Origin of the sequence: Streptomyces sp. JJ66, assembly GCF_019303495.1 — a bacterium.
Classification (GTDB): Bacteria; Actinomycetota; Actinomycetes; order Streptomycetales; family Streptomycetaceae; genus Streptomyces.
In genome coordinates this window covers 1-57,186 of the sequence record NZ_JAEVFI010000028.1, presented here as the reverse complement: position 1 = coordinate 57,186, position 57,186 = coordinate 1, and the positions used below count along the sequence as shown (strand labels likewise).

Annotated in this window: 52 protein-coding genes and 1 pseudogene; 14 read left to right on the top strand and 39 right to left on the bottom strand. The window is 73.0% G+C overall.

Annotated elements, in window-relative coordinates; genetic code table 11:
- Positions 1-22 precede the first annotated feature (22 nt).
- The 4 genes from JJV70_RS18460 to JJV70_RS18445 are packed head-to-tail and all read left to right on the top strand — an operon-like array spanning position 23 to position 3,709.
- Positions 23-1,111: a histidine kinase gene (locus tag JJV70_RS18460; protein WP_308294897.1), complete on the top strand. Its 1,089-nt coding sequence runs from the start codon at positions 23-25 to the stop codon at positions 1,109-1,111.
- The gene (locus tag JJV70_RS18455) at positions 1,108-1,863 is read left to right on the top strand and encodes a LytTR family DNA-binding domain-containing protein (RefSeq protein WP_308294896.1); all 756 of its coding nucleotides are present in this window, start codon (positions 1,108-1,110) and stop codon (positions 1,861-1,863) included. Before JJV70_RS18460 ends, JJV70_RS18455 begins: the two co-directional genes overlap by 4 nt.
- Positions 1,860-2,249, top strand: coding sequence for a hypothetical protein (locus JJV70_RS18450; protein WP_219049119.1), 390 nt, complete (start codon positions 1,860-1,862; stop codon positions 2,247-2,249). The genes JJV70_RS18455 and JJV70_RS18450 overlap by 4 nt, the downstream gene beginning before the upstream one ends.
- Entirely contained in the window at positions 2,246-3,709 is a 1,464-nt protein-coding gene (locus JJV70_RS18445) for a cation acetate symporter (RefSeq protein WP_219049118.1), read from the top strand. The genes JJV70_RS18450 and JJV70_RS18445 overlap by 4 nt, the downstream gene beginning before the upstream one ends.
- Before the next feature lie 69 nt (positions 3,710-3,778).
- Here JJV70_RS18445 and trpA read toward each other — a convergent pair whose 3' ends face one another.
- From trpA to hisI, 8 genes are all read right to left on the bottom strand, one after another.
- Complete coding sequence (gene trpA / locus JJV70_RS18440; protein WP_219049117.1) at positions 3,779-4,675, bottom strand: tryptophan synthase subunit alpha; 897 nt, start codon at positions 4,673-4,675, stop codon at positions 3,779-3,781.
- Positions 4,675-5,973 (bottom strand): tryptophan synthase subunit beta, encoded by a 1,299-nt coding sequence (trpB, locus tag JJV70_RS18435; RefSeq protein ID WP_219049116.1) that lies wholly within the window; start codon positions 5,971-5,973, stop codon positions 4,675-4,677. Before trpB ends, trpA begins: the two co-directional genes overlap by 1 nt.
- Positions 5,974-6,103: 130 nt before the next feature.
- Complete coding sequence (trpM, locus tag JJV70_RS23570; protein ID WP_374227314.1) at positions 6,104-6,271, bottom strand: tryptophan biosynthesis modulator TrpM; 168 nt, start codon at positions 6,269-6,271, stop codon at positions 6,104-6,106.
- Between the two features lie 4 nt (positions 6,272-6,275).
- A complete protein-coding gene (gene trpC, locus JJV70_RS18430; protein WP_219049115.1) occupies positions 6,276-7,082 on the bottom strand; it encodes an indole-3-glycerol phosphate synthase TrpC in 807 nt (268 codons plus the stop codon).
- Between the two features lie 209 nt (positions 7,083-7,291).
- Complete coding sequence (locus tag JJV70_RS18425; RefSeq protein ID WP_219049114.1) at positions 7,292-7,537, bottom strand: HGxxPAAW family protein; 246 nt, start codon at positions 7,535-7,537, stop codon at positions 7,292-7,294.
- Positions 7,538-7,615: 78 nt separating this feature from the next.
- Positions 7,616-8,521: a TIGR02234 family membrane protein gene (locus JJV70_RS18420; protein ID WP_219049113.1), complete on the bottom strand. Its 906-nt coding sequence runs from the start codon at positions 8,519-8,521 to the stop codon at positions 7,616-7,618.
- Positions 8,518-10,068, bottom strand: coding sequence for an anthranilate synthase component I (locus tag JJV70_RS18415; protein WP_219049112.1), 1,551 nt, complete (start codon positions 10,066-10,068; stop codon positions 8,518-8,520). The genes JJV70_RS18420 and JJV70_RS18415 overlap by 4 nt, the downstream gene beginning before the upstream one ends.
- Before the next feature lie 2 nt (positions 10,069-10,070).
- Positions 10,071-10,460 (bottom strand): phosphoribosyl-AMP cyclohydrolase, encoded by a 390-nt coding sequence (hisI, locus tag JJV70_RS18410; RefSeq protein WP_219049111.1) that lies wholly within the window; start codon positions 10,458-10,460, stop codon positions 10,071-10,073.
- Between the two features lie 180 nt (positions 10,461-10,640).
- On the opposite strand from hisI, the gene JJV70_RS18405 reads away from it, so the two are divergent.
- The gene (locus tag JJV70_RS18405; RefSeq protein ID WP_219049110.1) at positions 10,641-11,525 is read left to right on the top strand and encodes a septum formation family protein; all 885 of its coding nucleotides are present in this window, start codon (positions 10,641-10,643) and stop codon (positions 11,523-11,525) included.
- Between the two features lie 59 nt (positions 11,526-11,584).
- Positions 11,585-12,217 carry a TIGR03085 family metal-binding protein gene (locus JJV70_RS18400; RefSeq protein ID WP_219049109.1) on the top strand — a complete coding sequence of 211 codons (633 nt, stop codon included), beginning with the start codon at positions 11,585-11,587 and terminating at the stop codon, positions 12,215-12,217.
- A gap of 53 nt (positions 12,218-12,270) precedes the next feature.
- Here JJV70_RS18400 and hisF read toward each other — a convergent pair whose 3' ends face one another.
- The 8 genes from hisF to hisD all read right to left on the bottom strand — a co-directional run bounded on the left by hisF (position 12,271) and on the right by hisD (position 18,304).
- Complete coding sequence (gene hisF / locus JJV70_RS18395; RefSeq protein ID WP_219049108.1) at positions 12,271-13,026, bottom strand: imidazole glycerol phosphate synthase subunit HisF; 756 nt, start codon at positions 13,024-13,026, stop codon at positions 12,271-12,273.
- Positions 13,023-13,484 carry a Rid family hydrolase gene (locus JJV70_RS18390; RefSeq protein WP_219049107.1) on the bottom strand — a complete coding sequence of 154 codons (462 nt, stop codon included), beginning with the start codon at positions 13,482-13,484 and terminating at the stop codon, positions 13,023-13,025. The genes hisF and JJV70_RS18390 overlap by 4 nt, the downstream gene beginning before the upstream one ends.
- Positions 13,481-14,245 (bottom strand): bifunctional 1-(5-phosphoribosyl)-5-((5-phosphoribosylamino)methylideneamino)imidazole-4-carboxamide isomerase/phosphoribosylanthranilate isomerase PriA, encoded by a 765-nt coding sequence (gene priA / locus JJV70_RS18385; protein ID WP_219049106.1) that lies wholly within the window; start codon positions 14,243-14,245, stop codon positions 13,481-13,483. Before priA ends, JJV70_RS18390 begins: the two co-directional genes overlap by 4 nt.
- Complete coding sequence (hisH, locus tag JJV70_RS18380; RefSeq protein ID WP_219049105.1) at positions 14,246-14,914, bottom strand: imidazole glycerol phosphate synthase subunit HisH; 669 nt, start codon at positions 14,912-14,914, stop codon at positions 14,246-14,248.
- Positions 14,905-15,069 carry a hypothetical protein gene (locus JJV70_RS18375; protein ID WP_219049104.1) on the bottom strand — a complete coding sequence of 55 codons (165 nt, stop codon included), beginning with the start codon at positions 15,067-15,069 and terminating at the stop codon, positions 14,905-14,907. Before JJV70_RS18375 ends, hisH begins: the two co-directional genes overlap by 10 nt.
- A 180-nt stretch (positions 15,070-15,249) precedes the next feature.
- On the bottom strand, positions 15,250-15,843 hold the full coding sequence (gene hisB, locus JJV70_RS18370; protein ID WP_219049103.1) for an imidazoleglycerol-phosphate dehydratase HisB: 594 nt from the start codon (positions 15,841-15,843) through the stop codon (positions 15,250-15,252).
- The gene (locus tag JJV70_RS18365) at positions 15,840-16,964 is read right to left on the bottom strand and encodes a histidinol-phosphate transaminase (RefSeq protein WP_219049102.1); all 1,125 of its coding nucleotides are present in this window, start codon (positions 16,962-16,964) and stop codon (positions 15,840-15,842) included. The genes hisB and JJV70_RS18365 overlap by 4 nt, the downstream gene beginning before the upstream one ends.
- On the bottom strand, positions 16,961-18,304 hold the full coding sequence (gene hisD, locus JJV70_RS18360; RefSeq protein ID WP_308294894.1) for a histidinol dehydrogenase: 1,344 nt from the start codon (positions 18,302-18,304) through the stop codon (positions 16,961-16,963). Before hisD ends, JJV70_RS18365 begins: the two co-directional genes overlap by 4 nt.
- 234 nt (positions 18,305-18,538) lie before the next feature.
- On the opposite strand from hisD, the gene JJV70_RS18355 reads away from it, so the two are divergent.
- The 3 genes from JJV70_RS18355 to ybaK all read left to right on the top strand — a co-directional run bounded on the left by JJV70_RS18355 (position 18,539) and on the right by ybaK (position 21,555).
- A complete protein-coding gene (locus JJV70_RS18355) occupies positions 18,539-20,176 on the top strand; it encodes an oxidoreductase (RefSeq protein WP_219049101.1) in 1,638 nt (545 codons plus the stop codon).
- A gap of 113 nt (positions 20,177-20,289) precedes the next feature.
- Positions 20,290-21,036 (top strand): LON peptidase substrate-binding domain-containing protein, encoded by a 747-nt coding sequence (locus tag JJV70_RS18350; protein ID WP_219049100.1) that lies wholly within the window; start codon positions 20,290-20,292, stop codon positions 21,034-21,036.
- Between the two features lie 18 nt (positions 21,037-21,054).
- The gene (gene ybaK, locus JJV70_RS18345) at positions 21,055-21,555 is read left to right on the top strand and encodes a Cys-tRNA(Pro) deacylase (protein WP_219049099.1); all 501 of its coding nucleotides are present in this window, start codon (positions 21,055-21,057) and stop codon (positions 21,553-21,555) included.
- Between the two features lie 67 nt (positions 21,556-21,622).
- On the opposite strand, the gene JJV70_RS18340 is transcribed toward ybaK, so the two are convergent.
- The 4 genes from JJV70_RS18340 to JJV70_RS18325 all read right to left on the bottom strand — a co-directional run bounded on the left by JJV70_RS18340 (position 21,623) and on the right by JJV70_RS18325 (position 25,689).
- Positions 21,623-22,393, bottom strand: coding sequence for a DUF2567 domain-containing protein (locus tag JJV70_RS18340; RefSeq protein WP_219049098.1), 771 nt, complete (start codon positions 22,391-22,393; stop codon positions 21,623-21,625).
- A gap of 66 nt (positions 22,394-22,459) precedes the next feature.
- A complete protein-coding gene (locus JJV70_RS18335; RefSeq protein WP_219049097.1) occupies positions 22,460-23,311 on the bottom strand; it encodes an ABC transporter permease in 852 nt (283 codons plus the stop codon).
- Complete coding sequence (locus JJV70_RS18330) at positions 23,308-24,321, bottom strand: ABC transporter ATP-binding protein (protein WP_219049096.1); 1,014 nt, start codon at positions 24,319-24,321, stop codon at positions 23,308-23,310. The genes JJV70_RS18335 and JJV70_RS18330 overlap by 4 nt, the downstream gene beginning before the upstream one ends.
- Before the next feature lie 126 nt (positions 24,322-24,447).
- Positions 24,448-25,689: an NYN domain-containing protein gene (locus JJV70_RS18325; protein ID WP_219049132.1), complete on the bottom strand. Its 1,242-nt coding sequence runs from the start codon at positions 25,687-25,689 to the stop codon at positions 24,448-24,450.
- 241 nt (positions 25,690-25,930) lie between these two features.
- On the opposite strand from JJV70_RS18325, the gene JJV70_RS18320 reads away from it, so the two are divergent.
- Positions 25,931-26,074 carry a hypothetical protein gene (locus tag JJV70_RS18320; RefSeq protein ID WP_219049095.1) on the top strand — a complete coding sequence of 48 codons (144 nt, stop codon included), beginning with the start codon at positions 25,931-25,933 and terminating at the stop codon, positions 26,072-26,074.
- A gap of 219 nt (positions 26,075-26,293) precedes the next feature.
- On the opposite strand, the gene dnaE is transcribed toward JJV70_RS18320, so the two are convergent.
- Positions 26,294-29,836, bottom strand: coding sequence for a DNA polymerase III subunit alpha (gene dnaE / locus JJV70_RS18315; RefSeq protein WP_219049094.1), 3,543 nt, complete (start codon positions 29,834-29,836; stop codon positions 26,294-26,296).
- A 167-nt stretch (positions 29,837-30,003) separates the two neighbouring features.
- Here dnaE and JJV70_RS18310 point away from each other — a divergent pair, with 167 nt between their 5' ends.
- Both JJV70_RS18310 and JJV70_RS18305 read left to right on the top strand, forming a co-directional pair.
- Positions 30,004-30,690 (top strand): hypothetical protein, encoded by a 687-nt coding sequence (locus tag JJV70_RS18310; protein WP_219049093.1) that lies wholly within the window; start codon positions 30,004-30,006, stop codon positions 30,688-30,690.
- 51 nt (positions 30,691-30,741) lie between these two features.
- Positions 30,742-31,548, top strand: a complete 807-nt coding sequence (locus tag JJV70_RS18305) for a thioredoxin domain-containing protein (RefSeq protein ID WP_219049092.1) — start codon at positions 30,742-30,744, stop codon at positions 31,546-31,548.
- A gap of 173 nt (positions 31,549-31,721) precedes the next feature.
- On the opposite strand, the gene JJV70_RS18300 is transcribed toward JJV70_RS18305, so the two are convergent.
- The gene (locus JJV70_RS18300; RefSeq protein WP_308294893.1) at positions 31,722-32,300 is read right to left on the bottom strand and encodes a dienelactone hydrolase family protein; all 579 of its coding nucleotides are present in this window, start codon (positions 32,298-32,300) and stop codon (positions 31,722-31,724) included.
- A 132-nt stretch (positions 32,301-32,432) separates the two neighbouring features.
- On the opposite strand from JJV70_RS18300, the gene JJV70_RS18295 reads away from it, so the two are divergent.
- A complete protein-coding gene (locus JJV70_RS18295; protein WP_219049130.1) occupies positions 32,433-33,476 on the top strand; it encodes a mechanosensitive ion channel family protein in 1,044 nt (347 codons plus the stop codon).
- 176 nt (positions 33,477-33,652) lie between these two features.
- Here the strand turns inward: JJV70_RS18295 and JJV70_RS18290 are convergent, their stop codons facing one another.
- From JJV70_RS18290 to JJV70_RS18280, 3 genes are all read right to left on the bottom strand, one after another.
- Positions 33,653-34,591 (bottom strand): RluA family pseudouridine synthase, encoded by a 939-nt coding sequence (locus JJV70_RS18290; RefSeq protein WP_308294892.1) that lies wholly within the window; start codon positions 34,589-34,591, stop codon positions 33,653-33,655.
- Positions 34,592-34,713: 122 nt separating this feature from the next.
- On the bottom strand, positions 34,714-35,256 hold the full coding sequence (gene lspA / locus JJV70_RS18285; RefSeq protein WP_308294898.1) for a signal peptidase II: 543 nt from the start codon (positions 35,254-35,256) through the stop codon (positions 34,714-34,716).
- 77 nt (positions 35,257-35,333) lie between these two features.
- Positions 35,334-36,257 carry a TraR/DksA family transcriptional regulator gene (locus tag JJV70_RS18280; protein WP_219049090.1) on the bottom strand — a complete coding sequence of 308 codons (924 nt, stop codon included), beginning with the start codon at positions 36,255-36,257 and terminating at the stop codon, positions 35,334-35,336.
- A gap of 549 nt (positions 36,258-36,806) precedes the next feature.
- Between JJV70_RS18280 and ileS the strand changes: the two genes are divergently transcribed.
- Positions 36,807-39,950: an isoleucine--tRNA ligase gene (gene ileS / locus JJV70_RS18275; protein WP_219049089.1), complete on the top strand. Its 3,144-nt coding sequence runs from the start codon at positions 36,807-36,809 to the stop codon at positions 39,948-39,950.
- A 294-nt stretch (positions 39,951-40,244) separates the two neighbouring features.
- On the opposite strand, the gene JJV70_RS18270 is transcribed toward ileS, so the two are convergent.
- The 14 genes and pseudogenes from JJV70_RS18270 to JJV70_RS18205 form a co-directional block, all read right to left on the bottom strand.
- Positions 40,245-41,423 (bottom strand): DivIVA domain-containing protein, encoded by a 1,179-nt coding sequence (locus JJV70_RS18270; RefSeq protein WP_219049088.1) that lies wholly within the window; start codon positions 41,421-41,423, stop codon positions 40,245-40,247.
- Positions 41,424-41,472: 49 nt separating this feature from the next.
- Positions 41,473-41,757: a YggT family protein gene (locus tag JJV70_RS18265; RefSeq protein ID WP_219049087.1), complete on the bottom strand. Its 285-nt coding sequence runs from the start codon at positions 41,755-41,757 to the stop codon at positions 41,473-41,475.
- A 69-nt stretch (positions 41,758-41,826) separates the two neighbouring features.
- A complete protein-coding gene (locus tag JJV70_RS18260) occupies positions 41,827-42,447 on the bottom strand; it encodes a cell division protein SepF (RefSeq protein WP_219049086.1) in 621 nt (206 codons plus the stop codon).
- Between the two features lie 123 nt (positions 42,448-42,570).
- Positions 42,571-43,392 (bottom strand): YggS family pyridoxal phosphate enzyme, encoded by an 822-nt coding sequence (locus JJV70_RS18255; protein ID WP_219049085.1) that lies wholly within the window; start codon positions 43,390-43,392, stop codon positions 42,571-42,573.
- 4 nt (positions 43,393-43,396) lie between these two features.
- Positions 43,397-44,107 (bottom strand): peptidoglycan editing factor PgeF, encoded by a 711-nt coding sequence (gene pgeF / locus JJV70_RS18250; RefSeq protein ID WP_308294891.1) that lies wholly within the window; start codon positions 44,105-44,107, stop codon positions 43,397-43,399.
- A gap of 54 nt (positions 44,108-44,161) precedes the next feature.
- Complete coding sequence (gene ftsZ / locus JJV70_RS18245; RefSeq protein WP_219049083.1) at positions 44,162-45,385, bottom strand: cell division protein FtsZ; 1,224 nt, start codon at positions 45,383-45,385, stop codon at positions 44,162-44,164.
- A 510-nt stretch (positions 45,386-45,895) separates the two neighbouring features.
- Positions 45,896-46,765: an FtsQ-type POTRA domain-containing protein gene (locus JJV70_RS18240; RefSeq protein WP_308294890.1), complete on the bottom strand. Its 870-nt coding sequence runs from the start codon at positions 46,763-46,765 to the stop codon at positions 45,896-45,898.
- A 31-nt stretch (positions 46,766-46,796) separates the two neighbouring features.
- Positions 46,797-47,891 carry an undecaprenyldiphospho-muramoylpentapeptide beta-N-acetylglucosaminyltransferase gene (gene murG, locus JJV70_RS18235; protein WP_219049082.1) on the bottom strand — a complete coding sequence of 365 codons (1,095 nt, stop codon included), beginning with the start codon at positions 47,889-47,891 and terminating at the stop codon, positions 46,797-46,799.
- Between the two features lie 6 nt (positions 47,892-47,897).
- Positions 47,898-49,358, bottom strand: a complete 1,461-nt coding sequence (gene ftsW, locus JJV70_RS18230) for a putative lipid II flippase FtsW (RefSeq protein ID WP_219049081.1) — start codon at positions 49,356-49,358, stop codon at positions 47,898-47,900.
- A 61-nt stretch (positions 49,359-49,419) separates the two neighbouring features.
- Entirely contained in the window at positions 49,420-50,910 is a 1,491-nt protein-coding gene (murD, locus tag JJV70_RS18225) for a UDP-N-acetylmuramoyl-L-alanine--D-glutamate ligase (RefSeq protein WP_219049080.1), read from the bottom strand.
- Positions 50,907-51,965, bottom strand: a complete 1,059-nt coding sequence (gene mraY / locus JJV70_RS18220; RefSeq protein ID WP_219049079.1) for a phospho-N-acetylmuramoyl-pentapeptide-transferase — start codon at positions 51,963-51,965, stop codon at positions 50,907-50,909. Before mraY ends, murD begins: the two co-directional genes overlap by 4 nt.
- Positions 51,962-53,392, bottom strand: a complete 1,431-nt coding sequence (gene murF / locus JJV70_RS18215) for a UDP-N-acetylmuramoyl-tripeptide--D-alanyl-D-alanine ligase (RefSeq protein ID WP_219049078.1) — start codon at positions 53,390-53,392, stop codon at positions 51,962-51,964. Before murF ends, mraY begins: the two co-directional genes overlap by 4 nt.
- Before the next feature lie 116 nt (positions 53,393-53,508).
- Positions 53,509-54,846: pseudogene (locus JJV70_RS18210) on the bottom strand (UDP-N-acetylmuramoyl-L-alanyl-D-glutamate--2,6-diaminopimelate ligase); the annotation flags it as partial.
- Between the two features lie 381 nt (positions 54,847-55,227).
- Positions 55,228-57,186: penicillin-binding protein 2 (locus tag JJV70_RS18205; protein WP_257574178.1), on the bottom strand; the 1,959-nt coding region annotated here is incomplete at its 5' end.

Here is a 57,186-nt window from a genome sequence, read left to right as displayed (position 1 = left end):
GCCACCGGGTTAACGTCGGCGGGTGAAAGGGACGTGGGGGCGGCGGTTGCGGGGTAAGTCGCCGGGGAAACTGCTGGGGAAAGGGGCGGAGCTGCCCGGCACCATCGCCGTGCTGCGCGAGGCGCGCCTGCTCGGCGGCGACCTGCGTGACGGCCTGCGCGGCGCGGGCCCGGTCGCGGCCAGGCGCGTCCGCCGGCTGCTGGGCGCGGACGCCGTACTGCTGGCCGGTTTGGACGGCCCCGTCGCACGGCACGGCACGCTGCCCGCGGGCAGTGACCCTCAGGCGTTGGTCGCCGAGGTCTTCGAGCACGGGGCCGCCCTGCGCCGTCCCCCGCTGTGCGCGGCGCCGCTCATCGTCGCCGACGACCTCGCTGGCTGCCTCGTCGCCGCCGGTGACCTCGGCGAGGAGGAGCTCAGCGAGGTCGCCCGGCTGGTCGCCGAGCGCCTGGACCACGCCGAGCTGCGCACCGCGCGCACCCGCATCGCGGCCGCTGACCTGCGCACCCTCCGCGCGCAGATCTCGCCGCACTTCCTGCACAACGCGCTCGCCGTGATCGCCGCGCACATCCGCACCGACCCGGGCCGGGCCCGGGGTCTGCTCACCGACTTCGCGGACTACCTGCGCTACAGCTTCTCCACCAAGGGCGACTACGCGACCGTCGCCGCCGAACTACAGGCGACGCAGACCTATCTGGAGCTCCAGCGGGCGCGGTTCGACGACCGGCTGGAGATCACGGTGCGGATGGCACCGGAGATCCTGCCCGTCGCCCTCCCCTTCCTGGTGGTGCAGCCCATCGTGGAGAATGCCGTGCGGCACGGTCTGGAACGCAAGGCGGGGCGCGGCCACATCAGCGTCTCCGGTTTCGGTGAGGGGCCGCTGTGCGTCATCGAGATCGAGGATGACGGCGTCGGCATGGAGCCGGACCTCGCCCGGGCCGTCCTCGCCGGGACCGGACCGCCCGCGAAGGGCGTCGGCCTGGCCAACGTGGACCAGCGGCTGCGCGCGGTGTACGGGCCCGAGCACGGTCTGCTGATCGAGACCGCGCCGGACAGCGGTACCAAGGTGATCATCCGGGTGCCGCGCTTCATGCGAGGAGTGGTGAGCCAGTGACGTTGCACGTCCTGGTCGTCGAGGACGAACCGTCCACCCGGGAGGAGCTGCACGGCTTCCTCGCCGACATGCCGGAGATCACCGAGGTGCTGGCGGCCGACAGCGGTGAGGCGGCGGTGCGGCTGCTGGGCAGCGTCCCGCTGGACGCGGTGTTCCTGGACATCTCGATGCCCGGCCTGGACGGTATGGAGGTCGCCCGCGTCATCAGCATGCTCTCGGCGCCACCGGCGATCGTGTTCGTGACGGCGTCGGAGTCGCACGCGATCGAGGCGTTCGGGATCGGCGCGGTGGACTACCTGCTCAAGCCGGTGCGCCCGGAGCGGCTGACCGACTCGGTCGCCCGCATCGCCCGGCTGCGGCACGCCCCGCCAGAGTCCGGGCCAGCCGACGAGCTGGCCGTGGTGCAGATCGAGCACAGCCGCCGCACGGTGTTCGTGCGGCGCGACGACATCCAGTTCGCCGAGGCGCACGGCGACTACGTCCGGCTGCACACCGCCGAGGGCACGCACCTGATCCGGCTGTCGCTGTCATACCTGGAGGATGTGTGGTCCCCCGCCGGGTTCGTGCGGGTGCACCGCGGCTACCTGGTGGCCGTCGGCTGGGTGCACGATCTGCGCGTCACCAGCTCCGCGGGGCTGGTCGCGTGCACCCCGGCCGGGGACGTGCCGGTCAGCCGGAGGCACGCGCGCGGGCTGAAGGACCAGCTGATGGACGCCGCGCGCAACGGCCAGCTGGGGCGGGCGGCGCGGTGAGCGGCGCCCGGGGGCGGGTGAAGGTCACCAGCCCGCAGACCCGGATCGCCCTGGCCCGCGGGCTGCGCGGCGACCGGCGTCCGCTGCCGTTGCCCGGCCCGGACGATCCTCAGGCCGCCCGCGCGGTGTTCGCCGCCCAGCGCCGCACCGCCGCGCGCACACTGGTCCTGCTGGCACTGGTGCTGTTCGGTACCAGCGGCGTCATCGCGGTCCTGCCCGCCCTGGACCGGCTGGCCCTGGCCGGGGTACCGGTGTCGTGGCTGGTGCTGGCCGCCGCCACCTATCCGCTGCTGCTGCTGATCGCCGTCGCGCACGTGCGGGCGGCCGAACGCGTCGAGGCCGTCGGTGCCGAGCCTCCCGACAGCTGCCCGGACGGACCGGGGTGACGGGTCTGCTGGCGATCGGCTGCCTGATCGCGGCGAGCCTGGCGATCGGGGTGTACGGGGTGCGGGCGGCGCGGACCACGCCCGACTTCCTGGTGGCCTCGCGCCGGGTGGGCAGCGGCTGGAACGCCATGGCCATCGCGGGCGAGTACGTCTCGGCCGCCTCCGTCCTGGGGCTCGCCGGGCTGCTGCTCAAGGACGGCATCGGCTCCCTGTGGTACGCCGTCGGGTTCACCGCCGGGTACGTGGCCGTGGTGGCGCTGGTGGCCGGGCCGATGCGGCGCTCGGGCGCCTACACCGTGCCCGACTTCGCCGAGTGCCGGCTCGGCTCACGGCGGGTGCGGCGGCTGTGCGGTCTGATCGTCCTGGTGATCATGTGGCTGTACCTGGTGCCGCAGTTCAAGGGCGCGGGCGTGGTGCTGCACCTGGTGAGCGGCACGCCGTACTGGGTGGGGGTGGTGCTGGCCGGGCTCGTCGTCAGCGGTTCGATCGCGGTCGGCGGCATGCGGTCGGCGACGTATGTGCAGGCGTTCCACTATCTGGTGAAGCTGCTGTTCATCGCGGTTCCCGCCGTGTTCCTCAGCATGCGGGTGGGTCCGGAGGTGCGGACGGCGGCGCTGACGCCGGTCACCGTGCCCCAGGGGTGGAGCCGTCCGCTGCTGGATGTCGGCGGCTCCGGCTATCCGCTGCTGTCCACCTGGTCGGTGCTGCTGGCGACGACGCTCGGCGCGGTGGGGCTGCCGCACGTCATCATGCGGTTCCACACCAGTTCCAGTGCGCGCTCGGCCCGGCGGGTCGCGGTGCTGGTGATCGCGCTGCTCGGCGTGTTCTACCTCTTTCCGGTGGTCTACGGGCTGCTGGGCCGGGTAGTGACGCCGCACCTGGTGCACTCGGGCGCTACCGACACCGTGGCCGTGGTGCTGCCGGGCGAGGTGGCGCCGGGCACGCTGGGCACCGTGCTGACGGCGCTGGTGGCGGCCGGGGCGTTCGCGGCGTTCCTGTCCACGTCCTCCGGGCTGCTGCTCGCGCTGGCGGGCGGGCTGTCGCACGACCTGTTCGGCAGCGGGCTGTCCCGGCTGCGCCTCGCGGTCGCAGCGGGCGCGGGCGTCGCCGTGCTGCTGGCGCTGCCCGCCGCGCACGTGGACATCAACGTCATGGTGGGCTGGGCGTTCGCGGTCGCCGCCTCCACGTTCTGCCCACTGCTGGTGCTGGGCATCTGGTGGCCCCGGCTGACCCGGCCAGGCGCCGTCGCGGGGCTGGTGGTGGGCGCCGTCTGCGCGACGGGGGCCGCGCTGGCGTCCGCGCTCAGCGAGCTGTCCCCCGGCCTGCTGACGGTGCTGCTGGCGCAGCCCGCGTCCTGGACGGTGCCGCTCGCGTTCGCCACGATGGTGGGCGTCTCCCGGCGCTACGGCTCGCCCCCGCAGGGCGCTGACCTGGCGGTTCTGCGCCTGCACGCACCGTGAGGGCGCCCCTGGCCCTCCCCTCCCCTTCCCGAGGCAGGCTGGCTTGTTTCGGGAAGGGGAGGGCTGGGTCTAGCTCCCCCGGACGCCCTCGGCCAGGTCGGTGGCCAGCGCGCGCACGGCGGCGAGGCCCGCGTCCGCGTCGTCCGGATGGGCCAGCAGCGCCTTCACGAACGCGGAGCCGACGATGACGCCGTCGGCGAAGTCCGCGACCTGCGCGGCCTGCGCCCGGGTGGAGACGCCGAGCCCCACGCACACCGGCAGGTCGGTGACCGCGCGCGTCCGTGCGACGAGGTCGGCGGCCTCGCGGCCCACGGACTCGCGCGTGCCCGTGACGCCCATCAGCGACGCCGCGTACACGAACCCGGAACCCGCCGCCGTGATCTTCGCGAGCCGCGCGTCGCGGCTGCTGGGTGCGACGACGAACACCGTGGCCAGCCCGTGGTGCTCGGCGGACTTGCGCCAGGCGTCGGACTCCTCCACCGGCAGGTCCGGCAGGATGCAGCCCGCGCCGCCCGCCGCCGCCAGTTCGGCGGCGAACCGCTCCGGGCCGTAGCGGTCCACCGGGTTCCAGTAGGTCATGACGAGGACCGGCGCGCCCGTGGCCGCGTGCGCCTCGCGCACGGTGCGCAGGACGTCGGCGATGCGGACGCCCCCGCGCAGCGCGATGTCGTCTGCGGTCTGGATGACCGGGCCGTCCAGCACCGGGTCACTGTGCGGCAGCCCGACCTCGACGACGTCGCAGCCGCTCTCCAGCAGCGCCGTGCAGGCGGCGATGCCGCCCTCGACGGTCGGGAAGCCCGCGGGCAGGTAGCCGACGAGCGCGGCGCGGCCCTCGGACCTGGCCTGTGCCAGCACCGACGTCAGCAGGTGGGCGCGTCCGGTGGCGTCGGCCGGGACGGCCGGGTTCGCGGGCACGTCGTGGTGAGCCGGGGCCTGGGAACCGTGGAGGTGTGCCGTGCCTGCCATCACTTGGCCTCCTCGGTCCCGGAGCCGTCTGCGGCGTCCGTATCGTCCATGGCTTCCATGGCATCCATGGCGTCGGAATCGTAGTACCCGAAGTAGCGGGCGGCGGTGTCCATGTCCTTGTCACCGCGCCCGGAGAGGTTGACCAGGACGAGGCCGTCCGGGCCCAGCTCGCGGCCCAGGTCCAGCGCACCGGCCAGCGCGTGCGCGGACTCGATGGCCGGGATGATGCCCTCGGTCTGGGAGAGCAGGCGCAGCGCCCGCATGGCCTGGTCGTCGGTGACCGGGCGGTACTCGGCGCGCCCGGTGTCCTTGAGGTAGGAGTGCTCGGGGCCGATGCCCGGGTAGTCCAGGCCCGCGGAGATGGAGTACGGCTCGGTGATCTGGCCCTCGTCGTCCTGGAGCACGTAGGAGCGGGAGCCGTGCAGGATGCCGGGATCGCCGGCGGTGAGGGTGGCGGCGTGCTCGCCGGAGTCCACCCCGTGTCCGGCCGCTTCCATCCCGACCAGGCGCACCGTCTCGTCGCCCAGAAAGACGTGGAACAGGCCGATCGCGTTGGAGCCGCCGCCCACGCAGGCGGCGACGGCGTCCGGCAGGCGGCCGGTGCGCTCCAGCAGCTGGCGCCGCGCCTCGACGCCGATGACGCGGTGGAAGTCGCGCACGAGCTGCGGGAACGGGTGCGGTCCGGCGACGGTGCCGAAGAGGTAGTGGGTGCGGTCCACGTTGGCGACCCAGTCGCGGAACGCCTCGTTGATGGCGTCCTTCAGCGTGCGGCTGCCGGAGGTCACCGGGATCACCTCGGCGCCCAGCATGCGCATGCGGGCGACGTTGAGTGCCTGGCGCCGGGTGTCCACCTCGCCCATGTAGATGGTGCACTCCAGGCCGAACAGGGCGCAGGCGGTGGCGGTGGCGACGCCGTGCTGGCCCGCGCCGGTCTCGGCGATGACACGGGTCTTGCCCATGCGCCGGGTCAGCAGGGCCTGGCCCAGCACGTTGTTGATCTTGTGGGAGCCGGTGTGGTTCAGGTCCTCGCGCTTGAGGAAGATCCGGGCGCCGCCGGCGTGTTCGGCGAACCGCGGCACCTCGGTCAGCGCGCTGGGGCGGCCGGTGTAGTTGACGAGCAGGTCGTTCAGTTCGGCGGTGAAGGCGGGGTCGGCCTTGGCCTTGGCGTACTCGACGGCCACCTCGTCCACGGCGGCGACGAGCGCCTCCGGGATGAACTTGCCGCCGAACGCGCCGAAGTAGCCCTCGGCGCTGGGCACCCGGCCTTCGGGGTCGGGGAGGAAGAAGTCAACGGACATCAGGAACGATCTCCAGGAGCAGGAAACAGGCGTACCCGCGTGTACGGCACCTGTCACGGGTGAGGGGCGGGGTCATCCCGCCCAGCGGCTGGCAGCACAGACGCCCGTACCGTACGCGGAGAGCGAGACCCTACGTACGGCCGGAGACGCGCCTGCGGGGACGCCATCGCCGCCCGTTGACCTGCCCTGGCTCGGCTCCGATGTGGTACCGCACCCGCCGCCCGTGGACGCGCCGCGCGGGCGCGCGGCAGCCCCGCGGCCGGCAGCCACGGGCGAGTCGGGCGTGGGCGCGGGTCATGGCGTCAGCGTCCGTGCCGCAGGGCCGGGTGGGCGCCGGCGGCCACGAGGTCGGCCACCGCCGATCTCGGGTCCTTGCCGGTGACCAGCGACTCGCCGACCAGAACGGCGTCCGCGCCGTCGTTGGCGTAGGCGATGAGATCGTGCGGGCCGCGCACGCCGGACTCGGCGATCTTGACGACGTGGTCGGGGATCTCCGGGGCGATGCGGGCGAAATTACCCCGGTCCACCTCCAGCGTCTTGAGGTTGCGCGCGTTGACGCCGATGACGCGGGCACCCGCGTCCACCGCGCGCTCGGCCTCCTCCTCGTCGTGCACCTCGACCAGGGGGGTGAGCCCCAGGGACTCGGCGCGCTCGATCAGCGACACGAGCGCGTCCTGTTCCAGGGCCGCGACGATGAGCAGCGCGAGGTCGGCGCCGTGTGCGCGGGCCTCCCACAGCTGGTAGGCGGTGACGATGAAGTCCTTGCGCAGTACCGGGATGTCCACCCGGCCGCGCACGGCTTCCAGGTCGGCCAGCGAGCCGCCGAAGCGGCGCTGTTCGGTGAGCACGGAGATGACCGCGGCGCCGCCCGCCTCGTAGTCCGTGGCGAGCCCGGCCGGATCGGCGATGGCGGCCAGCGCGCCCTTGGAGGGGCTGGAGCGCTTGACCTCACAGATGACCTTGACGTCCGCGCCCTTCAGCGCAGCCGCCCCATCCTTGGCCGGCGCGGCCTTGGCGACGCGCTCCTTGAGCTCATCGAGGCTGACGCGCTGCTGACGCTCGGCGAGGTCGGCGCGGACTCCGTCGATGATCTCGGCGAGCACACTCACGCGAGCGGCCCCTTTCTGCTGAGTTACGGAACGTCGCGGTCAATCCCTGCGATGGTATCCGGCCATCGGGTCAGGCCCCGCATCGACTTGACCCGAGTCTCACATACCGGACGGACCGGCCCGCCGTCGCGCCGGTAAGCGAACACCCTGCTCGCTCACCCGGACGAGTGAGGGAGCAGGGTGCGCGGGGCCGGACCGGAGCGGCCGGATCAGTGCTGGGCCACGCCCGCTTCCTGACGGCGGGCGGCCAGCTCAGCGGGCTCCTCCGGCATCCCGAGGCCCATGGAGCGCATGATCAGACCGACGACGCCGCCGAGCGCGGCGATGACCAGCCCGGCGATGACCAGGAGCGGCTGGGCCAGCACCAGGAACACGCTGCTGACACAGAAGCCGATGAACGCGATGGTGACGCCGGTCCAGGCGGCGGGGGTGTGTCCGTGGCTGCTGTCCGCCATGAATGCTCCTCGGTCGGTCGTGCTCGGTGGATCGAAAGCGGGTGGAGGGGGCCGGTGGCCGCACCCCGGGTCATTGTGTCAGGACCGTTCCGGCGGCTCGTCCCCGGCCGCCTCCCCGCCGGGCGGACGCCCGCCCGGCGGCTCCCCGGCCCTCCCCCGGCCTCCGGACGCCGAACCGCCGGTGGCCGGGCCGTCGGTGGCCGGGCCGTCGGTGGCCGGGCCGTCACCCACCCGGTCCGGGTCCGGCCGTGCCGGGTCCGGCCGTGCCGCGTCCGCACGCTCCGCGTCCACCCGGTCCGGAGTGGTCGGGTCCTCGCCCCGGTCCAGGGCCTTCCACACGTCCTCGGGCCGCTCCGGCGCGACGCGGGCGGCCCGGGGGGCGGCGGGACGGGGGCCGGTGCGCTCGTAGCGGCTGCCCATGGCGGGCCAGTACCGGGCGTACCGCAGGGCCAGCAGCCCGGCGAGCAGCAGGAGCAGACCACCAGCCGCGGCCACGTAGGGCCAGGCGCTGTGGCTGACACCCTCCAGCGTGCTGCGGGTCAGACCGGTGGCCTCGGTACCGGCGGTGCTGAGCGCGCCGGTGTCGGCGGCCCCGGCCAGCGCGGCGGCCAGCGTGCCCGCGCCGCAGGCGGCCAGCAGCGCGGCCACCAGCAGCCGGGTCCGGCCGCGCACGGCGAAGACGGCGACGAGGGCGGCCAGTCCGACCAGGGCCAGCGCGCTGGGCAGGGCGGTGACGGTGCCGCCGGTGACGGTCACCGGGAAGCGGGCACCGCCGCCGACGGCCGTGGCCTCGGCCCACGTCTGCCCGGCGGCGACGAGCACCGCTGCCGCGCCCAGCGCCCCGGCGAACAGCACCACGCCCAGCGCGCGGCGGGCCGCGCCCTCCCGGGCGGACGGCGCGGCGTCACGGGCCGCCGGTCCCGGCCCGGCGGAACCGGCGCGGCCCGGGGGGCCGGAGGGCTCGGAAGAGGGCGAAGGCGTCACGTTGTCACGCTACCGCCGAGCCGTCCCGCCGCGTGCACCGCCCTGAGCACGGCGGCCGCCTTGTTGCGGCACTCGGTGTCCTCGGCCGCCGGGTCGGAGTCCGCCACGACGCCCGCGCCCGCCTGGACGTAGGCGGTGCCGTCGCGCAGCAGCGCGGTACGGATGGCGATGGCGGTGTCCAGGTCCCCGGCGAAGTCGAGGTAGCCGACGCAGCCGCCGTACAGGCCACGGCGTACCGGCTCCAGCTCCTCGATGATCTGCAGCGCCCGGGGCTTGGGCGCGCCGGAGAGGGTCCCGGCGGGGAAGCAGGCCAGCAGGGCGTCGAACGCGGTGCGGCCGCCGCCCAGCCGCCCGGTCACCGTGGAGACGATGTGCATGACGTGGCTGTAGCGCTCGATGGTCATGAAGTCCACGACCTCCACGCTGCCCGGCTCACACACCCGGCCCAGGTCGTTGCGCCCGAGATCGACGAGCATCAGGTGCTCGGCGCGCTCCTTGGCGTCGGCGAGCAGTTCCCCGGCGAGGTCGTGGTCCTGCTGCGGGGTCTGGCCGCGCGGCCGGGTCCCGGCGATGGGGTGCAGCATGGCCCGCCCGTCCTCGACCTTGACCAGCGCCTCCGGGCTGGAGCCGACGACGTCGAACCCGGGCCCGTCGCCATCCGGCCCGGCGAAGCGGAACAGGTACATGTACGGGCTGGGGTTGGTGGTGCGCAGCACCCGGTAGACATCCAGCGCACTGGCGGCGCACGGCGTCTGGAACCGCTGGGAGGGCACGACCTGGAAGGCTTCACCGGCCCGGATGCGTTCTTTGATGTCCGCCACGGCCGCCTGGTAGTGCTCGCCGCCCCACCGTTCGGCGTACTGCGGCACCTGCGGCTCGGGCAGCGGCGCGGCGCCCGCCGACACCGGGCGGTCGAGGTCGGCGGTCATGGCGTCGAGCCGGGCGACGGCGTCGGCGTACGCCTCGTCCACGCCGGTGTCCAGGTCGTTGTGGTTGATGGCGTTGGCGATGAGCAGCACGGTGCCGTCGCGGTGGTCGAGCACCGCGAGGTCGGAGGCGAGCAGCATCGTCAGCTCGGGCAGCCCCAGGTCGTCACGCGCGCTGTCGCCGACGCGCTCCAGGCGGCGGACGACGTCGTAGCCGAGGTAGCCGACCATGCCGCCGGTGAAGGGCGGCAGCTGTGGGTCGCGCGGGGTGTGCAGCGCCTCGACGGTGGCGCGCAGGACGGCCAGCGGGTCGCCGCCGGTGGGCACGCCGACGGGCGGAGCGCCGATCCAGTGCGCCTGGCCGTCCCGCACGGTGAGGGTGGCGGCGCTGCGCACGCCGATGAAGGAGTAGCGCGACCAGGTGCGGCCGTTCTCGGCGGACTCCAGCAGGAACGTGCCGGGGCGCTCACCGGCCAGCTTGCGGTAGAGCGCGATGGGGGTGTCACCGTCGGCGAGCAGGCGGCGGGTGACGGGAATGACGCGGCGGTCTTTGGCCAGGGTGCGGAAGCCCTCGGCGTCGGGGCTGGTACGGGCGGTACCGCCGGTGGTGGGCGTGGTCATCGTCAGCTCTCCTTCCCCGCGCTCTGTTCGCCCGTCGCGGGCCGCGTCACGGGGAGCCGGTCGGCGTCGAAGCAGGTGCGCTCGCCGGTGTGGCAGGCGGCGCCGACCTGGTCCACCTGGACGAGCACGGTGTCCCCGTCGCAGTCCAGGGCCACGGACTTCACCCACTGGACGTGCCCGGAGGTGTCGCCCTTGACCCAGTACGCGCGGCGACTGCGGCTCCAGTAGGTGCAGCGTCCGGTGGTGAGGGTGCGGTGCAGGGCCTCGTCGTCCATCCAGCCGAGCATGAGCACTTCGCCGGTGTCGTACTGCTGGGCGATGGCGGGCAGCAGGCCGTCGGCGTTGCGCTTGAGGCGGGCGGCGATGGCGGGGTCGAGTGCGGTAGCTGGCATGGGATCATTCTGCCGTCCGCGCGGCGCGGCCCGCACACCGCGCACGGAGCCCGCCCGCCGCCGCACCGAAGCCGACATAACACCCGTACCACTACGAGGTGTTCGCGGCGCGCCGCTGTGCCAGACCTGTGACCAAGCCCGGAGCGTCGAATGTCTGTGGCATGGGGCATCCTTTTCGCCATGAGTTATCCACCGCCGCCGAACAACCAGTCCGGGTCCGGCGCCGGCGGCGGTTTCGGTCCGCCGCAGGGCTTCGGTCCGCCCGGGCAGCCCGGTCCGCCCGCGGGCGGTTACGGCTACCCCGGCCAGCAGGGCGGCTATCCGGGCCAGCCCGGCGGCTACCCCGGCCCGCCCGGTCAGCCGGGTTACCCCGGTCAGCAGCCGCCCTACGGCATACCCGGCGGTCCGCCGCCCGGTCCTCCGGGCGGCCCTGGCGGCTTCCCGCCCCCGCCTCCGCCGGGAGGGAGCGGCGGCAACGGGGCCAAGGTCGCGGCCATCGTCGTCGGCCTGGTGCTGGTCGCCGCGCTCGCGGTGGGTGGCCTGCTGTTCCTGGGCGCCGGAGATGACGAGGCCACGGAGGCCAAGGAGAGCCCGAGCCCCACGGCGAGCGCGTCGCAGGAGCCCACCGAGGAGCCGACGCCGGAGCCCACGCCGGAGCCGTCGGACGAGCCCACCGAAGAACCGGCCCCGACCGAGGAGCCCGCGCAGAAACCCGACGACGAGAAGGGCACCTACGTGGTGCTGAAACCGGGCACCTGCTTCAACGACCCGTCGATGACGGACGGGATCAGCAGGATCGAAGAGGTGTCCTGCACCAAGCCGCACGACGCCGAAGTGGTCTCCAACTTCACCCTCACCGGGGACTACGCCGACGACGAGGAGATCGGCAAGGACGCGGGGGCGCAATGCGAGAAGGACGCCAGGAAGCACCTCCCGGCCGATGGCCGCTCGTACTACTCGTTCGTGCTCTATCCGACGCAGATCACCTACGAGTTCTCCGGCAAGGATCAGGGGACCTGCTCGCTCGCGCTGAAGGACAAGAAGCTCACCGGCCCCCTGGGCTGACGCTGGCCGGTCCGCGCGGCTCCTCGCCCGGCGCGGGCGCCGCGCCGTAGGCTGGTGGCATGTCAACTCATGCCAAGCGTGAACGTCTCCTGATGGCCGACCTGTTGGAGAGCGTCGGCCCCGACGCCCCGACCCTGTGCGAGGGCTGGACGGCGCGGGACCTGGCCGCGCACGTCGTGCTCCGGGAGCGGCGTCCCGACGCGGCGGCGGGCCTCCTCCTCAAGCAGCTGGCCGCGCGGCGCGACCGGGTCCAGGCCGAGTTCGCCGCCAAGCCGTACGCGGAGCTGGTCCAGCTCATCCGCAGTGGCCCGCCGGGCCGCTCGCCGTTCGCGATCAAGCAGGTGGACGAGGCCGCGAACACCGTGGAGTTCTACGTCCACACCGAGGACGTGCGCCGGGCCCAGTCCGACTGGACACCGCGCGAGCTGGACCCGGTCTTCGCCGACGTGCTGTGGTCACGGCTGGAGAAGTCCGCGCGCATGCTCGGGCGCGGGTGCCCGGTGGGGCTGGTGCTGCGGCGCCCGAACGGGCAGACGGCGGTCGCCCACCGGGGCACGCCGGTGGTGACGGTCACCGGGGAGCCCGGTGAGCTGCTGCTGTTCGCCTACGGGCGGCAGGACGCGGCGCGCGTAGAGCTGGACGGCGACAAGGACGCCGTCGCCCGGGCGCAGGAGGCGTCGCTGGGGCTTTGACCGGCCCGCCCCGGCGCGCGTCCGGCCTCCGGCGGGGCCGCCCCGCCGGATGGTCAGCGCACCGGGTGGCCCGCCTCGGACAGGGCCGCCTTGACCTCGGTGATGCGCAGGTCGCCGAAGTGGAAGACGGAGGCGGCCAGGACGGCGTCGGCCCCGGCGGTGATCGCGGCGGGGAAGTCCGCGGGCTTGCCCGCCCCGCCGGAGGCGATGACCGGGACGGAGACGTGCCGCCGCACCTCGGAGATCATCTCCACGTCGTAGCCGTCCTTGGTGCCGTCGGCGTCCATGGAGTTGAGCAGGATCTCGCCCGCGCCCAGGTCGGCGGCGCGGTGAGCCCACTCCACGGCGTCGATGCCGGTGCCCCGGCGGCCTCCGTGCGTGGTCACCTCGAAGGAGCCGGACTCCGTGCGGCGCGCGTCCACCGACAGCACCAGCACCTGACGCCCGAAGCGTTCGGCGATCTCGCGGATCAGCTCGGGCCGGGCGATGGCGGCGGTGTTGACGCCCACCTTGTCGGCGCCCGCGCGCAGCAGGCGGTTGACGTCCTCGGCCGTGCGCACGCCGCCGCCGACGGTGAGCGGGATGAACACCTGCTCGGCGGTGCGGCGCACCACGTCGTAGGTGGTCTCGCGGTTGCCGGAGGACGCGGTGATGTCCAGGAAGGTCAGCTCGTCGGCGCCCTCGGCGTCGTAGACCTTCGCCATCTCCACCGGGTCACCGGCGTCGCGCAGGTTCTGGAAGTTGACACCCTTGACGACCCGGCCGCCGTCCACGTCCAGGCAGGGAATGACTCGTACGGCCAGGGTCACTGACGTTCTCCAGGAACTCGGGTTTCGCGGGCTTCTCGGGTGTGCTGGGTGGCCTGGGGCCGCCGGTTCTCGTGGGCTTCCCGGAAGGCTTCGACCTCGACCTCCACCAGCACGCGGCTGTCGGCGAAGCCCGAGACCACCACGAGCGTGGCGGCCGGCCGGACGGCGCCGAACAGCTCGGCGTGCGCGCGGCCCACGGCTTCCACGTCGCGGGCGTGGGCCAGGTACATGCGGGTGCGGACGACGGACTCGGCGCCGAGCCCGAACCGGGCCAGCTCCGCCAGGGCGTGGCCGAAGGCGGCCCGGGCCTGTGTGTACGGGTCGCCCTCCCCTTCCACCGCGCCCTCGGCGAAGGGCATGGTGCCCGCGACGAAGACCCGGTCTCCGGCGGCGACCGCGCGTGCCGAGCCGATGGTCTCCTCCCAGGAGCCCTCGCCGCGCACGCGCTCGATCGTCATCCCGCCACCGCCTCCAGCGCCTCTCGCAGCGTGAACGCCTTCGCGTACAGAGCCTTGCCCACGATGGCGCCCTCCACACCGTGCGGGACGAGTGCGGCGATGGCGCGCAGGTCCGCCAGCGAGGAGACGCCGCCGGAGGCGACGACCGGGCGGTCGGTGGCGGCGCACACGTTCCGCAGCAGCTCCAGGTTCGGGCCCTTGAGGGTGCCGTCCTTGTTGATGTCGGTGACGACGTAGCGGGCGCAGCCTTCGGCGTTGAGCCGTTCCAGCGTCTCGTACAGGTCGCCGCCGTCGCGGGTCCAGCCGCGGCCGCGCAGGGTGGTGCCGCGCACGTCGAGCCCGACGGCGATCTTGTCGCCGTGCTCGGCGATGACCCCCGCGACCCACTCCGGGGACTCCAGCGCGGCCGTGCCCAGGTTGACCCGGGTGCAGCCGGTGGCGAGCGCGGCGGCCAGCGAGGCGTCGTCCCGGATGCCGCCGGACAGCTCCACCTTCAGGTCCATGCGCCGGGTGACCTCCGCGATCCGCTCGCGGTTGTCGCCGGTGCCGAAGGCGGCGTCCAGGTCCACCAGGTGCAGCCACTCGGCTCCGGCCGACTGCCAGGCGAGGGCGGCCTGAAGCGGGTCGCCGTAGCCGGTCTCGGTGCCGGACTCGCCGTGCACCAGGCGCACGGCCTGCCCGTCGCGCACGTCCACGGCGGGGAGCAGTTCGAGCTTGCTGGTCTGGGGCGTCACGTCGGTCACGCCGGTCACATCGGTCATCTAGAGCGTCTCGATCCAGTTCGTGAGGAGCTGCGCACCGGCGTCGCCGGACTTCTCGGGGTGGAACTGCGTGGCCCACAGCGGACCGTTCTCCACGGCGGCGACGAACCGCTCACCGTGCGTGGACCAGGTGACCTTCGGCGGCTTCAGCGCCGGGTTGTGGGCCTGGAGCTCCCAGCCGTGGGCGGCGTAGGAGTGCACGAAGTAGAAGCGGGCACCGGGGTCCACCCCGGCGAACAGCCGCGAGTCCTGCGGGGGCTCAACCGTGTTCCACCCCATGTGCGGGACGACGTCGGCCTTCAGCGGGCCGACGGTGCCGGGCCACTCGTCCAGTCCCTCGGCCTCCACCCCGTGCTCGATGCCACGCGAGAACAGGATCTGCATGCCGACGCAGATGCCCAGCACCGGGCGGCCCCCGGCCAGACGGCGGCCGACGATCCAGTCGCCACGGGCCTCCTTCAGCCCGGCCATGCAGGCGGCGAACGCGCCGACACCGGGGACGAGCAGGCCGTCGGCGTTCATCGCGCGGTCGTAGTCGCGGGTGATCTCGACGTGCGCGCCGGCGCGGGCCAGGGCCCGCTCGGCGGAGCGGACGTTGCCGAAGCCGTAGTCGAAGACCACGACGTCTTTCGCGGACTTCGGACGCTGCGGACGCTGGGTCACTGCCACACCTCCAGGCGCAGGATTCCGGCGGCCAGGGCCAGGACCGCGCCGATACCGGCGAGCACGATGACGGCCTTGGGCAGCCCTTGCCGCCAGAACGAGATGACCCCGCCGAGCAGGAACAGCCCGACGAAGATCAGCAGCGCGGCCAGCCCCGTCACCGTGCGTTTCCGTTCGCTTCTCCGCCCGCACGGCCCACAGGTGCGGGCATCGTCGTACGGTGCGGCCCGGCGGCCGTGCGTGCGTCGCTCACAGTGCTCATGTGTTCGCTTCTCCGCCCGCGCGGCGCAGAGGTGCGGGCATCGTCGTACGGTGCGGCCCGGCGGCCGTGCGTGCGTCGCTCACAGGGCGCCCTTCGTGGACGGAATCCCCGGCTGCCGGGGGTCGATCTCGCTGGCGTAGCGCAGGGCGCGGGCCAGAGCCTTGAACTGGCATTCCACGATGTGGTGGGCGTTGCGGCCGTAGGGGACGTGGACGTGCAGCGCGATCTGGGCCTGCGCGACGAAGGACTCCAGGATGTGCCGCGTCATCGTCGTGTCGTAGTCCGGGCCGATCATCGGCGCCATGGCCTGCGGCTCGGAGTGCACCAGGTAGGGGCGGCCGGACAGATCGACGGTCACCTGGGCGAGGGACTCGTCCAGCGGGACGGAGGCGTCCGCGAACCGCACGATGCCGCGCTTGTCGCCAAGTGCCTGCCGGAACGCGGCGCCCAGCGCGAGCGAGGTGTCCTCGATGGTGTGGTGGCTGTCGATGTGCAGGTCGCCCTCGGTCTTGACGCTGAGGTCGAACAGGCCGTGCCGTCCGAGCTGGTCCAGCATGTGGTCGAAGAAGCCGACGCCGGTGGCGACATCGACCGTGCCCGTCCCGTCGAGGTTGATCTCGACGACGACCGAGGTCTCCTTGGTGGTGCGCTCCTCGCGGCCAACGCGGCTCATCGCTCGTTCTCCTTCATCACTGCACGTACCGCGTTCAAGAACGCGTCGTTCTCCTCCGGGGTGCCCACGGTCACCCGCAGCCAGCCGGGCACGCCGTTGTCCCGGACCAGCACCCCGTGCTCCAGCAGTGCCTGCCAGGCGGCGTGCGCGCCGCCCGCGCCGTCGAAGCGGCCGAACTGCACGAAGTTGGCGTCGGAGGCCACGACCTCGCAGCCCGCCGCCCGCAGCTCGGTGACCAGCCGGTCCCGCTCGCCCTTGAGCTGCTCGACGTAACCGAGCAGCGTGTCGGTGTGCTCCAGCGCGGCGAGCGCGGTGGCCTGGGTGACGGCCGACAGGTGGTACGGCAGCCGCACCAGCATGACGGCGTCCACCACGGCCGGATCGGCGGCCAGGTAGCCCAGCCGCAGTCCCGCGGCGCCGAACGCCTTCGACATCGTACGGGAGAGCACCAGGTTGGGGCGGCCCGCGATCAGCGGCAGCAGGGACGGGCGGTGGCTGAACTCGCCGTAAGCCTCGTCCACGACGACGAGCGCGCCGTGACCGCCAGCGGCCTCCTGCGCGGCGTCGTACAGCGCGAGCACGGCGTGGGGTTCGACGGCGGTGCCGGTGGGGTTGTTGGGCGAGCAGACGAACACCACGTGCGGGCGGTGTTCGGCGATGGCGCGGCGGGCGGCGTCGAGCTCGATGGTGAAGTCCGCCGCGCGCGGCCCGGAGATCCAGCCGGTGCCGGTGCCCCGGGCGAGCAGGGCGTGCATCGAGTACGAGGGGTCGAAGCCGAGCGCGGTGCGCCCGGGCCCGCCGAACGCCTGGAGCAGCTGCTGAAGCACCTCGTTGGAGCCGTTGGCCGCCCACACGCCGTCGGCGTTGACGGGGTGATTGCCGGTGCGGGTGAGGTAGGCGGCGAGCCGGGTGCGCAGCTCGACGGCGTCGCGGTCCGGGTAGCGGTTCAGGCCGCGCGCGGCCTCGGCGACCCGCTCCGCGATCCGCTCGACCAGCGCCTCGGGCAGCGGGTAGGGGTTCTCGTTGGTGTTCAGCCGCACCGGGACATCGAGCTGCGGCGCCCCGTAGGGGGACTTGCCGCGCAGCTCGTCCCGGATCGGCAGGTCGTCCAGGACGGTCATGCGCCGGGCACCTTCCCGTCGAAGCGGGCCGTCAGGGCCGCACCGTGGGCGGGCAGGTCCTCGGCTTCGGCGAGCGCCACGACGTGGTGGGTGACCTCGGCGAGGGCGTCGCGGCTGTAGTCCACGACGTGGATGCCGCGCAGGAAGGACTGCACGGACAGGCCCGAGGAGTGGCAGGCGCAGCCGCCGGTGGGCAGCACGTGGTTGGAGCCCGCGCAGTAGTCGCCCAGGGAGACGGGCGCGTACGGGCCGACGAACACGGCGCCCGCGTTGCGCACCCGGGCGGCGACGGCGGCGGCGTCGGCGGTGTGGATCTCCAGGTGCTCGGCGGCGTAGGCGTCCACCACGCGCAAGCCGTGCTCGATGTCGTCCACGAGGACCACACCGGACTGGCGGCCGGACAGCGCCTCGGTGATCCGCTCGGTGTGCTTGGTCGCGGCGACCTGGGTGACCAGCTCGGCGTCCACCGCCTGGGCCAGCTCCTCGGAGTCGGTGACCAGGACGGCGGCGGCCAGCGTGTCGTGCTCGGCCTGGCTGATCAGGTCGGCGGCGACGTGCGCGGGGTCGGCGGTGGCGTCGGCGAGGATGGCGATCTCGGTGGGACCGGCCTCGGCGTCGATGCCGATGCGGCCCTTGAGCAGGCGCTTGGCGGCGGCCACCCAGATGTTGCCGGGGCCGGTGACCAGCTGGACCGGGGCGCACTCCTCGGTGCCGTAGGCGAACATGGCGACCGCCTGCGCGCCGCCGGCGGCGTACACCTCGTCCACGCCGAGCAGGGCGCAGGCGGCGAGGATCGTCGGGTGCGGCAGGCCGCCGAACTCGGCCTGCGGCGGAGAGGACACCGCCAGCGAGGCGACCTCGGCCTCCTGCGCGGGGACGACGTTCATCACCACGGAGGACGGGTAGACCGCCTGGCCGCCCGGCACGTACAGGCCGACACGCTCGACGGGCACCCAGCGCTCGGTGACGGTGCCGCCGGGCACGACCCGCACGGTGTGGTCGGTGCGGCGCTGGGCCCGGTGCACGGTGCGGGCGCGGCGGACCGACTCCTCCAGTGCGGCGCGCACGGCCGGGTCCAGCTCGTCCAGAGCCTTCACCAGCGCCTCGGCCGGGACCCCGACCCGGTCCAGGGTGACGCCGTCGAACCGCTGGGCGTAGTCGAGCAGCGCCGCCGTCCCGCGATGCTGGACGTCGTGGCAGATGGGCCGCACCTTCTCCAGGGCGGCTTCGACGTCGAGCTCAGCGCGGGGCAGTAGATCGCGGTCGATGCCGCCGGTCACGCCGCCGTCGGCGGAGGAACCACGCAGATCGATCCGGGCCAGGGAAATCGTTCGCAGCACCCCTCCAGTCTCGCAGACCCCGGGCGGTGTCCCGGTTCGCGTATCGAAGCGTGATACGCGGGTCGCGCCACGGGGTAGGCCGTACGTGCCGGTCACGGTGACGACGGGGGCGGCCGAAAGGCCAGAGCCGGGATGGGCGACGCGAGCGCGGACGAGACCGGCGGTGTGCCCGTCACCGGACACCGTGCCCGTGCGGCCGCCGGGCCGACGGGGCTGACCAGGAGGGGGACGGGTGTGAGCGAGCCGCTGACCGACGGCGAACCACCGGCCGAGCTGCGGCTGTCCACGGCCGAGTGGGGCCTGTGGCAGGCGTTCCGCAACGGGACCCCGCACGATCTGCGCACCGGCGACCCGGTCCGCGACGATCCGGGCGGCGACGACGCGTGGGGGCCGCAGCGCACGGTGCGGGCCCGCGTCATCGCCCTGCTGTTGCTGCACGGCCCGCCGCCACTGCTGGGCCGGGTGACGTCGCTGCAACTGCGCGGGGCGCTGATCACCGGGCGGCTTGACCTGTCCGGCGGGCAAGTGCGGCCCTACGTCGAACTGAAGCAGTGCCGGTTCGAGGACGAGCTGTTGCTGACCGAAGGCCAGGTGAGCACGTTCCGCCTGGTGGACTGCCAGGTGCCCCGGGTGGAGGCCGCCCGCGCCGGGACCGACGGTGATTTGCACCTGGCCCGCTGCACCGTGCCCGAGGGCATCCGGCTCACCGATGCCTCGATCGGCTCCGACCTGCTGCTGAACGAGACCACCTTCGGCAGCGGGCACCGGCTGCGGGCCATCGCGGCCGACGGGCTGAACGTCGGCCAGGACCTCCAGGCCGGGCTGATGCGCTGTGACGGTGAGGTGAGCCTGCGCGGTGCCCAGATCGGCGGGTCCCTCTACCTCTACGGCAGCGTGCTGCGCAACCGCGGCCGGTACGCGCTGCACGCCCCGGAGATGCACGTCGCCCGCTTCGCCCACTGTGCGACGGCGGGCCCCGGCACCCTCTACCTGATGCAGAGCATGACGCCGCCGCTGGGCACGGTGCACCGGGGCGACCAGGCCCAGGCGCAGGACCCGGCCGGGGGCTGGTTACCGCCCCGGCAGCATCAGCGGTTCGAGTGCACCGGGGGTGTGAAGCTTGACGACTGCCGGTTCGGGGACTCCCTGGTGATCGACCAGGCCGTCTTCACCCTGCGCCGGGACCAGGAGGTCTCCCTGCGCCGGGTGCAGACTCCCGAGCTGCGCTTCACCCCCGAGCGCCCCGAGCACGGGCGTGTCGTCCTCTCCGGGGCCACCGTGGGCAACCTCGTGGACCGCCAGCAGAGCTGGCCGGTGCGGGCCGGGCTGTGGATGGCCGGGTTCACCTACGAGCAGCTGATCCCCGTCGGCCCGTTCCCGCTGGCCGACCGCCTGCGGTGGGTGGCCGCCGCGACCCCCGAGTACTCCCCCGGCCCCTACGAACAGCTGGCCACCGTGCTGCGCAACAGCGGTGAGGACGCCGACGCGCGCCTGGTGCTCCTGGCCAAGCAGCGCCGCCGCCGCGAGACGCTGTCGCTGGCCGGAAAGGTGTGGGGCTACCTCCAGGACTGGACCGTCGCCTACGGCTACCGGCCGGGGCTGGCCGCGCTGTGGATGGGCGTGCTGTGGCTCGCGGGCACGGGGTTCTTCTCCGGCCACCGTCCCGAGGCGCTGGAGCCGGAGAAGACCCCGCACTGGAGCCCCGCCGTCTACGCCCTGGACCTGCTGCTCCCGGTCATCGACCTGGGCCACGACAAGGCGTGGAACCCGGCCGGGCCGGGTCAGTGGGTGGCCGTCGCCCTGGTCCTCGCGGGCTGGATTCTCGCCACGACGGCCGCCGCGGGCGCGACGCGGGTGCTGCGCCGGCAGTAGGCGCGGGCAGGCCGCGGGTAGGCGGGGCGCGCGGGCTCCGGGAGGTGGTCCGCGTTTCCGGAAGGGACGGGGCCGGGGAACGCCAGGCCCCGAACGCCGTAAGGTGGCCGACTGTGACGATCGCGCGCCTACCGCTGTTCCCGCTCAACGCCGTGCTGTTCCCCGGCCTGGTGCTGCCGCTGAACGTCTTCGAGCCGCGCTACCGCGCCCTGGTGCGGGACCTGCTGGAGATCCCGGACGATCAGCCGCGCCCCTTCGGCGTCATCGCCATCCGGGAGGGCCACGAGGTCGCGCCGACCGGCATGGGCCTGCCCGACGGCACCGCCACCGCCCCGGAACGCGGCCCCGCGGCGGGCTTCGGCGCGGACCCGCTGGCGTCCTTCCACACCGTCGGCTGCGTGGCGGACGCCTCCACCGTCCGCGAGCGCGAGGGCGGGGAGGGCTACGAGCTGATGGCCACCGGGACGAGCCGCTTCCGGCTGCTGTCGGTGGACGCCGCCGGCCCCTACCTCGTCGGCGAGGTGGAGGAGCTGGAGGAGGACCCGGGCGAGGGCGCGGCTCCCCTCGCGGCCGGGGTGCTGCGGGCGTTCGGCGCCTACCGCAAACGGCTCGCGGGCGCGCAGCAGCTGACCCTGACGACGGGCCAGGAGCTCCCCGAGGAGCCGTCGGTCGTCTCCTACCTGGTGGCCGCCGCGACGGTGCTGGACACCGCGGACAAGCAGCGCCTGCTCCAGACCCCGGACACCGCGAGCCGCCTGCGCGAGGAGCTGCGACTGCTGCGCCGGGAGACGGCCGTCTTGGGTGAGCTGCCCTCGCTGCCCGCGGTGGAGCTCACCCAGCAGCCGACCTGCCCGAACTGAGCGCGAGGGGGCGCCTCGATGGCGAAGGCCCGCCGGAAACAGGCGAACGGCACACCCGCGACGGTCGCCCTGGCCCGGGCCGGGGTGCCCTTCACGGTGCACGCCTACGCGCACGACCCGGCAGCCGGTCTCTCTTACGGCGAGGAGGCCGCGCGGGCGCTCGGGGTGGCGCCGGAGCGGGTGTTCAAGACGCTGGTGGCCGAGGTGGACGGGGCGCTGACGGTCGCCGTCGTCCCGGTGGCCCGCACGCTGGACCTCAAGGCGCTCGCCGCCGCTGTGGGCGGCAAGCGCGCGGTGATGGCCGACCCGGCGGCGGCCGAACGCTCCAGCGGCTACGTGCGCGGTGGCATCTCGCCGCTGGGGCAGCGCAAGCGGCTGCCCACGGTGCTCGACGCGTCGGTGGCCGCGCACCGCACGGTGTGCGTCTCCGCCGGACGCCGTGGCCTGGAGGTGGAGCTGGCACCCGCCGACCTGGCCGCGCTCACCCACGCCCACACGGCCCCCATCACCCGCGCCTGACCTCCGCCCGGCCCAGGCCCCGCTCGCCTCCGGGCAACCGCGTCCGGAAGCGACCCGCCGGAATGCCCTACCCGCGCGGAGCCGGGCCACCGTCCGGGGCGGGGTCGTGGGTGGCGGGGCCGTCCGGGGCCGGGCCCCAGTTCGGGTGGACCGGCGGCTGCGGGTCCGCGTCGCGCGGCCCCCGGGTGCCCAGCGCGACCAGGTGCGTCGCGACGGCGGCGAGCGGCCACACCAGCAGCAGCACCATGCTGCTCAGCTCCAGCGGCCCGGTGAACACGCCCCCGCGTCCAGCGTCCAGCGCCCGGGCGGTCAGGTCCGCGCCCGGCCCCAGCACCCCGCCGAGCCAGGCGGCCAGCCAGGAGCCCAGCACCCCGCCGGAGGTCAGGCCCAGCACGACGCCGACCCCGCCGTGCCGCCGCACCAGGAACGCCAGGGCGCCGCAGACGATGCCCAGGAGCGCGGCCAGCAGCACGAAGGTGCCGTCCACGCCGAAGGATGCCTCGCTCTCGTTGTGGCGCAGGAACGCCTGCTGCCCGTCGGAGACGTACGCGACGTCGGGGGCCAGCCACCACCACAGCAGGCCGAGGACGGGCCCGAGCAGGGTGACGGCGGCCGCCGTCCCCAGCCAGGCCCACGCGTCCGCCACGCCCACCGCTTGCTCCGTCTCACCGTCCGGCACGCCGCCACCGTCCACGGCGGCGGGGGCACCGGGGATGCCGTCTCCGGGTCCGGGGCCGCCCGCCTGCGCGGACGGCTCGGCCCACGGGTCGTAGGGCCGCGAGCCCTGTGACGGCGAGGGGCGTCCGGACTGCGGTGTGGGGGGTGTCGGTGCGGTCACCCCGCCATCGTGCCAAACCGGAGCCGCCGCCGGGGAACCGGGCGCGGCACCCGGACGCCGGGCCGCTCAGCGAACCGCCGCGCGGCGGTAGGCCCAGGTGGCGAGCGCGAGCGCGAGGACACCCACGGCGGCGCAGACACCGAGGTCGAGCGCGACGCCGGTCCAGTCGGGCGCGGGGCCGAAGGTGGCCGCGAGCGCCTCGACGCCGTAGGTGGAGGGCAGCAGGTCGCGGGCCCACCCGGCGGGCTCGGGCAGTGCGGTGGGCGGCAGCACGCCGAGCAGCAGCGCGGCCGACATGCCGAGCTGGCCGCAGAGCGTGGCCAGCTCCGGCCGGGGCGCGAGCAGGCCGAGCGCGGCGCCGAGCCCGGCGAGCGCGGCACCGGCGAGCGGGACGACGGCCAGCAGCACCCACAGCCCGGTCAGCGGCAGCCCGTACAGCAGGCTGCCGGTCACCGCCGTGACCACCACACCGGGCACGGTGAACGAGGCGTAGGCACCGGCCGCGCCCAGCACGACGGCCGCTGGCGGCACGGGCAGCGTGGCGTAGTGGTCGAGCCCGCCGGAGCCGCGCAGGGCCCCGAAGTACTGCGCGAGCAGGTTCAGCGCGACGAAGGCGACGACCAGCACGCTGGACCCGGCCACGACGGCCCGGGCCTCCGCACCGGGACCGGCGTCCACGACGCCGCGCAGCAGGACCATGATCCCGATGGACTGGAAGGTGGCGACGAACAGCAGCGGGACGCGGGCGACGCGGGCCCGGGAGAGCTGGGCGCGGTAGACCGCCGTGAGCGCGGGCCACAGCCGCACGCGCGGTGCCAGCTCGGCTGCCCGCGTCTCGTGCGGTGCCGTACCGGCGCGTTGGCGGGCACGGCGGTGCGCCGCGGTGCCCGGGGCGGACTCGGCGGACAGGGCGCTCACGCCTTCACCAGACCTTCCGTACGGCCGCCGAGGGCCAGGTAGACGTCCTCCAGGCTCGGCGTGGCGAGGGAGAAGTCGTCGAGAGCGGGGAACGCCGCGCCGCTGGTGACGGCGGAGACGGCCGCGCGGGCGTCGTCCGGGGGCAGCCGCAGCGTCCAGCGGCGTCCGGCGCGCTCGGCGGCCGGGTACAGCGCGGCGACCTCGGGGACGTGCAGCGGCGGCCCGTCACGCCACACCAGTTCCAGCCGGACGTCGTCGCCGACGAGGGCCTTGAGCCCGCCGGGGGTGTCGCAGGCGATGACCCGGCCACGGTCCAGCACGGCCACGCGGTCCAGCACGGACTCCGCCTCGATGACGTTGTGGGTGACGAGCACGACCGTCGCGCCACGCTCGGCGCGGCGCCGGTCCACGGCGGCCCACACGGCGCGGCGGGCGACCGGGTCCATGCCGGTCGTCGGCTCGTCGAGCACCAGGAGTGGCCGCTCCCCCACCAGCGCGGTCGCCACGCAGGCCAGGCGGCGCTGACCGCCGGAGAGGCGTTTGAGGGGCCGGGCGGCCAGTTCGGTCAGGCCCAGCTCCTCCAGCACGGCGCCGGTCGCCCGGCGGGCGTCGGCGGCGGGCAGGCCGCGCAGCCGGGCGGTGGTCTCGGCGGCCAGCCAGACGGTCAGCTCCTCCAGCGCGGTGGACTCCTGACCGAGGTAGGCCAGCAGCCGCGCGGCGCGCCCGGGGTGGCGCACGAGGTCGTGGCCGAGGACGGTGATCTCGCCCGCGTCGGGCCGCAGCAGGCCGGTGAGCTGACGCACGAGGGTGGACTTGCCGGCGCCGTTCGGCCCGAGCAGGCCGAACAGCTCGCCACGCCGCACGGTGAGGGTGACGCCGTCACTGGCGCGGACGGCGGGGCTCGCGGGCGCCCGGCGCCGGGACCGCTGTGCGGGGTACGTCTTCACCAGGTCCCGTACGGCGCACACCGGCCCGCCGCTGGTGCCGTCCTGCGGTGTGCCCGTCTCCACGACGTACGAGGGTACGCGCTGCGTTCCGCACCCCGTTCCCTCCCCCGGCCTTCGGGCGCCCTCCCCCGGCCTTCGGCCGGGACCCCGCGTTCTGCACGCCGCCTTCACGCCGCGTGGGGCGCGCCGCTACTCGGCCGGAGCGCGCTCCGTGTCCGTGTGGCCGTCCACCTCGCGCCAGAAGCCCGCGCGGATCGCGTACCGGTCGTTCTCGTCGATCTGGTCGTCCTTGTGGGCCAGCAGCCCGAAGCGCGCGGCGTACCGCAGCAGCTCGCCGTCGATGCGGTGCGGAATGCGCGGGTACAGCGTCGTCAGCTGCTCCAGGTGCCCGTGACCGCCCAGGCGCGCGAGCCAGCGGCGGGCGAAGACCTGGCCGACCTCGAACGGGTCCCCGCTGACGGCCGTGATGTCCTCCTCGCGGTCGGCCCAGCGCTGCTCGGCCGTCGTGAGCTGCGCCAGCGTCGGCAGCGCACCGGCCTCCGGCGGCTCGGCCGGGGCCCCGCCCCGGTCCACCCAGCCCTTCTCCGAGGACCAGCGCAGGGTGGCGGCGGGCGCCGGGGGCGGCGCGCTGTGCGGGGCGGGCGCGGGGCGGCCCAGCTCGGCGAGGTCCTTCGGCGTGGGCACCCCGCGCGCGTGGGTCTCGGACGGTTCCTCCTCGGGGGCCGGAGCGGACGGGGCCGGGCCGGGCGGTGCCGCCGCGCCGTTCTTGCCGGCCAGTGCGGACGGCGAGCGGGAGGAGCGCGGCGGTTCGGGCAGCGGGGCGGCGAGGATGGCGGCGATGTCGGGGCGGGTGGGCGGCTGCGGTGCCCCGGGGCAGACGGTCTCCTTCGCCTGGACGGCCCGGGTGATCCACTCCCGGTCCAGCACCCGGCGTTCATCGGCCTCGGCGACCAGGTCCTCGGACTGGTTGTAGTCACCGTCGGCCGCCTGCAGCGCCCACAGGTGGACGGCGACGCCGTGTTCCTTGGCGGACATCAGGCCGGGCAGCAGGTCGCCGTCGCCGGTGACGAGCACGATGTCGGAGCAGGCCCGGTTGCGGGCCAGCTCGGTCAGCTCGGCGTGCATGGCCGCGTCCACGCCCTTCTGCGCCCAGCGGCCGTCCGTCCGGGTGAGGGCGCCCAGTCGTACCGTGACGCGGGGCATGACGCGCAGCCTGCGGTGCTCGGGCTGCGGCACCCGGTCGGGGGCGCCGTCGAACCAGTAGATCCGCAGCAGCGCGCAGCCCGTCTCGGCCTCGGCGCGCTCGCGCAGGCCCTGGATCAGCGCGGTGTGATCGACGGTGATGCCGGAGCGGGCGGGCTCTCCGGCCAACAGGCTCGCGGCGGCACCCAGCAGATAACCGGCGTCCACCAGGACGACGCAGCGGTCCACGGTCCACCCACTCTCGTCGGACAGCACAGTCAGCCGTCGGCCTGTTTCTTTCGAGTCTGCCCCGACCGTACCGGGGTTATCAGCCCGAACTCGATCTTCGGCGTGGCGAAAGCGTGGGCAGAGCGTGCGGATGTGGGCACGGACAGCCGCGCACACGAAGGGTATTGCCCGAAATGCGAAGAGTGTCGCCCCATGTGAATCTGAGTACGGCCTTGTTCCCAGGACCCCAAGGAGGTTCAGCGTGGCCAAGAAGAAGAACCGAGATCGCCAGAAACCAGGCCGCTCCGGACAACTGCCGGAGCGGCCGGAGAGCACGCAGGAGGCGCGCGGCGAGGAATCGGGCTCGGGCTCGACGCGCAAGCCGAAGCGGATGGGTCACAACTAACCGCTTCCCCAGCCTCTTCGCACGCGGCACGGCAAGGGCGCGGCCCGCAACGGGTCGCGCCCTTCCCCGTGCGACCCCCCTCCCCGCCTCCGGCTGCTTCGCCCCAGGCCGTCCCAGCCCGAGAGCGGCTTCGTCGCGGCCGGAAGGTGGAGGCGACGCCCGCGCGCGGGAAGCGGTACGGAGACCGGGCACCCGCGGCCGGGCGGGCTGGGGCGGGCGTCAGCTCGCGAGGCAGGCCGGGCCGAGGAGTTCCTTCAGGTCGCCGAACAAGGCCGGGTCGGCCGTCACCCGGTGCCGGTCCAGGCGCAGCACCGTCGTCCGGCGCGCCCCCTGCAAGCGCACCCGCACCTCGGACGCGCCCCGGTGGTGCGTGAGGACCTCGCCCAGCCGGGCCACCAGCGGCGGCGTGAGCTTCACCGTCGGGATCGTGATCGTCACCGGCGCGTTGGCCGACGCCTCACTGAGGTCGGGGACCATCAGCTCCATCGCCACCAGCCGCGGCACGTCCTCGCGCTTGTCCAGACGGCCCTTGACGAACACCACCGCGTCCTCCACCAGCTGCGTGGAGACGAGTTGGTAGGTGGCGGGGAAGAACATGCAGTCGATGGAGCCGGCCAGGTCCTCCACGGTGGCGATGGCCCAGGCGTTGCCCTGCTTGGTCATCTTGCGCTGGAGGCCGGAGATGATGCCGCCGATGGTGACCGTCGAGCCGTCGCTGTACTCGCCGCCGGTGAGCTGGGAGATGCCCGCGTCGGCCTTCTCGTTCAGCACGTGCTCGATGCCGAACAGCGGGTGGTCGGAGACGTACAGGCCCAGCATCTCCCGCTCCTGGGCGAGCAGGTAGGTCTTCTCCCACTCCTCCGGCGAGAACTGCACGTCCAGGCCGAAGCCGGGGCCGTCCTCGCCGTCGTCCCCGCCGAGGTCGCCGAACAGGTCGAACTGGCCCTCGGCCTCCTTGCGCTTGACCTGCACCACGTTGTCGATCATCGGCTCGAACTGGGCGGTGAGCCCCTTGCGGGTGTGGCCCAGCTCGTCGAACGCGCCCGCCTTGATCAGCGATTCAACCGTGCGCTTGTTACAGACGACGGCCTCCACCTTGTCCAGGAAGTCCGGGAAGGACTCGTAGGCGCCCTTGGACCTGCGGCAGCGCACGATCGAGTCCACCACGTTCTGGCCGACGTTGCGCACCGCGGTGAGACCGAAGACGATCGTGTCGTCACCGCGCGGGGTGAAGTTGGCGTCGGACTCGTTGACGTCCGGCGGCAGCACCTTGATGCCCATGCGGCGGCACTCGTTGAGGTAGACCGCCGACTTGTCCTTGTCGTCGCGCACCGAGGTGAGCAGCGCGGACATGTACTCGGCCGGGTAGTTGGCCTTCAGGTACGCCGTCCAGTAGGTGACCAGCCCGTACGCCGAGGAGTGCGCCTTGTTGAACGCGTAGCCGGCGAACGGGACCAGCACGTCCCACACGGCCTTGATCGCCTCGTCCGAAAAGCCGTTCGCCCGGGCGCCCTGCTGGAAGCTGACGAACTCCTTCTCCAGGACTTCGAGCTTCTTCTTGCCCATCGCGCGGCGCAGGAGGTCGGCCTGGCCGAGCGTGTACCCGGCGAGCACCTGGGCGGCCTTTTGCACCTGCTCCTGGTACACGATCAGGCCGTAGGTGATGTCCAGGACCTCCTTGAGAGGTTCCTCCAGCTCCGGGTGGATCGGGGTGATCTCCTGCTGGCCGTTCTTGCGCAGCGCGTAGTTGATGTGCGAGTTCATGCCCATCGGGCCGGGCCGGTACAGGGCCGAGACGGCGGAGATGTCCTCGAAGTTGTCGGGCTTCATCATGCGCAGCAGCGAGCGCATCGGACCGCCGTCGAACTGGAAGACGCCGAGGGTGTCGCCGCGCTGGAGCAGTTCGTAGGTCTTCGGGTCGTCCAGCGGGAGGTCGAGCAGCTGGATCTCGACGCCCTTGTTCTTCTTGATGGCCTTCTGCGCGTCGTCCATGATCGTGAGGTTGCGTAGGCCCAGGAAGTCCATCTTCAGCAGGCCGAGCGACTCACAGCTCGGGTAGTCCCACTGGGTGACGACGACGCCGTCGTTCTTCGGCGAGAACACCGGCACGTGGTCGATCAGCGGCTCGCTGGACATGATCACGCCCGCCGCGTGCACACCCATCTGCCGCACCAGGCCCTCGATGCCCCGGGCGGCGTCGATGACCTTGGTGACGTCCGGCTCGTTCTCGTACATCGAGCGGATCTCGCCCGCCTCGCTGTAGCGCGGGTGGTCCTTGTCGGTGATGCCCGACAGCGGCAGGCCCTTGCCGAGGACGTCGGCGGGCATCGCCTTGGTGATGCGGTCGCCCACGGCGTACGGGTAGCCCAGCACGCGGGCGGAGTCCTTGATCGCGTTCTTCGCCTTGATCGTGCCGTACGTACCGATCATGGCGACCTTGTCGGCGCCGTACTTCTCGGTGACGTAGCGGATCACCTCACCGCGCCTGCGCTCGTCGAAGTCGATGTCCACATCGGGCATGGAGACGCGCTCGGGGTTGAGGAACCGCTCGAAGATCAGGCCGTGGTCGATCGGGTCGAGGTCGGTGATGCCCATGGCGTACGCGACGATCGAACCGGCCGCCGAGCCCCGGCCCGGGCCCACCGCGATGCCGTTGTTCTTGGCCCACATGATGAAGTCGGCCACCACGAGGAAGTAGCCCGGGAACCCCATCTCGATGATGACGCCCATCTCGTAGGCCGCCTGCCGCTGCCGGTCCTCCGGCACGCCGCCCGGGTAGCGGCGGGCCATGCCGCGCCCCACCTCCTCCTGGAACCAGGTCACCTCGTCGAACCCGTCCGGCACGTCGAAGCGGGGCATCAGGTTGCGCGGCTTGAACATGCCACTGGTGTCGATGCGGTCCGCGATGAGCAGCTGGGTGTTGCGGCAGCCCTCCTGCCACGCGTCGGAGTTGTCGATCGCGTACATCTCGGCGGCCGACTTCAGGTAGTAGCCGGAGCCGTCGAACTTGAAGCGGTCCGGGTCGGAGAGGTTGCTGCCGGTCTGGATGCACAGCAGGGTGTCGTGCGCGCTGGACTCGTGCTCGTAGGTGTAGTGCGAGTCGTTGGTGACCACGAAGGGGGCGCCGAGCTTGCGGGCGATCTCCTCCAGGCCCGCCCGGGCCCGCCGGTCGATGTCGATGTTGTGGTCCATCAACTCGACGAAGAAGTTCTCCTTGCCGAAGATGTCCTGGAACTCCCCGGCCGCCTTCAGCGCCTCGTCCAGCTGCCCGAGGCGGATCTTCGTGGACACCTCGCCCGAGGGACAGCCGGTGGTGGCCATCAGGCCCTCGGCGTACTCGGCAAGCAGCTCGCGGTCCATGCGGGGCTTGCGGAAGAAGCCCTCCAGGCTCGCGCGGGACTGGGCGCGGTAGAGGTTGTGCAGGCCGGTGAGGTCACGCGCCCACATCGTCATGTGGGTGTAGGCGCCGCCACCGGAGACGTCGTCCCGCTTCTGGTGCGGCGCACCCCAGCGCACCGGCCGCGTGAACCGCCGTGACTCGGGCGCGACGTACGCCTCGATGCCGACGATCGGCGTCACCCCCGCGCCCTCGGCCTGGTGGAAGAAGTCGTACGCCCCGTGCAGGTTGCCGTGGTCCGTCATGGCGATGTGGGACATCTCCATCTCGTTGCACGCCTTGAACATGTCCTTCAGGCGCGCCGCACCGTCAAGCAGCGAATACTGTGTGTGCACGTGCAGATGCGTGAACGGCTGGTCGGACACGGGGCGGCACCTCCGGCACGGTTCTCTCAGGGCGCCGCCGAGTCTATGACTCCCCTCTGACATCTCCGCCCACGGCAGGCCCACCCGCCTCAGCCACGGTCACGCGTCGGTTGCGGCTCCGGGGGTTTCACCCGGCGCTTATCCGGGCCGTGGCACACTCGGGGCCGATGGGTGAGTCTGGGGCCGGTATGCGGACAGGGCGCGCCGCGGTCTTCACCGCGGTGTGCGTCACGCTGTCCGCGGGCACCCACGTGCTGCTCACGGCGAACCCGGTACCGCTGCCCATCCTGCTGGCCGTCGCCGCGGGCGTCTTCCTGTGCGCCTTCTGGCTCGGCGACCGCAGACGCGGTCTCGGGGGCATCGCCGCCGTCCTCATACCGCTGGAGCTGGCGGCGGACACCGTCTTCACCAGTGGCCAGATCGCCTGCTACGGCACCGCGGGCGGTCCGGTCACCGGTCCGCTGCGCACACTCGGCGTGGACCTGCTCTGCACCGGTGGCGGCTTCGGCACGCCGCTGGCCCGCATGGCCGCCGACGGCACCGCCCCGGCCCTGGCCCACCCGGCCGCCCCGTGGCTGCTGCTCGGCGGGCACGTCGCCGTCGGCCTGGCCGCCGCAGTGTGGCTGTGGCGCGGCGAGGAGGCGTTCGCCCGGCTACTGCGGGCCGCCGCCGCGACCGCGTACGAACTGCTGTGGCCGCCCTCCAGCGCCCGCCTCGCCGCTGCCGCACCGGCACCGCCAGCCCCGCCCGCCGGCACCCGCGCCGCGCACCGGGTGCGCTCGCTGCCGTCCCTGCCGCTCCTGACGCACTCCGTGGTACGACGCGGCCCGCCCCGCGCCGCCCTCGCGGGCTGAGCCCGCGTCCGGCCCCCCTGACCCACCCCACTCACGGAGCGACACCCCACCATGAGCAAGCGCAACAGCCAGGAAGCCAAGAGGAACGCCCGCGAGCGGCTGCGCGCCGAGCGCGAACAGCAGGCCAGGAAGGACAAGCGGCGCCGTCAGCTGGGCGTCGTGGGCGCCGTCGTCGGCGTCCTCGCGATCGTCGGCGGCATCGGCTACGCCCTCACCCAGATGGGTGACCCCTGGGACAAGGCAGCCGACGCCGAACTCGTCCTCCCCGAGCACACCTCGGGCGAGAAGGGCACCACCATCCTCATCGGCGACGAAAACGCCGAGAAGACCCTGACCGTCTACGAGGACATGCGCTGCCCGGCGTGTGCCGCGTTCGAGCAGTCGGCGGGCACGACGCTGAAGCAGGACGTTGAGGACGGCAAGTACCAGGTGTCGTACGTCATGGCCACGTTCATCGACAACATGGCCAGGGGCGAAGGCTCGAAGAACGCGCTGAGCGCGCTCGGCGCCGCACTCGACGTGAGCGAGGAGGCGTTCATGGAGTACAAGTTCGCCCTGTATTCCGAGGAGAACCACCCGCAGGAGAGCGCGGACGAGTTCGCCGACGACGCGTACCTCCTGGACGTCGCCAACGAGGTGGACGCGCTGAAGGACAACGCCGAGTTCGAACAGCACGTCAAGGACGGCACGTTCGACCGCTGGGCGCTGGAGGCGTCGAAGAGGTTCGACGACAACAAGGACGGCATCACCGGCACCCCGGCCCTCGTCATGGACGGCGAGAAGCTGGAGATCCCGAACATGCCCGCGCCGAGCCCGGAGCAGTTCACCCAGGCGATCGACGAGGCGCTGAAGAAGTAGCCAGGGAACAGCCGTGCGGCGGGGGGGCCACNCGGGCGGCCATCTCACGATGGCCGCCCGCCGCTTGTGCCCTCGCGGTCTACGCGGACGCGGCTCGCGCGCGGGAGCGCGGCCGACGGGTCACCGGCGACCGGTCTCACCCCGCGCGGAGGGCTCGCTTGGTGGTGCGGGGCTCAGGTGTCCGTTTCGGCCAGGAAGGCGAGGGCCACGCGCCAGGTCCGCTCGGCGGCTTCCGCGTCGTGGTCGGGCAGGCCGGGGTCGGTGTAGAGGTGCCCGGCGCCCGGGTACGGGTAGATCTCGACGTCGGCGCCGGTGCGGCCCATCAGCAGGTACCAGGTGCTGAGCCAGTCGTGGGGTTCGAACGGGTCGGGGTCGGCGACGTGCAGTTGCACCGGCAGGCCCTCCGCACGCGCGTCCTCGGGGAGGTCGGACGTGCCGTGCAGGAGCAGCAGCCCACGGGCCCGCTCGTCGGCGAGCGCGAGGGTCTGCGCGAGGGCGGCGCCCAGCGAGAACCCGGCGTAGACCAGCCCCTGGTCCGACAGCGGGGCGGAGGCGGCCACGGCACGGCGCAGCAGTTCCTCACGGCCGATCTCCTCGGTGAACGCGCGCCCCTCCTCGACGGTCTCGGCGGTGCGGCCGTCAAACAGGTCGGGGGTGTGCACCTCGTGCCCGGCCTCCCGCAGCCGCCGTGCGGCGTCCTCGACCGCTGGCCGCAGCCCGTAGATGGAGTGGATCAGCACCACGGTCGCCACTGCCTTACGTCTCCCTTTGTCGCGTTGTTCACTTCCCCGCATGTGCCCCCGGAAGCGGGACAGGCGTCCCATGGTGCCAGGTACGGTCGGGTGAGCCCATCGACGACAAGGAGCCGTTACCCCATGACGACCATGGAAGCCGTGCTGCGGCCGGTCATCGTGTTCGGTGGCGCGGCCGTCGTGGCCTGGGCGGTGGCCTGGGCCGTGGACCGGCTGCTCGTGCGCATGGACCGCCGCCGCCCGCAGACCCCTCTGTGGGGCCTGCTGCGGCAGGGCCGCGTGCCGCTCATGGCCGTGCTGTTCGTCGCCCTGGTCCGGGGATTCTTCGGCAGCACCAAGCTGGTCGGCAACGGGCGCGAGAGAGTCGATCTGTGGCTGACGCTCATCATGATCGCCGCCTCCGCGTGGCTGGTCCTGCGGGCCTCGGACGCGGTCATAGAGACGGCGGCGGCGAAGTACAACGGCGTCGCCCATGACCCGGCCCGCGCCCGACGGGTGCGCACCCAGCTCACCCTGATGCGGCGCCTGGTGACGACGGTCGTCATCGTCGTGGCGGTCGCCGCGATGCTGCTCCAGTTCGACGGCATGCGCGCGCTCGGCACCTCCATGCTGGCGTCGGCCGGTGTGCTGGGCATCGTCGCCGGTATCGCCGCCCAGTCCACGCTGAGCAACCTGTTCGCCGGGCTGTCCATCGCCTTCGGCGACATGGTGCGCATCGGCGACACGGTGATCATCGACGGCGAGTACGGCGTCGTGGACGAGATCACCGTCTCCTACCTGGTCGTGCTGACGTGGGACGAGCGGCGCATCACCATGCCGGTGTCCTACTTCACCAACAAGCCGTTCCAGAACTGGTCGCGCGGCGGCCAGCAGATGACCGGCACCGTGTACCTGCACCTGGACCACACCGCTCCCATCTCCGAGCTGCGGGCCAAGACCGAGGAGATCGTGCGCGCCAGTGATCACTGGGACGGGCGCAGCTGGAGCCTGATGGTGACCGACACCACGCCCTCGACCATCGAGGTGCGCGCGGCGATGACGGCGCGGACCCCGGATGACATCTGGTTCCTGCGCTGCGAGGTCCGCGAGGAGCTGATCGCGTGGCTGCGCGACAAGTGCCCGTCCGCGCTGCCGCGTCTGCGCACGACGCCGGAGCTGCCGGGCAAGGAGCTGTAGGCCCCTCGCCTTCCCCCAGCCTTCGGTGTGGGACCCCCGCCTCCCCGAAACCGCGTGGGCGGTGGCCCCTGGATGTCGGCTCTCCCACCGTGCAAGGGCCATCGCCTCCGGTCCGCGCACTCCCCAGCGATAGCCAGGGGGACCCCACCTCGCCGCGCCCCCGGCGGCGGGCGGGTTCAGCCCGCGACGCGCTCCAGGGCGAGCGCGAGGTCCGCCGGGTACGCGCTGGAGAACTCCGCCCAGCCGCCGTCCCCCGGGTGGGTGAAGCCGAGGCGCACCGCGTGCAGCCACTGCCGGGTCAGGCCGAGGCGCCGGGCCAGCGTCGGGTCGGCGCCGTAGGTGAGGTCACCCGCGCACGGGTGCCGGTGCGCGGCCATGTGAACCCGGATCTGGTGCGTGCGGCCGGTCTCCAGCTTGATGTCGAGCAGGCTCGCGGCGCGGAACGCCTCGATCAGGTCGTAGTGGGTGACCGACGGCTTGCCGTCGGCGGTGACGGCCCACTTGTAGTCGTGCTGGGGGTGCCGCCCGATCGGCGCGTCGATGGTGCCGCTCAGCGGGTCGGGGTGGCCCTGCACCAGCGCGTGGTAGCGCTTGTCCACGGTGCGCTCGCGGAACTGCTGCTTGAGCAGGCTGTACGCGCGTTCGGACTTGGCGACGACCATCAGCCCGGAGGTGCCGACGTCCAGCCGGTGCACGATGCCCTGGCGTTCGGCCGCGCCGGAGGTGGCGATGGTGTACCCGGCGGCGGCCAGCCCGCCGATGACGGTCGGCCCGGTCCAGCCGGGGCTGGGGTGGGCGGCGACCCCGACGGGCTTCATCACCACGACGAGGTCGTCGTCGTCGTGGACGATGTCCATGCCCTCCACCGGCTCGGCGACGACGCGCACCGGTGTGGGGGGCGCGGGCATCTCGACCTCCAGCCAGGCACCGCCGTGCACGCGCTCCGACTTCCCGGCCTCCGCCCCGTCCACCCGCACCTTGCCGTCGGCGGCCAGCTCGGCCGCCTTGGTGCGGGAGAAGCCGAACATCCTGGCCAGGGCGGCGTCCACGCGCTCCCCCTCCAGGCCGTCGGGCACGGGCAGCGTTCGGACCTCGGGCAGCGGTGCGGTACTCACCCGTCGAGTATGCCGGACGGGGGACGCCCGTTCGGACCAGTCCCGGTGCGGGCAGCGGGACACGGTGTGACGGACGCCGCACTCCGCACGCCGCAGCCCTGACGCCTGCCAGGGTGGCCCGGTCAGGTGCGGTGCACCGTTCCGTCCGGGTCCAGGCCACGGAAGGAGAGGATGACGATCAGGATGCCGCCGCAGACGATGGCGGAGTCCGCGAGGTTGAAGACCGCGAAGTGCGCCGGGGCGATGAAGTCCACCACGGCGCCCTGGAAGACGCCGGGCGAGCGGAAGATCCGGTCGGTGAGGTTGCCGAACGCCCCGCCGAGGAGCAGCCCGAGCGCGAGCGCCCACGGGGTGCTGTAGAGCTTGCGGGCGATGCGGAAGATCACCACGACGACGACGGCGGCGATGACCGTGAAGACGATGGTCAGCGCCTCGCCGATGCCGAAGGCGGCACCGGAGTTGCGCACCGCCGTCAGCCGCAGCAGGTCGCCGACGAGTTCGATGGAGGGCTGCCCCTCCAGGTACTCCACGACCAGGATCTTGGAGACGAGGTCGAGGACGTAGGCGAGGCCCGCGACCGTCAGGAGCACCCCGATCCGCCGCCTGCCACGGGGCCGCTGGGCACCCTCGTGGTCCGCGTCACCCGGCCGGGACTCCTCCGGCACCTCGTCGATGGCCTGCTCCGCCTCTGCTGTCACGGGTCGAGCGTACGACACCGGCGTCGCACGGGGCCCGTACGGCCTCAGTGACGCTCCTGCTTCTGCTTGCACTCCACGCACAGCGTGGCCCGGGGGAACGCCTGCATCCGGGCCTTGCCGACGGGGTTGCCGCAGTTCTCGCACAGCCCGTACGTCCCGGCCGCGATGCGCTCAAGCGCCCGCTCGCTCTGGTACATCAGCTCGCGGGCGTTCTCGGCGATGGCCATCTCCTGCTCACGGGTGACGTTCTTGGTGCCGGTGTCGGCCTGGTCGTCCCCGGCACCATCGCCGGAGTCGCGCATCAAACCGACCAGGGCACGCTCGACGGCGTCGATCTCGCCGCGCAGCCGCTCCACCTCGTTCGTCAGTTCGGTGCGGGCCGCGTCCACCTCGGCCTCCGTCCACGGCTCCTCGCCCGCGCGTACCGCCAGCTCGTCCGGGGCGGCCGCGATCCGGGCCTGGGGTACCGCCGTCTGCGTACCGGTCGTCGTCTTCTTCGCAGCCACCGCTTCGGCTCCCGTCTCCCGTTGGGCCGCCTCTCGGCCCACCGTGTCCTTGCCCCGCCCACGCGCGGCGGGTGCAGGCCGCGCCGCCTTCTTGGCTGGCGCCTTCTTGGCTGGCGCCTTCTTGGCTGGCGCCTTCTTGGCTGGCGCCTTCTTGGCGGCGGCCTTCTTCGGCGCGGGCTCCTCCCCCGACGCCTTCTTGGCAACCGCCTTCTTCGCCCCCGTGTCCTTGGCGGCAGCCCTCTTGGCCGCTGTCTTCTTGGCAGCGGCCTTCTTGCCCGTTGCCTTCTTGGCCGCCGGACCGCCCGGGGCCTCGGGCTTCTCGGCAGCGCCTTCCCTGGCCTGGTCCTGCTCGGCGGGTTCCCGCTTCGCGGACGGCTTCTCCGGCGCGGGCCGCTTGGCCCCCGCCGAGGGCGCTTCGGCCGCCGTCTTCCTGGCGGCGGAGCCGCCCTTCGCACGGGGCATGGTGACGGCCACCTCCTGCCGGTTCGGCGCCGGTCCTCGCCGACCCTCACATAGTGTGATCTTGCTCGCGAATCGTGCCGGAACGATAAATCGACCCGGGGCGACCGGCAACGGGACGCGCCGTCCGGACGGTGATCTGCGACGGAGCGCCACCGGGACGCCCGCGACAGCGTTGTGCCCGGCCGGGCCGCGGGGAAACCGCTCGGCACCGGTTCTCCCCGGCCCGTACACTGGGCGGCAGCGAAAGGCGTGGATGGGGACGAGTAGCGTCGTCGAGCAGCCGTGAGCGACCCGGGGACGGTGAGAGCCCGGGGGCGAGCGCGACGTGAAGATCACCCCGGAGCCGCCGGAAGAAAGCCCGCCCGGGGTCCGGGCGGGTGAGTAGAACCGGCACGCGGGCGGTCGCAGCAGGTCGAGGCGGTCGCGGCCCAATGAGGGGGCGGGGCGTCACGTGCGCGCCGCCAAGGAGGGTGGTACCGCGGGAGGCGTCGTGCGGCGCGTCTCGTCCCTCCGACGGAAGCTGCCCTGTCCGCCGGAGGAAACCGTCCGATGAGCCAGACCCCGCAATACCGCCAGGTGCCCGCCCAGGTGGATCTGCCCGCCCTGGAGCACGCCGTGCTCGACTTCTGGCGTGAGCAGAAGATCTTCGCCCGGACGCTGGAGGCGTCCGAGGGCCGCCCCGAGTGGGTGTTCTACGAAGGTCCGCCGACCGCCAACGGCATGCCGGGCGCGCACCACATCGAGGCGCGGGTCTTCAAGGACGTCTTTCCCCGCTTCCGCACCATGCAGGGCTACCACGTGCCGCGCAAGGCGGGGTGGGACTGCCACGGTCTGCCGGTCGAGCTGGCGGTGGAGAAGGAACTGGGCCTGGCCGGCAAACAGGACATCGAGGCCATGGGCATCGCGGAGTTCAACGCGCGGTGCCGCGAGTCCGTCACCCGGCACACCGACGCCTTCGCCGAGCTGACCCGGCGCATGGGCTACTGGGTGGACCTGGACGACGCCTACCGCACGATGGACCCGCAGTACATCGAGTCGGTGTGGTGGTCGCTGAAGCAGATCTTCGACAAGGGTCTGCTGGTGCAGGACCACCGGGTGGCGCCGTGGTGCCCGAGGTGCGGCACCGGCCTGTCCGACCACGAGCTGGCCCAGGGCTACGAGACGGTCGTGGACCCCTCGGTCTACGTCCGCCTGCCGCTGACCTCCGGCCCGCTGGCGGGCGAGGCGTCGCTGCTGGTGTGGACGACGACGCCGTGGACGCTGGTGTCCAACACCGCCGTGGCCGCGCACCCGGAGGTCCGCTACGTCGTCGCCACCGACGGCAGCGAACAGCTCGTCGTCGCCGAACCCCTGCTGGGCAAGGCGCTCGGCGAGGGCTGGGAGGCCACCGGCCGCGCCTTCACCGGTGCTCAGATGGAGCGCTGGGCCTACCAGCGTCCGTTCGAGCTGGTGGAGCTGGAGGGCGCGAACTTCGTCGTCACCGCCGAGTACGTGACGACCGAGGACGGTACCGGTCTCGTCCACCAGGCCCCGGCCTTCGGTGAGGACGACCTGCGGGTGTGCCGCGCCTACGGCCTGCCGGTCGTCAACCCGGTGCGGTCCGACGGCACGTTCACGCCGGAGCTGGAGCTGGTCGGCGGCCAGTTCTTCAAGAAGGCCGACGAAACCCTCGTCGCCGACCTCGACGCGCGCGGCCTGCTGCTGCGGCACCTGGCCTACGAGCACAGCTACCCGCACTGCTGGCGCTGCCACACCGCGCTGCTCTACTACGCCCAGCCGTCCTGGTACATCCGCACCACGCAGATCAAGGACCAGCTGCTCCAGGAGAACGAGAACACCCACTGGTACCCGGACTCGGTCAAGCACGGCCGGTTCGGCGACTGGCTGAGCAACAACATCGACTGGGCGCTCTCCCGCAACCGCTACTGGGGCACGCCGCTGCCGGTCTGGCGCTGCGGCGAGGACCACCTGACCTGCGTGGGCTCACTGGCCGAGCTGAGCGAGCTGAGCGGCACCGACCACAGCGGCCTCGACCCGCACCGTCCCTTCATCGACGACGTCACCTTCCCCTGCCCGGCCGAGGGCTGCGCCGAGGAGGCCAGGCGCGTCCCGGAGGTGATCGACGCCTGGTATGACTCCGGGTCGATGCCGTTCGCGCAGTGGGGCTACCCGTACCGCAACCAGGAGCTCTTCGAGGGCCGCTACCCGGCGCAGTTCATCTCCGAGGCCATCGACCAGACCCGTGGCTGGTTCTACACGCTGATGGCCGTCGGCACGCTGGTCTTCGGGCGCTCGTCGTACGAGAACGTCGTCTGTCTCGGCCACATCCTGGCCGAGGACGGGCGCAAGATGTCCAAGCACCTGGGCAACATCCTGGAGCCCATTCCGCTGATGGAGCAGCACGGCGCGGACGCGGTGCGCTGGTTCATGGCGGCTGGCGGCTCCCCGTGGGCCGCGCGCCGGGTGGGCCACGGCACCATCCAGGAGGTGGTGCGCAAGACCCTGCTGACCTACTGGAACACCGTCGCCTTCCAGGCCCTGTACGCGCGCACCACCGGCTGGGCCCCCGGTGACGCCGACCCGGCCCCCGGTGCGCGTCCGCTGCTGGATCGCTGGCTGCTGAGCGAACTGCACGCGCTGGTGGACCTGGTGACGCGCGCGATGGAGAACTTCGACACCCAGCGTGCCGGAAAGCTGCTGTCCACCTTCGTGGACGACCTGTCCAACTGGTACGTGCGCCGCTCCCGCCGCCGCTTCTGGCAGGGCGACCGCGCGGCCCTGCGCACGCTGCACGACGTCCTGGAGACGGTGACGCGGCTGATGGCGCCGCTGGTCCCGTTCGTCACCGAACGCGTGTGGCAGGACCTGGTGGTGCCGGTGACGCCGGGGGCAGCGGAGTCGGTGCACCTGAGCAGCTGGCCGGTGGCCGACCCGGGCGCGATCGACGAGCGGCTGTCGATGGACATGCTGCTGGTGCGGCGCCTGGTGGAGCTGGGCCGGGCCACGCGCGCGGAGTCCGGCGTCAAGACGCGACAGCCGCTGTCGCGGGCGCTGGTCGCGGCGCAGGGCTTCGAGCTGCTGGACGACGACCTGCGCGCGCAGATCGCCGAGGAGCTGAACGTGAGCGCGCTGGCCTCGCTCGGTGAGGTCGGCGGCTCGCTGGTGGACACCACGGCCAAGGCCAACTTCCGCGCCCTGGGACGCCGGTTCGGCAAGCGGACGCAGCCGGTCGCGGCGGCGATCGCGGCGGCGGACGCGGCCGAGCTGTCCGCGGCGCTGCGGGCGGGCACGGCCGAGGTGACCGTCGATGGCGAGCGGGTGGGCCTGGCGCCGGAGGAGGTCATCATCACCGAGACGCCGCGCGAGGGCTGGTCGGTGGCGTCCGACTCCGGGGCGACAGTGGCGCTGGACCTGGAGATCACGCCGGAGCTGCGGCGCGCGGGCCTCGCCCGGGACGCGATCCGGCTGATCCAGGAGGCGCGCAAGAACAGCGGGCTGGACGTCGCGGACCGGATCGCGCTGCGGTGGGAGTCCTCCGACGCCGAGGTGGCCGCCGCGCTGGCCGAGCACGCGGAGCTGATCGCGACGGAGGTGCTGGCCGACGAGGTGTCGGCCGAGGCGGCTGACGAGGCGTTCGGACCCGCGTTCACCGACGCCGCGCTGTCGCTGACGTTCCGCCTCCGCAAGGTGTAGGCCCCGGACGATCTCGTGGCTGTCGCGCTCCGGACGGGCTGTATGTACCGGGCCCGTCCGGAGCCTGCGGCCCGGATCTGGCGGCGCCGCCCCGCAGGGCGGGAAAGCCGGAGAGGGGCCGGGAACACGCCCCGGCTGGTTCCGGGTAGGGTGCCGGTTCCGGGACCGGGAAGGGTGCCGGTTCCGGGAAGGTGGGGGACACCCCGGCCGAAGGCTGGCGCACACGGCAACGGGCCGACTCCCCCAGGAGTCGGCCCGTGCGATATGCCGGTTGTGTGCGCTTGCGCGCGGTGGCTAGCTGTCGTCCTCGTCGATGAGGAAGCCCCGCATCGGCGACGGCGCCTGCTGCATCGGCTGCGGGCCCTGCGGCCGCACCGGTGCCATCGGCTGCGTCATCGCGGGCGACATCTGCTGCTGGCCGCCGTAGGTCTGGCCGCCGCCCTGCGGGTGACCACCGCCGTGGCCACCGGAGTGACCGCCGCCGTGACCACCCATCGACTGACCGCCGCCCATCGACTGGTGGCCGCCCATGGTGCCGCCCGAGGGGGCACCGGCGGACGCCATCGAGGGTGAGGCGGGCAGCGACGCGGCCGCCGGGGTGCGCGGCGGGGCGAGGGAGTCGTCGGCCTGGTTCTCCAGCTGGCGCAGCTGGCTCTCCAGGTAGGACTTCAGCCGCGTGCGGTACTCCCGCTCGAAGCCGCGCAGGTCCTCGACCTTGCGCTCCAGCGTGGCGCGGGCCGACTCCAGCGAGCCCATCGCGACGCGGTGCTTCTCCTGGGCGTCCCGCTCCAGGGCGTCCGCCTTGGCGCGCGCGTCCCGCTCCAGGCCCTCGGCGCGGCTGCGGGCCTCGCCGACGATCTTGTTCGCCTCGGAACGCGCCTCGGCGATCGCCTGGTCGGCGGTCTGCTGGGCCAGCGACAGCACGCGCGCGGCGCTGTCGTTGCCCGGGCCACCCGGCTGCATCTGGGGACCACCGGGCCCACCAGGACCACCGGGGCCGCCCATCGGGCCGTGACCCATCGGACCGGGGCCGTGCTGGCCCGGACCGTGCTGGCCGGGGCCGTGCTGACCCGGACCGTGCTGGCCGTGCTGGCCAGCCTGGTGCCCACCGGGGCCGGCCGGAAGCTGAGGAGCACCCGGCAGCTGGGGCGGTCCGCCCATCTGCTGCTGGCCACCCATCTGCTGACCCGGCGGCACCGGCTGCGGACCTGATATGGCGGCGGGCACCGGACCCTGGCCGGAGCGGTCCTGGTCCTGCGGAGGCTTGCGCATGCCCTGCTGCTGCTGGCTCTGCGCGGCGGCACGCGTCGCGGCGGCCAGCTTGGCGCGCAGGTCCTCGTTCTCCCGCAGCAGGCGGGTTAGTTCTGCTTCGACCTCGTCAAGGAAGGCATCGACCTCGTCCTCGTCATAGCCTTCTCGGAGGCGGACGGTCGTGAACTGCTTGTTCCGCACGTCCTCGGGGGTCAGCGGCATCTCTTCACCTCAACGTAGGTCATCGGCATATCGGCAAGACCGTACTCGTTCACAGCCCGCCCACGATCTGGATCAGGATGAAAACGATGATCATCAGTACGAGGAAGGACAGGTCTAGCGCCACGCCCCCGAAGCGCAGCGGCGGGATGAACCGCCGCAGGAGCTTCAGCGGCGGATCGGTGACAGTGTAGGTCGCCTCCAGGACGACGACCATCGCCTTGCCGGGTTGCCATGAGCGGGCGAACATGAAGACGTAATCCATGATCAGCCGGAAAATCAGCACGTACAGGAAGATCTGCAGCGCGACGAAGACCACCTGTTGTGCGATGCCCATCGTGCGCTTCCCTCTCCCCTAAGGCGTGCCCGGCTCTCTGCGGCCGGGGTCTGTCCGGTGTTGCGTCTCTCAGCTCTGGTTGAAGAACCCGCCCTCTGCGATGCGGGCCTTGTCCTCCGCCGTTACATCGACGTTAGCAGGAGACAGCAGGAACACCTTCTGCGTCACGCGCTCGATGCTGCCGTGCAGACCGAACACGAGACCGGCGGCGAAGTCGACAAGTCGCTTCGCGTCGGTGTCGTCCATCTCCGTGAGGTTCATGATCACCGGCGTGCCCTCACGGAAGTGTTCCCCGATGGTACGGGCCTCGTTGTACGTCCGTGGGTGAAGTGTGGTGATCCGGTAGGGCTCCCGCTCGGACACGACCTTGGGCATGATCACCGGTGCGTTCTTCTCCAGATTCGGGCGTTCGGATGTGATGGAGGACACGGGAGCGATTCTGCTCACCCGGCCGGTATCCCCGACCAGCGCGGGCGCCTGCTCCCGCTCGCGTTGCGCCGGGGGCTGCACGACGCGGGCCGGCTCATCGGGCTCCACCTCGTGGGCGGCATGGCCCGCCTGCCGGCGGCGGTCCCGCTCGGGCTCCGGCTCGGGTTCGAACTCGTCCTCGGGGTCATACCCCCGGCCGTCGTACCCATCGTCCTCCACGAGGCCGAGGTAGACCGCCATTTTGCGCATTGCGCCGGCCATGCTCCGCATCCTCCGCTCTGTGGTGGATCGGCTCCGTCACCCGGTGGCCCCGAATCCACGTAGTTTGACCGTCTCGCCGGAAATGACCATATTTTCGTCTCTAGTCCGACTTTCTTGGCGACGTTACCCGAGCCGGGGACGGACTCCGAGTACCGCAGTGCCGACGCGTACATGTGTCGCACCCGCCGCCACAGCCTCCTCCAGGTCCGAACTCATTCCCGCCGAGACCATGTTCGCAGCCGCGTCAGCCCGGCGCAGCCCGCTGGAGATTTCCCTCAGCCGCTCGAACGCCGCACGCGGGTTCGCCGCGTAACGGCCCGTCAGCGGCGCGACGGTCATCACTCCAGCCAGTGACAGTCCGGGCGCGGCGGTGACCGCCCCGGCCAGGTCCGGCACGTCGGCCGGGGCGAGCCCGCCACGGGCCGTGGCGGCACCGGCGGGAGCGCCCACGGCGTCGGGGCCGGCGGGTCCGGCGGGTTCAGCGGGTTCAGCAGGTTCCTTGTCCAGCGCTACTTGCAGCAGGCAGCGCAGCTCGCGGTCGCGGCGTTCGGCGGCGGTGCTCAGCGCCCGTACCAGCCGCAGCCGGTCAACAGAATGGACATAATCACAGAACTCCGCCACCGCGCGGGCCTTGTTCGTCTGCAGCTGGCCGACGAAGTGCCAGGTGAGCGGGAGGTCCGCGCACGCCTCGGCCTTCGGTGCGGCCTCCTGCACCTTGTTCTCCGCCACGTGCCGCACGCCGAGTTCGGCCAGCAGCCGCACGTCACTCGCGGGGTAGGTCTTGGTGACGACGATCAGCGTCACCTCCTCGCGCGGGCGGCCAGCGGCGGCGCAGGCGGCGGCCAGTCGCTCCTCCACCGCGGCCAGGTTCGCGGCGAGCTCCGCCGCACGGTCGCCCAGGTCACCGGGCTTCGGCTCCGGTGCCGTCGCTTCCTCGCCCGTCATGCGTTCAGCCCTCCAGCCACACGTAGCTCGCCAGCCGCCCGGTGGTGCGCTCCCGGCGGTAGGAGAAGTGGTTCGTGGACTCCAGGGTGCACACGTCGCTGACGGTGACAGCGGTGACCCCCGCCCCGGCGAGCTGGGCGAGCACCCCGGCGGTCACGTCCACGGCCGGGGTGCCCTGCCGGGTGGTGGCGTGTGCGGCCGGTACGACGGCGGCCACCTCCGCGCGCATCCCGGCCGGAACCTCGTAGCAGGCACCGCACACGGCGGGCCCGGTGCGGGCGGTGATCCGCGCGGGGTCGGCACCGAGTGTGGCCATCGCCCGCACGGTGGCGGGCACCACCCCGGCGACCAGGCCCGGGCGTCCGGCATGGGCGGCGCCGACGACCCCGGCCACCGGATCGGCGAGCAGGACCGGCGTGCAGTCGGCGGTCAGGACGGCGAGGGCCAGGCCACGGCGGGCGGTGACCACGCCGTCGAGCGGCGGCACCGGGTCGGCGTCCCACGGGCGGTCCACCACGGCGACGTCCTTGCCGTGCACCTGGTGCATCCACACCACGGCGGCCGGGTCAAGACCGAGGGCGTGGGCGGCCCGGTCGCGGTTGGCGCGGACGGCGGCCGGGTCGTCGCCGACGGCGCCGCCGAGGTTGAGGGTGCCATAAGGAGCGGCGCTCACTCCGCCCCACCGGTTGGTGGAGGCGAAGTGGGCGCCGCTCACGGTGTCGTGCTGAGGTATCACGTCGCGTGGTGACCGGTTCCGTGCGCTCGTCGGTTACTTCAGGAAGTCCGGGACGTCCAGCTCCTCGGCCTGGCTGTCCTGGTAGGGACGGGCCGAGGGAACGTGCGGCGGGGCCGGTGGAGCGGCCTCGCCCGCCGGGGCCGGTTCGGGAGTGACCTGCTCGGGCTCCTCCTCGCGCGGCGGGACGCTGCCCAGGCCGCCGAAGGAGGGCCGCTCGGGCTCCGGGGCCGTGACCGGGCGGGGCGGGGCGGCGGCCTCGTCCTTGCCGGAGTAGGAGCCGAGCACCTTCTCGCGGTTCTTGGCCGGGGGCTGGCCGCCGTCGAACCCGGCGGCGATGACGGTGACCCGTACCTCGTCGCCCAGGGCGTCGTCGATGACGGCGCCGAAGATGATGTTGGCCTCCGGGTGGGCGGCCTCGCTGACCAGCTGGGCGGCCTCGTTGATCTCGAACAGGCCGAGGTCGGAGCCGCCGGAGATGGACAGCAGCACGCCCCGGGCGCCGTCGATGGACGCCTCCAGCAGCGGTGAGGAGATCGCCATCTCGGCCGCGGCCACCGCGCGGTCGTCCCCGCGCGCCGAGCCGATGCCCATGAGGGCGGACCCGGCTTCCGACATCACCGACTTGACGTCGGCGAAGTCCAGGTTGATCAGGCCCGGGGTGGTGATGAGGTCGGTGATGCCCTGGACACCGGACAGCAGCACCTGGTCGGCGGACTTGAACGCGTCCAGCACGCTGACCTGGCGGTCGGAGATCGACAGCAGCCGGTCGTTGGGGATGACGATGAGGGTGTCCACCTCGTCGCGCAGGCCCGCGATGCCGTCCTCGGCCTGGTTGGCGCGGCGGCGGCCCTCGAAGGTGAACGGCCGGGTGACCACACCGATCGTCAGGGCGCCGAGCGACCGTGCGATGTTGGCGACGACGGGCGCGCCGCCGGTGCCGGTGCCGCCGCCCTCGCCCGCGGTGACGAAGACCATGTCGGCCCCCTTGAGGACCTCCTCGATCTCCTCGCGGTGGTCCTCGGCGGCCTTGCGGCCGACGTCCGGATTGGCGCCCGCGCCGAGCCCGCGGGTGAGTTCCCGGCCGACGTCGAGCTTGACGTCGGCGTCGCTCATGAGCAGCGCCTGCGCATCGGTGTTGATCGCGATGAACTCGACGCCCTTGAGACCGACCTCGATCATCCGGTTGATGGCGTTCACGCCACCGCCGCCGATACCGACGACCTTGATGACTGCGAGGTAGTTCTGCGGTGCTGCCACGTCGAAGGCCTCTCGCCTCGAGTTACGTGTCGCCGCCCCGTGGTGTGCGGTGCGCCGACCTATGCCGAAGTGGGGCGGTTCGAACGCCGACCCCTAACCCTAACGGTGAAGTTTAGGGTTACCAGTGCCTGTCATTCCTTGAGTCTCGACAACGGACACTAAGTCGACACGTACTGCGCGTTCAACGAACACGCCGAACCTCCCGTTTTTCTTTTCACCCTATGTGATCACGGTGCGGGACACCGAATCAGGGGGGTGGCCAGGCTGAACGACCGTCAACCGCCCTGCGTACACCCTACGCAGCAGGCGGCCGCCCCGCCTCCTCCCACGGGGTCAGCGGGAGCGTTATCCCCTCGGGAAGAAAGGGAACACCCCAGGTGATCACGGTGCGTGAGCCCGCAGAGCCACAGCTTGCGGCAAGGGCTCAACCGGCCATTCCCACCCGGTTTTTCGGACGCACTGAAGGTCAATCAGGACGCTTTTCTCATGTGATGTCCGGATAACGCCCCCTCACTCGTCAGCGGCGGCCGGAGCGGTGGGGACGCTGACGTCGAAGTGGGTGGCGTCCGGCTCGGCCTTCATCAACGCCGTCAGCACCTCCGCCTTCTGACGGCCCGACTCGCCGCTGCCCCACACCACCGTGCGCCCCCTGGTCAGTTCCAGTGTGACGGAGTCGTAGGAGCGCACCCGCACCACCCGCGTGTCCTCGCGGACGCCTTCCGGCAGCCCGGTGACGATGTGCACCGCCTCCGCGCGCAGCCGCTCGCGGCCGAACCGCTGGTTGTTCGGGTGGTCCGCCAGGTCCAGGGTGAGCAGGGGGACACCCCGGGGCCGGGTGCGCACCTCGGCGTACCGCACGCCCTCGGCGTCCACCTCGGTGAATGTGCCCTTCTCCCCCGGTTTGGGGATCAGCAGTTCGGGCGTGCGCTCGGTGACGGTGAGGCTGATGCCGTGCGGCCACTCACGCTCGACGGCTACGGAGCGGACACGGGTGAGCGCCTCGGTGACGCGGCTGGCGACGGCGTCGGTGTCCACGGCGGCCAGCGGCTCGCCCATCGGCACGCCGGCGGCGCTGCGCACCTGATCTGCGGTCAGCTCGCGGGTGCCGTCCACCGTGACCCGCTCCACGCGCAGCCAGGTGGAGGCGTACAGCGCCCAGACGCCGAAGCCCACCACCCCGGCGGCGGCCACCAGCGTGAGGATCAGCATGCCGGTGCGGGCCGGGCGGCGCGGGCGCAGGCGGCGCGCGAATCCGGCCGCCCTCAGGCGCAGCCGCTTCAGGCGGCCGGGGGCGGCCGGAGCGGGCGCGCCACCGGGGTCCGGCCGCTGGGTCTCGCCACGGGTGTCCGCGGTGGTCGTCCCTCCGGCTGCGCCGCCCACTGCTCCCTGCCTTCTGCGCCCGCTGGGCCGGCTAGGCCGCCGGACGGGCCGCGATCGCTTCGTGCACCAAGCCGACCAGCAGCTCGTCGGCGTCCGGACGGCCGAACTCCGCCGCGGCGCGGGCCATGTCGTACAGCCGGTGCGGGTCGGTGAGGACCGGTAGCACGTGGGCCTGGACCCACTCGGGTGTCAGCTCGGCGTCGTCCACCAGGAGCCCGCCGCCCGCCTTGACCACCGGCTGGGCGTTCAGCCGCTGCTCGCCGTTGCCGATGGGCAGCGGGACGTAGGCGGCGGGCAGCCCGACGGCGGACAGCTCGGCGACGGTCATCGCGCCCGCGCGGCAGAGCATCATGTCGGCCGCGGCGTACGCGAGGTCCATCCGGTCCACATACGGTACCGGGAGGTAGGGCGGCATTCCGGGCATGTTGTCCGGTTGCGGCAGTTCGTTCTTCGGGCCGACCGCGTGCAGGATCTGGATGCCGGAGCGCTGGAGCGCCGGGGCGACGCTCTGCACGACCTCGTTCAGCCGCCGGGCGCCCTGTGAGCCGCCGGAGACCAGCAGCGTCGGCAGGTTCGGGTCGAGCCCGAAGGCGGCGCGGGCCTCGGGGCGCACCGCCTTCCGGTCGAGCGTGGCGATGGAGCGGCGCAGCGGGATGCCCAGGTAGCGGGCGTGGCGCAGCTTGCTGTCCGGGGTGGAGACGGCGACGTGCTCGGTGTAACGGGAGCCGATCTTGTTCGCCAGGCCCGGCCGGGCGTTGGCCTCGTGGACGACGATCGGCACGCCGAGCCGCTTGGCCGCCAGGTAGGCGGGCAGCGCCACGTAGCCGCCGAAGCCGACGACACAGTCCGCCTTGGTGCGCTCCAGGATCTGCTCGGTGGCCTTGATGGTGCCGCGCAGCCTGCCGGGGACGGTGATCAGCTCGGGCGTCGGCTTGCGCGGCAGCGGCACGGCCGGGATGAGGGCCAGTTCGTAGCCGCGCTCGGGCACCAGCCGGGTTTCCAGTCCGCGTTCCGTGCCCAGGGCCGTGATGCCCACGGCCGGGTCCTGCCTGCGCAGGGCGTCCGCGAGGGCGAGCGCGGGCTCGATGTGGCCGGCGGTTCCGCCGCCAGCGAGTACGACATGCACCGAATTTCACCGCTCTCTGGACGGCCGCTTCCTGACGGGCCGTCGCATCGTCTTCCGTCTCACCGCAGCCGGCGACCAGCGGCCACCAGGCTGCCGCATGGCCAGTGCCGCCCGTGCGGCGGGGTCGCTGCGGGCGAACGCGATCAGCAGACCCACGGCGCACATCGTCGGCAACAGCGCGGAGCCTCCGTAGGAGAACAGCGGGAGCGGCACACCGGCGATGGGCAGCAGCCCGAGTACGGCACCGATGTTGATGATCACCTGGCTCATGAGCCAGGTGATCACCCCGCCCGCGGCGTATCTCACGAAGGGGTCCTCCGTGCGTCCGGCCACGCGGATACCCGCATAGCCTAGAGCCGCGTAGAGCATGAGGACGGACAGCGTCCCGGCCAGGCCCAGTTCCTCACCGGTGATGGCGAAGATGAAGTCCGTGTGGGGCTCAGGCAGTTCGCCCCATTTCTCCACGCTGGCGCCGAGCCCCGAACCGAACAGGCCGCCGGAGGCCAGCGCGTAGATGCCGTGCAGGGCCTGCCAGCAGCGGTCGTCGGGGCCGGGGTCGGTGGCGCCGAGGCAGGCGAGGCGGTCCATGCGGTGCGGGGCGACGGCGATGAGCACGACGACGGCGGCGCTCGCGGCCAGCAGGCCGCCGGCGAACATGCGCGCGGGGGCTCCGGCCAGCCACAGCAGGCCGAACAGGATCGCGGCGATGATCATGACGGTGCCCATGTCGCGGCCGAGCATGATGAGCGCGCAGATCAGCAGGCCGCCGGGGACGAGCGGGACCAGCAGGTGCTTCCACTGGGTCAACAGGCCCCGCTCCCCTTTGCGGGCCAGCAGGTCGGCCCCCCACAGCACCAGGGCGAGCTTGGCCAGTTCGCCGGGCTGGAGCATGAAGGGCCCGCCGAGGTTGATCCAGTTGGTGCTGCCGTTGACCTCAACGCCGATGCCGGGCACCTGGACGAGCACAAGCAGCACCACGACGAGGACCAGCACCGGGTAGGACAGCGCGCGCAGCAGCCGGACGGGCAGCCGGGTGCCGAGCAGCAGGGCGATGGTGCCCAGCACGGCGGCGACGAGCTGCTTGTTGAAGTAGTAGGTGGCCGGGAGGTCGTAGCGCAGGGCCTGGATCTGGGAGGAGGAGAAGACCATGACCAGGCCGAGCAGGGTGATGAGCAGGCTGCCGCCGAGAATGAGGTAGTAGGCGGTCAGCGGCCGGTCCCAGGCTTTGCGGGCCCGGTCGTACAGGCCAAGGACGCGTTCGGCCACGGTGGGGGCGCGGCGCGCGGCGGGCTTGGCGCGGGCGGGCAGGCGGGGCGGCCCGGCCCGGTCGGGGCGGGGCGGGGCGCTCTTCGCCCGCTGGGGGCGGGGGCCCGTACCGGGTGCGGGCGGAGTGCGCGCCGCGCGGGCGGCGTCGGAGCTCACGGCGTCGGGACGTGCTGTGCGGGTCAGCCGCTTGTCGGCCTTCATGCCGGCTCTCCCCTTCCGCGCCGTGGCCCTTCCGGCCCGCACGTTACCCCTGGCCGGGCGGTCAGGCCGGCAGACCCGCGCGGACGGCCTCGGCGAACGCCTCACCGCGACGGCCGTAGTGCGCGAACATGTCCATCGACGCGCAGGCGGGTGCGAGCAGCACGGTGTCGCCGGGCCGGGCCAGACCGGCGGCGGCCCGCACGGCGACGGTCATGGCCGCGTCGTCGGTACGGTCCACGTCCACCACCGGGATGCCGGGCGCGTGCCGCTGGAGCGCCTCGCGGATGAGGTGGCGTTCGGCGCCGATGAGCACGACGCCGCGCAGCCGTCCGGCGGCGTGCGCGACCAGTTCGTCGAACGTGGCGCCCTTGGCCAGGCCCCCGGCGATCCACACCACCGGGTCGTAGGCGGCCAGGGACGCCTGGGCGGCGTGGGGGTTGGTCGCCTTGGAGTCGTCGATGTAGGTCACGCCGCCGATCTCGGCGACCCGGGCGATGCGGTGGGCGTCCGGGGTGAAGGCGCGCAGCCCGTCGCGGACGGCGGTCGCCGGGACGCCGAAGGCGCGGGCGAGCGCGGCGGCGGCGAGCGCGTTGGCGATGGTGTGCGGGGCGGGCGGGGCCGCGGGGCCCCCGCCGGGCGCGATGTCGGCGATCTGCGCCAGCTCCTGGGCCTGCTGCTGGCGCTTCGCCACGAACGCGCGGTCCACCAGCAGGTCCTCGACCACGCCGAGTTCGGAGGGGCCGGGGGGGCCGAGGGTGAAGCCGACGGCGCGGCAGCCCTCGACGACGTCGGCTTCGCGGACCAGTTCCTCGGTGGCGGGGTCGGCGGTGTTGTAGACGCAGGCGACCTCGTTGCCGGTGTAGATCCGGCCCTTGTCGGCGGCGTAGGCGGCCATGGAGCCGTGCCAGTCGAGGTGGTCGGGGGCGAGGTTGAGCACGGCGGCGGAGTGGGCGCGCAGCGAGGGCGCCCAGTGCAGCTGGTAGCTGGACAGCTCCACGGCCAGCACGTCGTAAGGCTGCCCGGAGAGCACCACCTCCACGATGGGGGTGCCGATGTTGCCGACGGCGGCGGTGCGCAGGCCCGCGGCGTCCAGGATGGCGGCGAGCATCCGCACGGTGGTGGTCTTGCCGTTGGTGCCGGTGACCGCCAGCCACGGGGCGCCGGACGCGCCCGGCGTGCCGCGCAGCCGCCAGGCCAGCTCGACGTCGCCCCACACGGGCGCCCCGGCGGCGGCAGCGGCGGCGAACAGCGGGCTGTCGGGGCGCCACCCGGGCGAGGTGACGACCAACTCGGTGCCGGGCGGCAGGGTGTCGCCGTCGCCCAGGCGCGCGGTGATGCCGTCGGCGGCCAGCGCGTCGGCGCGGGCGCGCTGGGTGTCGCCGTCGCCGCCGTCCACGACGGTGACGGCGGCGCCCAGCCGGGCCAGCGCGCGGGCGGCGCTGATGCCGCTGACGCCGAGCCCGGCGACGGTCACGGCGCGCCCGGCGAGGTCCAAAGCGTTCAGGGCGTCCGGGGCGTCCGGGGCGTCCGGTCCCTCCAGCGGCCCGGTCATTTCTGCGCCGCCCAGGCCGCGTAGAAGATGCCCACGCCGACGATGGCGCACATGCCCTGGATGATCCAGAACCGGACGACGACCAGCACCTCGCTCCAGCCTTTCAGCTCGAAGTGGTGCTGGAGCGGTGCCATCTTGAACACCCGCTTGCCGGTGAGGCGGAACGAGCCGACCTGGATGACCACGGACATGGTGATCAGGACGAACAGGCCGCCGAGGATGGCGAGCAGCAGTTCGGTGCGGGAGATGATGGCCAGGCCCGCGAGCGCGCCGCCGAGGGCGAGCGAGCCGGTGTCGCCCATGAAGATCTTGGCCGGTGAGGTGTTCCACCACAGGAAGCCGAAGCAGGCGCCCATGAGTCCGGCGGCGACGACGGCGAGGTCGAGCGGGTCGCGGACCTCGAAGCAGGAGGGGCTGCCGGTGATGGCGCAGGCGTCCTGGTACTGCCAGACACCGATGAAGGTGTAGGCGCCGAAGACCATCACCGAGGCACCGGTGGCCAGGCCGTCCAGGCCGTCGGTGAGGTTGACGCCGTTGGACATGGCCAGCGTCATGAACAGCGCCCAGATGACGAAGAGGACGGGGCCGATCTGCCAGCCGAAGTCCTGGGTGAAGGACAGGCGGTCGGAGGCGGGGGCGTTGCCGCGCAGGTCCTCGAAGTTGAGCGCGAGCACGGCGAAGGTGATACCGACGATGAGCTGGCCGAGCATCTTGGCCTTGGCCCGCAGGCCCAGGCTGCGCTGCTTGACGATCTTGATGTAGTCGTCCAGGAAGCCGACCAGGCCCATGCCCGCCATCAGGAACAGCACCAGCACGCCGGAGATGGTGGGTTCGCTGCCGGTGATGAGCTTGGTGAGGGCGTAGGCGACGATCGTGGCCAGGATGAAGGCGATGCCGCCCATCGTCGGTGTGCCGCGCTTGCTGTGGTGGTCGCGCGGGCCGTCGTCGCGGATGTACTGGCCGTAGCCCTTGCGGGCGAGCAGCTTGATCAGCAGCGGGGTGCCGATCAGGGTCAGGAACAGGCCGATGACCCCGGAGAAGAGGATCTGCCTCATGACGCGGCGCCCTCACCCTCGCCGCCGTCCAGCAGCGCGCTCGCGACCTGTTCCAGACCCGCCGACCGGGACGCCTTCACCAGCACGACATCCCCCGGGCGCAGTTCGCTGCGCACCAGGTCGATCGCCGCCCGTGCGTCGGACACGTGCACCGACTCCTCACCCCACGAACCCTCGTTCTTGGCACCCATGTCCAGCCAGGCGGCCTCCCGGCCGCCGACCGCCACGAGCCTGCTGACGTTGAGCCGGACGGCGAGCCGTCCGATCGCGTCGTGCTCGGCGAGCGCCGTGTCCCCCAGTTCCGCCATCGCGCCGAGCACCGCCCACGTCCGCCGCGGCTCCCCGGCCGCCCCGCCGCCCGCCATCGCGGCCAGTGCGCGCAGGGCGGCCCGCGTGGAGTCGGGGTTCGCGTTGTACGCGTCATTGACGACGGTGACGCCGTCGGCGCGCTCGGTGACGTCCATCCGCCACTTGGAGAGCGTGCGCGCGTTGGTCAGCGCCCGTGCGATGGCGTCGGCGGGCATGCCCAGTTCATGGGCGACGGCTGCCGCGGCGAGCGCGTTCGACACGTGGTGCTCACCGTACAGCCGCAGGGTCACATCGCCGCACCCGGCCGGTGTGCGCAGCGTGAAGGAGGGCTGGCCGTGCCGTCCCAGGGTGACGTTCTCGGCCCGCACGTCGGCGTCCGCGCACTCGCCGAACAGCACGACGCGGGCCCGGGTGCGGGGGGCCATGGCCCGCACCAGCGGGTCGTCGCCGTTGAGCACGGCGAGGCCGCCCTCTTCGGCTGGCGGCAGGGACTCCACGAGTTCGCCCTTTGCCTGGGCGATCTGTTCCCGGCCGCCGAACTCGCCGATGTGCGCGGTGCCGACGTTCAGCACCATGCCGATGCGCGGCGGCGTCAGCTCGGTGAGGTAGCGGATGTGGCCGATGCCGCGCGCGCCCATCTCCAGCACCAGGTGCCGGGTGGCGGCGTCGGCGCGCAGCGCGGTCAGCGGCAGCCCGATCTCGTTGTTGAGCGAGCCCGGCGTCCACACCGTGGGCGCGAGGTGCTCCAGCAGCTGGGCCAGAAGGTCCTTGGTGCTGGTCTTGCCCGAGGAGCCGGTCAGCGCCACCACGGTCGTGCCCAGGGCCGTGACGGTGTGCCGGGCCAGGGCGCCCAGCGCCCGGGTGACGTCGTCCACGACGATGGCGGGCACGCCCAGGGGGCGGGTGGCCAGCACCGCGACGGCTCCGGCGGCCACGGCGCGGCCGGCGAAGTCGTGGCCATCGACGTTCTCACCGGCGAAGGCGGCGAACAGGGCGCCGGGCGCGGCCTGGCGGGAGTCGATCACGACCGGGCCCGTCACCTTCGCCCGCGGGTCCGGTATGTCGTGGGCGCGGCCGGAGACGATGGCGGTGATCTCACAGAGCGTCAGCGGAGTCATCGGGCGGGCTGCTCCTCGCCAGACAGGCCCTGCTCGCGGGCGGCTTGCGACGCGCGGGCCATGCGCTCCTCGATGGCCGCGCGCAGCTCGACGCGGTCGTCGAAGGAACGGACGACACCGGCGATGTCCTGGCCCACCTCGTGGCCCTTGCCCGCGACGATGACCGCGTCACCGGGTTCGGCACGGGCGACGGCGGCGGCGATGGCGGCGGCGCGGTCCTCCTCCAGCAGCACGGTGCCGCGCTCGTAGGACGGCACCTCGGCGGCGCCGGCGAGCATCGCGGCCAGGATCGCCAGCGGGTCCTCGGAGCGCGGGTTGTCGGAGGTGAGCACGGCGGTGTCGGCCAGCCGGGCGAGCGCCGCGCCCATGGGCCCGCGTTTGTAGGGGTCACGGTCGCCGCCGCAGCCGAGCACCGCGTGCACCTTGCCGTCGGTGACCCGGCGCAGGGCGCGCAGCACCGACTCCACGGCGTCGGGCTTGTGGGCGTAGTCCACGACGGCCAGGTAGGGCTGCCCGGCGTCCACCCGCTCCAGGCGTCCGGGCACGCCGGGGATGGCGGCGACGCCGTCGGCGGCGGTCTGCGCGTCGATGCCCGCGGTGACCAGCGCGGCGATGGCGCCGAGCGCGTTGGAGACGTTGAACGGGCCGGGCAGCGGGGCCGCGGCGCGCACGCTGAGGCCGCCGGGGCCGTCCACGGTGAAGACCGAGCCGAGCGGGCCGACCTCCACGTCCCGGGCCCGCCAGTGCGCGTCGGGGTGGCCCTCGGCGGAGTAGGTGGTGATGGGCACCTCGGCCTCGCGAGCCAGGCGCTGCCCGTACTCGTCGTCGAGGTTGACCACCCCGGCCCGGGAGCGGGCGGCGGTGAACAGCTGGGCCTTGGCCTGGAAGTAGTCCTCCATGTCGGTGTGGAAGTCCAGGTGTTCCGGGCTGAGGTTGGTGAAGACGGCGACGTCGAAGACGCAGCCGTCCACCCGGCCCATCACCAGGGCGTGGCTGGAGACCTCCATCGCCACCGAGGCGACGCCGCGCTCGCGCATCACGCCGAACAGCGCCTGTAGCTCGGTGGCCTCGGGTGTGGTGCGCTGGGACTTCAGCCGCTCGTCGCCGATGCGCGACTCGACGGTGCCGATGAGCCCGGTGAGCTGGCCCTCCTTGGCGGCGGCGCGCAGGCCGCCGTCCACGAGGTAGGCCGTGGTGGTCTTGCCGGAGGTGCCGGTGATGCCGATCTGCAGCAGGTCCTGGCCGGGGTCGCCGTAGATGGTGACGGCCAGCTGGCCCATGTGGCGGCGCGGCTCGGCCACCGTCAGCACCGCGAGCCCGGCGTCCCGGCAGCGCTGCGCGCCGGAGGGATCGACCAGGGCGGCGACGGCGCCACGGGAGGCGGCCTGGGCGGCGAAGTCGGCGCCGTGGAAGCGGGCGCCGGGCAGGGCCGCGTAGAGGTCACCGGGACGCACGGCGCGGGAGTCGTGCGTGATGCCGGTGACGGCCGGGCTGTTCGCGGGCTCCGCGTCCGGCGCGGCGGGGGGCTGCCCGGCCGTGACGCCCAGCGACCGGGCCAGCTCCGCCAGCTCGACGGGGCGCACGCCGGTGGGGCGGGGCGGGGAGGTGGGGGTCTGATCAGCTTGTGGCACGGCGGTGAGATTACCGGGCTCGGCGGGCAGGCCGCGAAGCGAGGGGCTGAGCGGGGCGGCGGGGGGCTGGTTCCCCGGGTCGCCGGTGATGGTGGTCACGTGGGGTTCTTTCGTTCGCTCGTCCGGGTGCTCCCGCCCCGGGCCGGACGCCCGGCGCGGTGGACGGGCGTCGCGGGGTGTGGGGCGGGCCAGGGTGGGGTGAGGTCAGCCGGCGTCGGCGGCCGCCTCCTGCTCTTCCTTGGCTTTCTCTTCGTCGTCCGGGGTGAACGTGGTCGGCAGACCGGGCGAGGGCACGCCGGTGGGCGGAATCCGCAGGGTCTTCAGCGTGAACCGCATGACCTCCTGGAAGACCGGACCGCACACCTCGCTGCCGTGGTAGCCGCCCTTCGTGGGGTTCTGCACGGCGCAGTAGACGGTCACCTCCGGCTGGTCGGCGGGGGCGAAACCGGCGAAGGAGGCGGTGTAGCCGTTATAGCGGCCGGTCTGTGGATCGACGCGGTTGGAGGTGCCGGTCTTGCCGCCGACCCGGTAGCCGGGGATGGCCGCGGGGGAGCCGGTGCCCCACTCGTCGGTGACGACCTCTTCGAGCATCAGCCGGAGCTGGTCGGCGGTCTCCTCGCTGACCACGCGGTGCCGCTCGGGGGCGGGGGCCTGGCGGTAGCGGCCGTCGGGGCCGACGGTGCCGCGCACCAGGGAGGGGGTGACGCGCACGCCGCCGCCCGCGATGGTCGAGTAGACCGAGGCCGCCTGCAGCGCGTTGACGGACAGGCCCTGGCCGAAGGGGATGGTGTGCTGCTGCGAGGCGTTCCACTCCCCCGGTCTGGCCAGCAGCCCGGCGCTCTCGCCGGGGAACTCCAGGCCCGTCGGCTTCCCGATGCCGAACTCGGTGAGGTAGCGGTGCAGTACCTCGTTGGCCTTCTCCTGGGTTGTGCCGAGGCGTTCGGCGGCCAGGATGGTGCCGATGTTGCTGGACTTGGCGAGCACACCGGTCAGCGTCAGGTAGTACGTCTCGTGATCGTGGTCGTCGGCGAACTTGCGGCCCGCGCGCGGCAGCCGGTTGGGCACGGTGACGTGGGTGTCGGGGCGGGCGGCGTCCTCCTCCAGGACGGCGGCCATCGTCATCAGCTTGGCCGTGGACCCCGGTTCGTAGACGTCCTGGAGCGCCGGGTTGCCGAGGTTGGCCTCGGTGAGGGTGGACAGGTCACCCGGGTCGAAGGCCGGGGCGGTGGCCATGGCCAGGATCTCGCCGGTGCGCACGTGCTGCACGATGACGTAGCCATTGTCGGCCTTGGACTCCTTGACCTGTTCGGTCAGGGCCCGCTGGGCGGCCCACTGGATGTCCCGGTCGAGGGTCAGCTCCACGTCGGTGCCGGGCGTGGCGGGCTGTTCCCGGCCCCCGGCGGTGGGCACCCGGCGTCCCGCCGACTGGGCGTAGGTCCGCGTGCCGTCCTCGCCGGACAGCTTCTTGTCGAGCTTGGCCTCCAGGCCCGCGCCGCCCGCGCCGTCGGCGGCGACGAAGCCGAGCACGCCGGAGGCCAGGGTGCCGCCGGGGTAGACGCGCTTGGCGCGCGGCTCGGCGTAGATCCCGGCGAGGACGTTGTGGCCCTCGCCGTCGTCCTGCTTTTGCGCCAGGGCCCGCTTGAGGTCCCGGATCTGCCGCCACGCCTGCGGCGGCTGCTGCCGGGCCAGGCGCACGTAGCGGGGTGCGGGCGGGTCGGTGAGTTTGCGCTCCAGCTCCGCCGGGTCCTCGCCCAGTATCGGGCCGAGCAGGGCGGCCGCCCGCGCCGGGGCGCCGGCGGTCCCCGCCTGTTCCGGGGTGAAGAGGAACGGGTCGGCGGTGATGTCGTAGGCGTCCACGGTGGTGGCCAGCTCGCGGCCCGTGCGGTCCGTGACGGTGCCGCGCTCGGCGGCCAGCGGCACGGTGACATAGCGGTTGACGTCGGCGGCCTGGACGTAGCCGTCCGCCTCGACCGCCTGCACCTGGAGCAGGCGCCCGGTGAAGGCCAGCATCACCAGGGTGAGGAGGATGGACAGGGTGCGCAGGCGCGGCCGGGGCGCGGTCAGCTTCAGCGCCTTGGGCGTGCGCGGGCGCTGCGGGCCGTGGGGCCGGGGCGCCCGGGGGCGGACGGCGGCCGGACGCCGCGCGGGCCGGGCCCGCGGCCG

Bases quoted from the DNA above. Each gene is read 5' to 3' on its own strand.
- trpA (WP_219049117.1), bottom strand. From the start codon at position 4,675: ATGGCAGGCACGGCACACCTCCACGGTTCCCAGGCCCCGGCTCACCAC.
- trpB (WP_219049116.1), bottom strand. From the start codon at position 5,973: ATGTCCGTTGACTTCTTCCTCCCCGACCCCGAAGGCCGGGTGCCCAGC.
- trpM (WP_374227314.1), bottom strand. From the start codon at position 6,271: ATGACCCGCGCCCACGCCCGACTCGCCCGTGGCTGCCGGCCGCGGGGC.
- JJV70_RS18425 (WP_219049114.1), bottom strand. From the start codon at position 7,537: ATGGCGGACAGCAGCCACGGACACACCCCCGCCGCCTGGACCGGCGTC.
- JJV70_RS18415 (WP_219049112.1), bottom strand. From the start codon at position 10,068: ATGACCACGCCCACCACCGGCGGTACCGCCCGTACCAGCCCCGACGCC.
- hisI (WP_219049111.1), bottom strand. From the start codon at position 10,460: ATGCCAGCTACCGCACTCGACCCCGCCATCGCCGCCCGCCTCAAGCGC.
- JJV70_RS18405 (WP_219049110.1), top strand. From the start codon at position 10,641: ATGAGTTATCCACCGCCGCCGAACAACCAGTCCGGGTCCGGCGCCGGC.
- JJV70_RS18400 (WP_219049109.1), top strand. From the start codon at position 11,585: ATGTCAACTCATGCCAAGCGTGAACGTCTCCTGATGGCCGACCTGTTG.
- JJV70_RS18390 (WP_219049107.1), bottom strand. From the start codon at position 13,484: ATGACGATCGAGCGCGTGCGCGGCGAGGGCTCCTGGGAGGAGACCATC.
- priA (WP_219049106.1), bottom strand. From the start codon at position 14,245: ATGACCGATGTGACCGGCGTGACCGACGTGACGCCCCAGACCAGCAAG.
- hisB (WP_219049103.1), bottom strand. From the start codon at position 15,843: ATGAGCCGCGTTGGCCGCGAGGAGCGCACCACCAAGGAGACCTCGGTC.
- JJV70_RS18365 (WP_219049102.1), bottom strand. From the start codon at position 16,964: ATGACCGTCCTGGACGACCTGCCGATCCGGGACGAGCTGCGCGGCAAG.
- ybaK (WP_219049099.1), top strand. From the start codon at position 21,055: ATGGCGAAGGCCCGCCGGAAACAGGCGAACGGCACACCCGCGACGGTC.
- JJV70_RS18310 (WP_219049093.1), top strand. From the start codon at position 30,004: ATGGGTGAGTCTGGGGCCGGTATGCGGACAGGGCGCGCCGCGGTCTTC.
- JJV70_RS18305 (WP_219049092.1), top strand. From the start codon at position 30,742: ATGAGCAAGCGCAACAGCCAGGAAGCCAAGAGGAACGCCCGCGAGCGG.
- JJV70_RS18295 (WP_219049130.1), top strand. From the start codon at position 32,433: ATGGAAGCCGTGCTGCGGCCGGTCATCGTGTTCGGTGGCGCGGCCGTC.
- JJV70_RS18280 (WP_219049090.1), bottom strand. From the start codon at position 36,257: ATGCCCCGTGCGAAGGGCGGCTCCGCCGCCAGGAAGACGGCGGCCGAA.
- ileS (WP_219049089.1), top strand. From the start codon at position 36,807: ATGAGCCAGACCCCGCAATACCGCCAGGTGCCCGCCCAGGTGGATCTG.
- JJV70_RS18270 (WP_219049088.1), bottom strand. From the start codon at position 41,423: ATGCCGCTGACCCCCGAGGACGTGCGGAACAAGCAGTTCACGACCGTC.
- JJV70_RS18265 (WP_219049087.1), bottom strand. From the start codon at position 41,757: ATGGGCATCGCACAACAGGTGGTCTTCGTCGCGCTGCAGATCTTCCTG.
- JJV70_RS18260 (WP_219049086.1), bottom strand. From the start codon at position 42,447: ATGGCCGGCGCAATGCGCAAAATGGCGGTCTACCTCGGCCTCGTGGAG.
- JJV70_RS18255 (WP_219049085.1), bottom strand. From the start codon at position 43,392: ATGACGGGCGAGGAAGCGACGGCACCGGAGCCGAAGCCCGGTGACCTG.
- ftsW (WP_219049081.1), bottom strand. From the start codon at position 49,358: ATGAAGGCCGACAAGCGGCTGACCCGCACAGCACGTCCCGACGCCGTG.
- murD (WP_219049080.1), bottom strand. From the start codon at position 50,910: ATGACCGGGCCGCTGGAGGGACCGGACGCCCCGGACGCCCCGGACGCC.
- mraY (WP_219049079.1), bottom strand. From the start codon at position 51,965: ATGAGGCAGATCCTCTTCTCCGGGGTCATCGGCCTGTTCCTGACCCTG.
- murF (WP_219049078.1), bottom strand. From the start codon at position 53,392: ATGACTCCGCTGACGCTCTGTGAGATCACCGCCATCGTCTCCGGCCGC.